The organism is Paraburkholderia sp. BR14312, from assembly GCF_040948675.1.
GTDB classification, from domain to species: Bacteria; Pseudomonadota; Gammaproteobacteria; order Burkholderiales; family Burkholderiaceae; genus Paraburkholderia; species Paraburkholderia nodosa_A.
Map to the genome: position 1 here is coordinate 1,083,950 of NZ_JBFPKI010000001.1, position 54,927 is coordinate 1,138,876.

54 protein-coding genes and 1 pseudogene (2 of these 55 only partly in view) are annotated in these 54,927 nt (G+C 65.3%); 27 read left to right on the top strand and 28 right to left on the bottom strand.

Annotated elements, in window-relative coordinates; genetic code table 11:
* A protein-coding gene (locus AB3X98_RS04880) for an MFS transporter (RefSeq protein ID WP_368604473.1) crosses the window boundary here: on the top strand, positions 1-915 show its 3' portion. It extends 408 nt beyond the left edge of the window; the window shows 915 of its 1,323 coding nt (coding positions 409-1,323); its start codon lies off the left edge, out of view; the stop codon is at positions 913-915.
* A gap of 13 nt (positions 916-928) precedes the next feature.
* Here the strand turns inward: AB3X98_RS04880 and AB3X98_RS04885 are convergent, their stop codons facing one another.
* Positions 929-1,309 carry a hypothetical protein gene (locus AB3X98_RS04885; protein ID WP_368604472.1) on the bottom strand — a complete coding sequence of 127 codons (381 nt, stop codon included), beginning with the start codon at positions 1,307-1,309 and terminating at the stop codon, positions 929-931.
* 223 nt (positions 1,310-1,532) lie between these two features.
* Here AB3X98_RS04885 and AB3X98_RS04890 point away from each other — a divergent pair, with 223 nt between their 5' ends.
* Positions 1,533-2,111: a hypothetical protein gene (locus AB3X98_RS04890; RefSeq protein ID WP_368604471.1), complete on the top strand. Its 579-nt coding sequence runs from the start codon at positions 1,533-1,535 to the stop codon at positions 2,109-2,111.
* A 33-nt stretch (positions 2,112-2,144) separates the two neighbouring features.
* Positions 2,145-2,381: a hypothetical protein gene (locus AB3X98_RS04895; protein WP_342948743.1), complete on the top strand. Its 237-nt coding sequence runs from the start codon at positions 2,145-2,147 to the stop codon at positions 2,379-2,381.
* Positions 2,382-2,420: 39 nt separating this feature from the next.
* Here the strand turns inward: AB3X98_RS04895 and AB3X98_RS04900 are convergent, their stop codons facing one another.
* The 5 genes and pseudogenes from AB3X98_RS04900 to AB3X98_RS04920 all read right to left on the bottom strand — a co-directional run.
* The gene (locus AB3X98_RS04900; RefSeq protein ID WP_368604470.1) at positions 2,421-3,209 is read right to left on the bottom strand and encodes an ABC transporter substrate-binding protein; all 789 of its coding nucleotides are present in this window, start codon (positions 3,207-3,209) and stop codon (positions 2,421-2,423) included.
* A gap of 47 nt (positions 3,210-3,256) precedes the next feature.
* Positions 3,257-4,411, bottom strand: a complete 1,155-nt coding sequence (locus AB3X98_RS04905; RefSeq protein WP_368604469.1) for a pyridoxal phosphate-dependent aminotransferase — start codon at positions 4,409-4,411, stop codon at positions 3,257-3,259.
* Positions 4,412-4,569: 158 nt separating this feature from the next.
* On the bottom strand, positions 4,570-5,448 hold the full coding sequence (locus AB3X98_RS04910) for a LysR substrate-binding domain-containing protein (protein WP_368604468.1): 879 nt from the start codon (positions 5,446-5,448) through the stop codon (positions 4,570-4,572).
* Positions 5,449-5,523: 75 nt separating this feature from the next.
* Complete coding sequence (locus tag AB3X98_RS04915; RefSeq protein WP_368604467.1) at positions 5,524-5,898, bottom strand: hypothetical protein; 375 nt, start codon at positions 5,896-5,898, stop codon at positions 5,524-5,526.
* A 206-nt stretch (positions 5,899-6,104) separates the two neighbouring features.
* A pseudogene (locus AB3X98_RS04920) lies at positions 6,105-6,257 on the bottom strand (MFS transporter); the annotation flags it as partial.
* A gap of 1 nt (position 6,258) precedes the next feature.
* Here AB3X98_RS04920 and AB3X98_RS04925 point away from each other — a divergent pair.
* Both AB3X98_RS04925 and AB3X98_RS04930 read left to right on the top strand, forming a co-directional pair.
* On the top strand, positions 6,259-6,558 hold the full coding sequence (locus AB3X98_RS04925) for a LysR substrate-binding domain-containing protein (RefSeq protein ID WP_368604466.1): 300 nt from the start codon (positions 6,259-6,261) through the stop codon (positions 6,556-6,558).
* 110 nt (positions 6,559-6,668) lie between these two features.
* Positions 6,669-7,079, top strand: coding sequence for a hypothetical protein (locus AB3X98_RS04930; RefSeq protein WP_368604465.1), 411 nt, complete (start codon positions 6,669-6,671; stop codon positions 7,077-7,079).
* Positions 7,080-7,108: 29 nt separating this feature from the next.
* Here AB3X98_RS04930 and AB3X98_RS04935 read toward each other — a convergent pair whose 3' ends face one another.
* Positions 7,109-8,011 (bottom strand): LysR family transcriptional regulator, encoded by a 903-nt coding sequence (locus AB3X98_RS04935; RefSeq protein WP_368604464.1) that lies wholly within the window; start codon positions 8,009-8,011, stop codon positions 7,109-7,111.
* A 120-nt stretch (positions 8,012-8,131) separates the two neighbouring features.
* Between AB3X98_RS04935 and AB3X98_RS04940 the strand changes: the two genes are divergently transcribed.
* The 3 genes from AB3X98_RS04940 to AB3X98_RS04950 all read left to right on the top strand — a co-directional run bounded on the left by AB3X98_RS04940 (position 8,132) and on the right by AB3X98_RS04950 (position 10,195).
* Positions 8,132-8,653, top strand: a complete 522-nt coding sequence (locus tag AB3X98_RS04940) for an SRPBCC domain-containing protein (RefSeq protein WP_368604463.1) — start codon at positions 8,132-8,134, stop codon at positions 8,651-8,653.
* Positions 8,650-9,663: an NAD(P)-dependent alcohol dehydrogenase gene (locus AB3X98_RS04945; protein WP_368604462.1), complete on the top strand. Its 1,014-nt coding sequence runs from the start codon at positions 8,650-8,652 to the stop codon at positions 9,661-9,663. Before AB3X98_RS04940 ends, AB3X98_RS04945 begins: the two co-directional genes overlap by 4 nt.
* Positions 9,664-9,883: 220 nt before the next feature.
* Positions 9,884-10,195 carry a high-potential iron-sulfur protein gene (locus AB3X98_RS04950; protein ID WP_028206842.1) on the top strand — a complete coding sequence of 104 codons (312 nt, stop codon included), beginning with the start codon at positions 9,884-9,886 and terminating at the stop codon, positions 10,193-10,195.
* 319 nt (positions 10,196-10,514) lie between these two features.
* Here the strand turns inward: AB3X98_RS04950 and AB3X98_RS04955 are convergent, their stop codons facing one another.
* Positions 10,515-12,707, bottom strand: a complete 2,193-nt coding sequence (locus AB3X98_RS04955) for a glycoside hydrolase family 28 protein (RefSeq protein ID WP_368604461.1) — start codon at positions 12,705-12,707, stop codon at positions 10,515-10,517.
* Between the two features lie 543 nt (positions 12,708-13,250).
* Here AB3X98_RS04955 and tatA point away from each other — a divergent pair.
* Positions 13,251-13,478 (top strand): Sec-independent protein translocase subunit TatA, encoded by a 228-nt coding sequence (tatA, locus tag AB3X98_RS04960; RefSeq protein WP_069266688.1) that lies wholly within the window; start codon positions 13,251-13,253, stop codon positions 13,476-13,478.
* Here tatA and AB3X98_RS04965 read toward each other — a convergent pair.
* The gene (locus AB3X98_RS04965) at positions 13,475-14,125 is read right to left on the bottom strand and encodes an ureidoglycolate lyase (RefSeq protein ID WP_368604460.1); all 651 of its coding nucleotides are present in this window, start codon (positions 14,123-14,125) and stop codon (positions 13,475-13,477) included. The two genes, tatA and AB3X98_RS04965, sit on opposite strands and share 4 nt — an antisense overlap.
* A gap of 146 nt (positions 14,126-14,271) precedes the next feature.
* Between AB3X98_RS04965 and AB3X98_RS04970 the strand changes: the two genes are divergently transcribed.
* Both AB3X98_RS04970 and AB3X98_RS04975 read left to right on the top strand, forming a co-directional pair.
* The gene (locus tag AB3X98_RS04970; protein ID WP_368610222.1) at positions 14,272-15,141 is read left to right on the top strand and encodes a LysR substrate-binding domain-containing protein; all 870 of its coding nucleotides are present in this window, start codon (positions 14,272-14,274) and stop codon (positions 15,139-15,141) included.
* 102 nt (positions 15,142-15,243) lie between these two features.
* Entirely contained in the window at positions 15,244-15,606 is a 363-nt protein-coding gene (locus tag AB3X98_RS04975) for a BON domain-containing protein (RefSeq protein WP_069266685.1), read from the top strand.
* A 62-nt stretch (positions 15,607-15,668) separates the two neighbouring features.
* Here AB3X98_RS04975 and AB3X98_RS04980 read toward each other — a convergent pair whose 3' ends face one another.
* On the bottom strand, positions 15,669-15,989 hold the full coding sequence (locus AB3X98_RS04980; protein WP_342948754.1) for a DoxX family protein: 321 nt from the start codon (positions 15,987-15,989) through the stop codon (positions 15,669-15,671).
* A 1-nt stretch (position 15,990) separates the two neighbouring features.
* Positions 15,991-16,371 (bottom strand): DUF4267 domain-containing protein, encoded by a 381-nt coding sequence (locus AB3X98_RS04985; RefSeq protein WP_069266683.1) that lies wholly within the window; start codon positions 16,369-16,371, stop codon positions 15,991-15,993.
* Positions 16,372-16,484: 113 nt separating this feature from the next.
* Between AB3X98_RS04985 and AB3X98_RS04990 the strand changes: the two genes are divergently transcribed.
* Positions 16,485-17,081 (top strand): TetR/AcrR family transcriptional regulator, encoded by a 597-nt coding sequence (locus AB3X98_RS04990; protein ID WP_368604459.1) that lies wholly within the window; start codon positions 16,485-16,487, stop codon positions 17,079-17,081.
* 120 nt (positions 17,082-17,201) lie between these two features.
* Here the strand turns inward: AB3X98_RS04990 and acnB are convergent, their stop codons facing one another.
* Entirely contained in the window at positions 17,202-19,787 is a 2,586-nt protein-coding gene (gene acnB, locus AB3X98_RS04995) for a bifunctional aconitate hydratase 2/2-methylisocitrate dehydratase (RefSeq protein ID WP_368604458.1), read from the bottom strand.
* 179 nt (positions 19,788-19,966) lie between these two features.
* Complete coding sequence (locus AB3X98_RS05000; protein WP_368604457.1) at positions 19,967-20,353, bottom strand: DUF3175 domain-containing protein; 387 nt, start codon at positions 20,351-20,353, stop codon at positions 19,967-19,969.
* A 163-nt stretch (positions 20,354-20,516) separates the two neighbouring features.
* On the opposite strand from AB3X98_RS05000, the gene AB3X98_RS05005 reads away from it, so the two are divergent.
* On the top strand, positions 20,517-20,807 hold the full coding sequence (locus AB3X98_RS05005) for a hypothetical protein (protein WP_069266679.1): 291 nt from the start codon (positions 20,517-20,519) through the stop codon (positions 20,805-20,807).
* A gap of 418 nt (positions 20,808-21,225) precedes the next feature.
* Positions 21,226-21,498, top strand: a complete 273-nt coding sequence (locus tag AB3X98_RS05010) for a hypothetical protein (RefSeq protein ID WP_368604456.1) — start codon at positions 21,226-21,228, stop codon at positions 21,496-21,498.
* 40 nt (positions 21,499-21,538) lie between these two features.
* On the opposite strand, the gene AB3X98_RS05015 is transcribed toward AB3X98_RS05010, so the two are convergent.
* The 3 genes from AB3X98_RS05015 to prpR all read right to left on the bottom strand — a co-directional run bounded on the left by AB3X98_RS05015 (position 21,539) and on the right by prpR (position 25,034).
* On the bottom strand, positions 21,539-22,369 hold the full coding sequence (locus tag AB3X98_RS05015) for an alpha/beta hydrolase (protein ID WP_368604455.1): 831 nt from the start codon (positions 22,367-22,369) through the stop codon (positions 21,539-21,541).
* Positions 22,370-22,397: 28 nt separating this feature from the next.
* Positions 22,398-23,009 (bottom strand): LysE family translocator, encoded by a 612-nt coding sequence (locus AB3X98_RS05020; RefSeq protein ID WP_368604454.1) that lies wholly within the window; start codon positions 23,007-23,009, stop codon positions 22,398-22,400.
* A gap of 75 nt (positions 23,010-23,084) precedes the next feature.
* Positions 23,085-25,034 carry a propionate catabolism operon regulatory protein PrpR gene (prpR, locus tag AB3X98_RS05025; RefSeq protein ID WP_368604453.1) on the bottom strand — a complete coding sequence of 650 codons (1,950 nt, stop codon included), beginning with the start codon at positions 25,032-25,034 and terminating at the stop codon, positions 23,085-23,087.
* A gap of 197 nt (positions 25,035-25,231) precedes the next feature.
* On the opposite strand from prpR, the gene AB3X98_RS05030 reads away from it, so the two are divergent.
* Both AB3X98_RS05030 and AB3X98_RS05035 read left to right on the top strand, forming a co-directional pair.
* Positions 25,232-26,116, top strand: coding sequence for an oxaloacetate decarboxylase (locus AB3X98_RS05030; protein ID WP_069266674.1), 885 nt, complete (start codon positions 25,232-25,234; stop codon positions 26,114-26,116).
* Between the two features lie 43 nt (positions 26,117-26,159).
* Positions 26,160-27,485: an MFS transporter gene (locus tag AB3X98_RS05035; protein WP_368604452.1), complete on the top strand. Its 1,326-nt coding sequence runs from the start codon at positions 26,160-26,162 to the stop codon at positions 27,483-27,485.
* Between the two features lie 6 nt (positions 27,486-27,491).
* Here the strand turns inward: AB3X98_RS05035 and AB3X98_RS05040 are convergent, their stop codons facing one another.
* Positions 27,492-28,472, bottom strand: coding sequence for a GNAT family N-acetyltransferase (locus tag AB3X98_RS05040; protein ID WP_368604451.1), 981 nt, complete (start codon positions 28,470-28,472; stop codon positions 27,492-27,494).
* 162 nt (positions 28,473-28,634) lie between these two features.
* Here AB3X98_RS05040 and AB3X98_RS05045 point away from each other — a divergent pair, with 162 nt between their 5' ends.
* Positions 28,635-30,608: a potassium transporter Kup gene (locus AB3X98_RS05045; RefSeq protein ID WP_368604450.1), complete on the top strand. Its 1,974-nt coding sequence runs from the start codon at positions 28,635-28,637 to the stop codon at positions 30,606-30,608.
* A 21-nt stretch (positions 30,609-30,629) separates the two neighbouring features.
* Here the strand turns inward: AB3X98_RS05045 and AB3X98_RS05050 are convergent, their stop codons facing one another.
* Positions 30,630-31,184, bottom strand: coding sequence for a type 1 glutamine amidotransferase domain-containing protein (locus tag AB3X98_RS05050; protein WP_368604480.1), 555 nt, complete (start codon positions 31,182-31,184; stop codon positions 30,630-30,632).
* Positions 31,185-31,406: 222 nt separating this feature from the next.
* Between AB3X98_RS05050 and AB3X98_RS05055 the strand changes: the two genes are divergently transcribed.
* Positions 31,407-31,787 (top strand): hypothetical protein, encoded by a 381-nt coding sequence (locus tag AB3X98_RS05055; RefSeq protein ID WP_069266670.1) that lies wholly within the window; start codon positions 31,407-31,409, stop codon positions 31,785-31,787.
* A gap of 117 nt (positions 31,788-31,904) precedes the next feature.
* On the opposite strand, the gene AB3X98_RS05060 is transcribed toward AB3X98_RS05055, so the two are convergent.
* Together AB3X98_RS05060 and AB3X98_RS05065 are read right to left on the bottom strand one after the other, a co-directional pair.
* Positions 31,905-33,209: an MFS transporter gene (locus AB3X98_RS05060; RefSeq protein ID WP_368604449.1), complete on the bottom strand. Its 1,305-nt coding sequence runs from the start codon at positions 33,207-33,209 to the stop codon at positions 31,905-31,907.
* A complete protein-coding gene (locus AB3X98_RS05065) occupies positions 33,206-34,396 on the bottom strand; it encodes a M20 aminoacylase family protein (RefSeq protein ID WP_069266669.1) in 1,191 nt (396 codons plus the stop codon). Before AB3X98_RS05065 ends, AB3X98_RS05060 begins: the two co-directional genes overlap by 4 nt.
* A gap of 164 nt (positions 34,397-34,560) precedes the next feature.
* On the opposite strand from AB3X98_RS05065, the gene AB3X98_RS05070 reads away from it, so the two are divergent.
* The gene (locus tag AB3X98_RS05070; RefSeq protein ID WP_256094890.1) at positions 34,561-35,514 is read left to right on the top strand and encodes a LysR family transcriptional regulator; all 954 of its coding nucleotides are present in this window, start codon (positions 34,561-34,563) and stop codon (positions 35,512-35,514) included.
* 26 nt (positions 35,515-35,540) lie between these two features.
* Here AB3X98_RS05070 and AB3X98_RS05075 read toward each other — a convergent pair whose 3' ends face one another.
* The gene (locus AB3X98_RS05075; protein ID WP_368604448.1) at positions 35,541-36,257 is read right to left on the bottom strand and encodes a GntR family transcriptional regulator; all 717 of its coding nucleotides are present in this window, start codon (positions 36,255-36,257) and stop codon (positions 35,541-35,543) included.
* 162 nt (positions 36,258-36,419) lie between these two features.
* On the opposite strand from AB3X98_RS05075, the gene AB3X98_RS05080 reads away from it, so the two are divergent.
* The 3 genes from AB3X98_RS05080 (at position 36,420) to AB3X98_RS05090 (ending at position 42,090) form a co-directional block, all read left to right on the top strand.
* A complete protein-coding gene (locus tag AB3X98_RS05080; RefSeq protein ID WP_368604447.1) occupies positions 36,420-37,637 on the top strand; it encodes an alanine--glyoxylate aminotransferase family protein in 1,218 nt (405 codons plus the stop codon).
* Positions 37,638-37,773: 136 nt separating this feature from the next.
* A complete protein-coding gene (locus AB3X98_RS05085; RefSeq protein WP_368604446.1) occupies positions 37,774-39,060 on the top strand; it encodes an MFS transporter in 1,287 nt (428 codons plus the stop codon).
* A 6-nt stretch (positions 39,061-39,066) separates the two neighbouring features.
* The gene (locus tag AB3X98_RS05090; protein WP_368604445.1) at positions 39,067-42,090 is read left to right on the top strand and encodes an FAD-binding and (Fe-S)-binding domain-containing protein; all 3,024 of its coding nucleotides are present in this window, start codon (positions 39,067-39,069) and stop codon (positions 42,088-42,090) included.
* On the opposite strand, the gene AB3X98_RS05095 is transcribed toward AB3X98_RS05090, so the two are convergent.
* The 3 genes from AB3X98_RS05095 to AB3X98_RS05105 are packed head-to-tail and all read right to left on the bottom strand — an operon-like array spanning position 42,087 to position 45,957.
* Positions 42,087-43,181: a serine hydrolase domain-containing protein gene (locus tag AB3X98_RS05095; RefSeq protein WP_368604444.1), complete on the bottom strand. Its 1,095-nt coding sequence runs from the start codon at positions 43,179-43,181 to the stop codon at positions 42,087-42,089. The genes AB3X98_RS05090 and AB3X98_RS05095 overlap by 4 nt on opposite strands.
* Before the next feature lie 39 nt (positions 43,182-43,220).
* Positions 43,221-44,528 carry an MFS transporter gene (locus AB3X98_RS05100; protein ID WP_368604442.1) on the bottom strand — a complete coding sequence of 436 codons (1,308 nt, stop codon included), beginning with the start codon at positions 44,526-44,528 and terminating at the stop codon, positions 43,221-43,223.
* 10 nt (positions 44,529-44,538) lie between these two features.
* Entirely contained in the window at positions 44,539-45,957 is a 1,419-nt protein-coding gene (locus tag AB3X98_RS05105) for a M20 family metallopeptidase (RefSeq protein WP_368604441.1), read from the bottom strand.
* 134 nt (positions 45,958-46,091) lie between these two features.
* On the opposite strand from AB3X98_RS05105, the gene AB3X98_RS05110 reads away from it, so the two are divergent.
* Positions 46,092-47,000: a LysR family transcriptional regulator gene (locus tag AB3X98_RS05110; protein ID WP_342948774.1), complete on the top strand. Its 909-nt coding sequence runs from the start codon at positions 46,092-46,094 to the stop codon at positions 46,998-47,000.
* A 6-nt stretch (positions 47,001-47,006) separates the two neighbouring features.
* Here AB3X98_RS05110 and AB3X98_RS05115 read toward each other — a convergent pair whose 3' ends face one another.
* From AB3X98_RS05115 to AB3X98_RS05125, 3 genes are all read right to left on the bottom strand, one after another.
* A complete protein-coding gene (locus AB3X98_RS05115) occupies positions 47,007-48,296 on the bottom strand; it encodes a type II toxin-antitoxin system HipA family toxin (RefSeq protein WP_368604479.1) in 1,290 nt (429 codons plus the stop codon).
* Positions 48,297-48,334: 38 nt separating this feature from the next.
* Positions 48,335-48,733, bottom strand: a complete 399-nt coding sequence (locus AB3X98_RS05120) for a helix-turn-helix transcriptional regulator (protein ID WP_368604440.1) — start codon at positions 48,731-48,733, stop codon at positions 48,335-48,337.
* Between the two features lie 295 nt (positions 48,734-49,028).
* Positions 49,029-49,862 carry an NAD-dependent epimerase/dehydratase family protein gene (locus AB3X98_RS05125; protein WP_368604439.1) on the bottom strand — a complete coding sequence of 278 codons (834 nt, stop codon included), beginning with the start codon at positions 49,860-49,862 and terminating at the stop codon, positions 49,029-49,031.
* 174 nt (positions 49,863-50,036) lie between these two features.
* Here AB3X98_RS05125 and AB3X98_RS05130 point away from each other — a divergent pair, with 174 nt between their 5' ends.
* The 4 genes from AB3X98_RS05130 to AB3X98_RS05145 all read left to right on the top strand — a co-directional run bounded on the left by AB3X98_RS05130 (position 50,037) and on the right by AB3X98_RS05145 (position 54,347).
* Positions 50,037-51,029 carry a LacI family DNA-binding transcriptional regulator gene (locus AB3X98_RS05130; protein ID WP_069266659.1) on the top strand — a complete coding sequence of 331 codons (993 nt, stop codon included), beginning with the start codon at positions 50,037-50,039 and terminating at the stop codon, positions 51,027-51,029.
* A gap of 440 nt (positions 51,030-51,469) precedes the next feature.
* Complete coding sequence (locus tag AB3X98_RS05135; protein WP_256094893.1) at positions 51,470-52,429, top strand: TRAP transporter substrate-binding protein; 960 nt, start codon at positions 51,470-51,472, stop codon at positions 52,427-52,429.
* A gap of 78 nt (positions 52,430-52,507) precedes the next feature.
* Positions 52,508-52,987, top strand: a complete 480-nt coding sequence (locus AB3X98_RS05140) for a TRAP transporter small permease (protein WP_368604437.1) — start codon at positions 52,508-52,510, stop codon at positions 52,985-52,987.
* 7 nt (positions 52,988-52,994) lie between these two features.
* Positions 52,995-54,347, top strand: coding sequence for a TRAP transporter large permease (locus AB3X98_RS05145; protein ID WP_368604436.1), 1,353 nt, complete (start codon positions 52,995-52,997; stop codon positions 54,345-54,347).
* 68 nt (positions 54,348-54,415) lie between these two features.
* Here the strand turns inward: AB3X98_RS05145 and AB3X98_RS05150 are convergent, their stop codons facing one another.
* Positions 54,416-54,927 carry the 3' portion of an NAD(P)-dependent alcohol dehydrogenase gene (locus tag AB3X98_RS05150; protein WP_368604435.1) on the bottom strand. The gene runs 505 nt beyond the window's last position, so only the last 512 of its 1,017 coding nucleotides appear in the window; its start codon lies beyond the right edge, outside the window; it ends in the stop codon at positions 54,416-54,418.

Genomic DNA, 54,927 nt, shown 5'->3' on the forward strand with positions numbered 1-54,927 from the left:
TTTTGCGTGGGCGGCGAAATGCCCGGCGCGATCACCTACGCGGTGGAAGCGGCGCCGCGCCGCGCGGGCCTCGCGGCCGGCGTGATCGTCTGCGCGATCAATACGGGCGTGATGCTCGCGACGATCGTCAATCTCGTCGTGCAGTCCGCGCTCACCCCCGCCGACGCCGCGAGCTACGGCTGGCGCATTGCGTTCCTCGTGGGCGGCCTGTTCGGGATCGTTTCGTATCTGCTGCGACGCAATCTCGACGAGTCGCCCGAATTCCGGCAAATGCAGGGCGCCGTGGTGAAGCAGCCGTTTCGCGAAACGCTGCGCCACCATCGCGGCGCGGTGGTGGGCGGCGCGCTTTCGATTGCGGTGATGGCGGGCTTCAACGGCGTGCTCTACGGCCACATGCCCGCGTATCTGATCGAAACGTTGAAATACGCGCCGCGTGAGGCCGCGCTCGCCCAGAATGCGTACTTGCTCGTGAGTTCGGTGGGGCTGCTCGCGGCGGCCTGGGCTGGCGACTTCGTGCCGCGCCGGTACTTGCTGCGTGTGTCTTGCGTGCTGCTCGCCGCGCTCGCCTGGCCGTTCTATACGGCGCTCGCGGCGCACAGCGTGAACGTGGTCGTCCTGTTCGTGTTCGCCGCGCTGGTGTTCTCGCTCGCAAGCGGCACGTGGGCCGCGGTTCTCGCCGACCTCTTTCCGGTGCAGGTGCGCTTTAGCGGCATCGCACTCGCCTACAACGTTTCGGTGGTCGTGTTCAGCGGGTTTGCGCCGTTGCTCTGCGCGGCGTTCGTGCGCATGAGCGGGTCGCCGGCCGCGCCAGCGTGGTACGTGATCGGCTCGGCGCTGGTCGCGCTGCTGGCGAACCTCGGGCTGCACGCTTCGTCGCGCTCGCGGGTCGAGCGCCCGGCGGCAGCCGCAGGTTAGGCGTGCGCGTGGCTCAAAGAAAGCCTTCGGGCGTTTCGAACTCGGAATCGTCGACGTCGATTTCGATCGAGCACGCGCCCTCGGTGGCCGGCGGCACCTGCCGTGCTTCGAAGCGCTCGCGCACGCGCTCGCGAATGCGCTGCTGGATCATGCGCCGGCGCGCCGTGTCCATCTCGGCGTAGCGGTCGAGTTGCGTGCGCGAGAAGCGCAGCGTGGCGGCGCAGCGCGCGTCGAGCGTGGTGTCGCGGTGCGAGTCCACGACCCACGAAAGCTGGATAACCATCGTCTCGCCCTCGTCGATGAGGCTGACCGCCGGCCGCTTGGGCGATTCGAAAATACTTGCGACAGCGATCTGGATCTCCTCCAGACGCTGGTCGAAATCGAAGGTGTTCATAGGGGCTCCCGTCTCGATGGCCGTTTTTGCGCGCGCTTTTGCGTGCGCTTTCGCGTGACTTCACAGCGCGCATCGGGCGTTCCAGCCGTGCCTGGGCACGGCCGATGCGCTACGCGGCAAGCGGCAGGCGAAGGCGCGAATCGGATCGAGCGCAGGCGAATGGCACGACGCGTGCGCGCTCGGTCAGGAACTTCCACTCATCGAAGCCTGCAAGGAGAGAGCCATGTCTATGATCGTTGCGAGCCGCTTCACGACCCTGCACGAAGCGGAAGTGGCCGTCGACAAGCTGCATTCGAACGGCTTTGTCGGCGAGGATGTCGCCTCGTTCTTCGTGAACCCGAGCGGCCAGCACGCGCGCTTTCCGGTGGGCGGCGACGAGTTCGTCGACCCGGGCGCGCGCGGCACGTCGCTGGGCGCGGCGACGGGGGCTGCGGGAGGCGCGGTGATCGGGCTCGTGCTCGGCGTGCTGATCTCGTACGTCGTATTCCACTCGCTGGTGGTGCTGGCGGTGGCCGCCGGCGTCGGCGCCTATGTGGGCACGCTCGCGGGCGCGCTATGGCAGACGAGGGGTGGCGGCAAGGCGCGCCAGCCCGACGTCGGCCACGAGCCCGATGGCACGCCGAAGGCCCGCGAGTCCGGCGTGCTGGTGGCCGTGCATGTGAGCTCCGGCACCGAGCACACGGCGGCGCAGGTACTGAGCGCGGCGGGCGGCGTGGAGATCGAGCGCGCCGACGGACGTTGGCAGCAAGGTCATTGGGCCGACTTCGACCCCACCCGCAGCGTCGAGCCGCTGCGCGAATGAGCGGAGGCGCGTTGCGCTGACAAGGAGGCAATCATGAAGCATCACGAGACGCCGGACGACGACGGTACGAACGTCAAGAGCCCGCAGCACGAAGGCAGCGAGCCGCTCGCGCGGCGTCATCCGCACGAGCCGCGCTCGGTGGGCCGCCAGGGGCATAGCGACGTGGAGAGCGGCCAGGAGGACACGGACCGCCGGGGCGGCGATGCGTACCAGGAGCGCACGCAGAACGACGAGCCCGTGAACCGCAATTCGCGCGAGGGGCGGCGCTGACTTCGTTCATGCCATACGGCCGCCCCTGAGTGCTGCGTTTTACTTCGGCGAAACGTCGATGTCGCCGAAGTATTTGTGCGCGAGCGATGTGACCGTGCCGTCGGACTCGAGCTTTGCAATGGCCGCGTTCAGGCGCTCGCGCAAGGCTGTATCGCCCTTGCGGATGCCGAACGCCACGCCGCTGCCGAGAATCTTGTCGTCGCGTACGGCTTCGCCCACGAACGCGAAACCCTTTCCTTCGGGTTGCGAAAGAAAGCCCTTCTGGCCCGCTGGCGCGAGCACGAGCGTTGCATCGAGACGCCCCGCGCCGAGATCCGCGTAAATCTGGTTCTGGTCCTGATAGGGCACGACGCTCACGCCGGCCGGCTCCCAGTGCACCTTGGCATAGGTTTCCTGAATCGACGATTGCAGCACGCCGACGCGTTTGCCCTTGAGCGACGCGGCAGTCGCGACAAGCCCGCTGTCACTGCGCGCAATCAGGCGGCTCGGCACGCGATAGATCACCGTGGTGAAGTCGATGGCCTCGCGGCGCTTTTCGGTGGCGTTCATCGCCGAGTTGATGGCGTCGAACTTGCGGCCCTGAAGCGCGGGAATCAGGCCGTCGAACGAGGTTTCGACCCATTTGCAGGTCATGCCCGCCTTGGCGCACACGGCATTGCCGATGTCGATGTCAAAGCCTTGCAGCGTGCCGTCCGCGGCTTTGGTTTCGAACGGCGGATACTGCGCCTCGACGCCGAAGCGCAACAGGTTCGTATCGGCGAATGCCGATGCGGGGCCGAGTACGCCGCACACGCATGCCAGCGCGAGGAGCGCGTTGAGTCGCTTCATGGTGATCTCCTTGCCGATCAGGTTCGTTGTGTTTCGAATGGGGTGCGCTAGATCGCGCAAAGGCGGCGGGCGCCTTCGAGCAATGTTTCGTCATCCTTGGCGAAGCTCAGGCGGATGATGCCTTCGTCGGTGCCGTCGGTGTAGAACGCCGAGAGCGGAATCGTCGCCACGCGGGCGTCGCGGATGAGTCGCAGCACGAAGTCGCTGTCGCGCTCGTCGGAGAAAGACCGGAAGCGCGCGAGCATGAAAAAGCTGCCTTCGCTCGGCAGCAGTTCGAAGCGCGAGGCTGCCAGCGCGCGCGCGAGCAGGTCGCGCTTGTGCTGGTAGAAGGCCGCCAGACCCAGATAGGTCTTCGGCTCGGCAAGCGCCTGCGCGAACGCGTACTGCATGGGCGTGTCGGCGGAAAAGACCATGAACTGGTGGACCTTGCGGATCTCGTCCATCAGTTCTGCGGGGGCAAGGCAATAGCCCACGCGCCAGCCCGTGACGTGATAAGACTTGCCGAACGACGATACGATCACGCTGCGCTCGGCCAGCTCGCGATAGCGAGCCATGCTCCGGTGCGGCGCGCCGTCGAAGACCACGTGCTCGTACACCTCGTCGGAGAGAATCACGATGTCGGTATTGCGAGTGAGCGCCGTGAGCCGCGCGATGTCGTCCTCGCCGAAGATCGTGGCCGTGGGATTGTGCGGCGTGTTCACGATGATCATGCGCGTGCGCGGCGTGATGGCCGCGCTCACGGCGTCCCAGTCCACGCGGAAATGCGGCTGCGCGAGCTTGATCGCCACGGGCAGCGCGCCCTGCAGGCGCACGATGGGCGCATAGCTGTCGAACGCGGGCTCGAAGTAGATGACTTCGTCGCCGGGATGCACGAGCGCACTGATCGTCGAGTAGAGGCCTTCGCTCGCGCTCGCGAGCACGGTCACCTCGCTCGACGGGTCGTAGTGCGCGCCATGGAGCGTCTCGAACTTCGCGGCGAGCGCTTCGCGCAAGTCGGCCAGGCCCGCCATCGGCGCGTACTGGTTGTGGCCCGCGCGCATGGCGGCGGCCACGTCATCCACGAGTTTCGCGCTCGGGTCGAAATTCGGTGCGCCTTGCGAGAGGTTCAGCGCCTGATGCTCGGCGGCAAGCTGGCCAATTACCGTGAAAATCGTCGTGCCTACATCGGGCAGCTTCGAGCGGGCCTGCGCGGCGCTCTGCATGGTCGGTCTCCCTTCGGGCGGCGCGCGGCCGCATGGTGTGTCAAATGCGAGGTTGCCGGAAGATCGGGCCTTGCGCGGAGCGCTTCATTACGCCGAAAGAGCAGCCCGCATGCAATCGATTAATTCTCATGGCCGCCATGCGCCGCCCTCATGGCGCGCTACGGCGTCGAGCGGTCCCGGCCCATCCAGTCGCTGAACAGCTGCACCTTGTTCTGCTGGGCCACACATTCGGGGTACACGAAATAGTAGCGCGAGCCCGTGGGTACGGCGAGGTCGAAGGGCATGACGAGGCGGCGTATCTCGACATCCTCGCGGACGAGCGTGCGATCGGTGATGGCGACGCCGAACCCCTGCATGGCGGCAGTGGCCGCGAGATCGAGCGATTCGAACGTGGGGCCGAGATCGGCATCGACTTTCTTCGCGCCCGCGCGCGCGAGCCACAGGCGCCAGTCAGCGTGGTCGCGCGTGGGGTGCAGCAGGGTCTGGTGCGCGAGGTCGTCGGGCTTGACGAGCGGGCGGCGCGAGAGCACCTCGGGCGTGCAGACGGGCGTGAGGTATTCGTCGAAGAGCGGCACCGCATGCACGTCGGCGCCGGGCGACGAACCGTAGATGATCGCCGCGTCGAACGGCTCGGCCTGGAAGTCGACTTCGTGCCCCCAGGTGGTCGTGATCTGGATCTGCAGGTCGGGGTGCTCGTTCTGGAAGCGCATGATGCGCGGCAGCATCCAGCGCATCACGCAGGTCGGGACCTTGAGCGCAAGCTCGGTGCGCTGGCGCGTGAGGCGCTGCGAGGCTTCTTCGATACGCCCGAAGCCGTCGCGCACGGCCGGCAGCAGTTGCTCGCCTTCGGCGGTGAGCGTGAGACCTTTGGACGAGCGGCGAAAGAGCGGCAGGCCGTAGTACTGCTCGAGCGCGAGGATCTGCCGGCTGACTGCGCCCTGTGTGAGGCAAAGGTGCTCGGCCGCGCGCGTAAAGCTGCCGTAGCGGGCGACCGTTTCGAAAATCTGCAGGGCGTTGAGCGGGGGAAGGCGTCTCATGGCGGTCGTTGGGCGGCCGGGCGAGTGCGCGCAGCCGGCGGGAATCGAGCCGCTATGATACGACGGCCGCCCGCTTCAATCGTCCGCGCCGCCTGCGCTCTGTGCCCGGCTCGCCGCGCGTGCCGTGTCGATCGTGGCACGTGCGCCGAACAAAGCGCGTATGCCGGGCCCGGAGAGGAACATGGCCTCTGCGTTGTGGCCCGCACCCCGCACCTCGAACCACGTATGGCGCAACTGCGGGTGCCGCGCGCGCAGGTAGGCGTAACAGGTTAGGGCTCGCGCGAGCCGGTGAGGCCCCTGCGCGCTGGCCGCGCACGAGCGGTCGAGCGCCGCGTGCGCGGGGTCGCAATCGCGCTCGCCTGCCAGATACACCACTTCCCGCCCGATGTAGCGGCGCTCGAGCGTGGCGGCATCGTGCATGGCCGCCGCATAGCGCGGGAGCTTGCACATGCCGTACTTCCAGTCGTCGACGTCGGGGCATGCGGTGCGATCCGCAGGGGCGAAGCTTCCATCAGGTTGCGGTCGCAACGAATCGAAATACACCCAGGAAGAGGGATTCGCGATCACGAAGCGCAGCGGCACGCCGCGTTGGGCGCATTGCTCGGGCGCGGTGCTCAGGATGGCATAGCGATGCGCGACCTGGGCGCCGCCCGAGTGAAGCTGCCATAGAACATCTTGCGGCCGGGCGGCGCGTACTCGGTGAGCATCGAGGCGGCGGTGGCGAACTCGCCGCCCACCGACAGCCCTTGCAGGATGCGCGCGAGCAGCACGATGAGCGGCGCGGCGATGCCGATCGCTGCATAGCCGGGCATGTACGCCGATTTCGTGCGCGCCTGCGAAGCCCATGGCGTGCAGTTGCGCGTGGTCGACGAGGTGCCGCGCATGGTCACCGCGATCAACCTCGTGGCCGCGGGCGGCGGCGTGACGCTCGTGCCGGCCTCCATGCGGCGCTACCAGCAGGAGAGCGTGCGCTACTGCCGCGTGGCCGGGGACGAGGCGTTTCGCGCGCCGCTGCATCTCGTGACGAAACCCGCGGTGCACAATCCGGCGGTGGAGCGGTTCCGCGAAACCGTGTTCGCGTTTGCGGAGCGCTCGCGCGAGGGCCGCTGAGGCCTCCAAATATTTTCGTTGCGCCCCTTTCGGATTGCGCCGACCTGCCGTTAACCCGTATGCCTCGATACGGGCGTGAGGCGCAATCACAAGAGCAAAACGAATAGACAGTGGCAACGAGAATCATCGAAGGAGCGGCAGTGCGTGCCGCCGCCGGGCGCGAGGCGCCCATCGCTGGCCGGCCGGCGGCGCTGCGCCCGCTCATCAAACTGCGCGAGCACAAGGCGCGGGTCATGCTGCTCGCTGTCGCGGCGGGCTGTGTCGTCGCGTTCGCGTCGTGGCTGGGCGACCAGCTGCGGCCCGCGCTCGAAGCGCGCGAGCGCAACGAACTGAGCGAGGAAGCGGCCGAGGAGCTGCGCGCAGCCGTTGCGCCCTGCGTGCCCAGCGCGGGGCACAGCCATACCTCGTGGTGCGGCGCCGTGAGGATTGTGCCGCCACCGCCAGGACCCGTCACGCCGCTTCCGCTCATCGCGGGTGCGCCCGCGGCGTTCTGCACGGCCAACGGCAGCCCGTCCTGCTGATCGCCTTTACGCGCGCCGACGTGACGGCATCACCCCGGCGCGTCGCTCGCCAACGCCTCACACGTCTCGAACAACAACGCGCGCGCCCACTGATGCCCTGGCGAGCGATGCGTGCGCTCGTGCCACGCGAGCGTCTTGGTGAACCCCGGTATCGCCAGCGGCGGCTCGACCACGGCGAGCCCCGGTGCGTTCTTCACGAGCCGTGACGGCACGACCGCGATCAGATCGCTCGTCAGCAAGAGATCGGGCAGCACGAGAAAGCTGTTCACCGACACCGTCACGCGACGTGCGCGCCCCACGCGCGCCAGCGCCTCGTCCGTGACGCCGCTCAGGCTTCCACCCTCATACGACACCAGCGCATGATCGAGCGCGCAAAAGCGCTCCAGCGTGAGCCGCCGCTGGGCGGCGGGGTGATCCGCGCGCATCACGCATACGTAACGCTCGTCGAAGAGGCGCCGCGCATGCAGATCGGCAGGCGCGGTCTCCGGTGTGATCAGGGCCAGATCCACGTCGCCGCTTTCGAGTTGCGCCTGCAGACGCTCGTGCTGTACCGGCACGATCACGGCGCGCACGCCGGGCGCCGTTTCCCGCAGCCGCGCGAGATACGGCACGACGACTGCGCGCAGCGCGTAGTCGGTCGAAGCGAGGGTGAGCGTCATCTCGGCCTCGGCTGGCACGAAGGCCTGCGGCTGCAGCATCTGCTCGATTTCGCTCAACACCTGTTTGAGCGGCGCGGCCAGTTGTAGTGCGCGTTCGGTCGGCACGATGCCACGTTGCGAGCGCACGAACAGCGGATCGCCGAAACTCTCACGCAGACGCGTCAGCATCGCGCTCACGGCTGGCTGCGTGAGTGACAGACGCTGCGCGGCGCGCGTGACGTTGCGTTCGTCGAGCAGGGCGTCAAGCGCCCGCAAGAGATTCAGATCGAGCATTCTGATATCAACATGGTTTATGGCCGAAATAATGAGTCGCGATTGGATTTATTTCAGCATAGCCCGCATGATTTCTCGTGTCCACCGCACCGAAACCGACAGCATCGAAAGGTAACGAACATGAACGAGATTTTCTGGCCCGAAGACTACTTGCCCGGCACGACCGATAACTTCTGTTCCAACGAAGTGATCGTGGCGGGCCTCTCCACCGCCGACGTCTGGCCGTTACTCAACAACGCGACCGTGTGGCCGAGCTATAACAGCAATTCCGCGGATGTCGGCTTCCACGACGGCCTGGGGCCCGAGCTGAGCGAGGGCGCGCGTTTTCAGTTCAAGACCTTCGGCTTTCCGGTGCAGGCCAAAGTGACCGAGCACGTGCCGCCAGCCGCAGGCCAGCCCGCGCGCTTGGCGTGGCACGGCTGGGCCGAGGGCGACGCACAAACGCGTCTGGATGTGATTCACGCCTGGCTGATCGAAGACCTTTCCGGCGGGCGCGTGCGTGTGCTCACGCAGGAATCGCAGAAGGGCAAACCGGCTGTGACGCTGGCGAAAACGCGCCCGAATCTGATGATCAACGGGCACCAGGACTGGCTCGACGGCCTCGTCGACGCCGCGCGCAAGGCGAAGGGAGCACGGCCATGAAGGCCGCCGTGGTGCGTGCGCCGGGCGGGCTCGATCGCATCGAGCTGCGCGATATCGCCGAGCCCGGCGCGCCGGGCGCCGGCGAGATCCGCGTGGAGCTTCACGCTACGTCGCTCAATTTTCACGACCTGCTGGTCGCCAACGGCGCGATCCCTACAGCAGATGGCCGCGTGCTGATGTCCGATGGCGCAGGCGTGGTGTCGGCGGTCGGCGCGGTCGTGACGGAGTTCAAGCGCGGCGACCATGTCGTGTCGTGCTTCTTTCCGCAATGGGCGGACGGGTTGCCGTGGCAGGCCGTGGGCAACTTCGCGCAGACGCCCGGCGACGGCGCGGATGGCTTCGCGACTTTGCACGCCGTGCGGCCCGCGAGCGCCTTCACGCTCGCGCCGCGCGGCTGGACCTACGCCGACGCAGCCACGATTACGACAGCTGGACTCACCGCATGGCGCGCGCTGGTGGTCGACGGCGGCCTGAAGGCCGGCGACACCGTGCTGACGCTCGGCACCGGCGGCGTGTCGATCGCGGCGTTGCAGATCGCGCGGATGATGGGCGCTTCGGTCATCGTCACGTCATCGTCGGACGAGAAGCTGGCGCGTGCGAAAGCGCTGGGCGCCGACCAGGTGGTCAACTACCGGCAACACGAAAAGTGGGGCGCGCTCGTGCGCGACATGACGGGCGGCAAGGGCGTGGATCACGTGATCGAAGTCGGCGGTCCGGGTACGCTCGCCCAGTCGATCGACGCGGTGCGCGTGGGCGGCCACATCGCGCTGATCGGCGTGTTGACCGGACGCGAAGGCACGGTGCCGACCTCCTTGCTGATGGCGAAGCAGGCGCGCCTGCAGGGCTTGATCGTGGGCAGCCGGCGCCAGCAGCAAGAGTACGTCGCGGCGCTCGACCAGGCTGGCATTCGCCCGGTGCTCGACCGGACGTTCGGGCTGGACGAACTGGCCGATGCGTTTCGTCATCAGCAGGCCGGGGCGCATTTCGGCAAGGTCTGCGCGGCATGGTGAAGTCAATACGGCGCCGCTGTGATGCCGAGTCTTCGCTCGCCATGAAAATTGATTTGCATAACGAAGTAAATAAGGAAGCATCCGATGCACAATGTTTCGGTTCTTTACAAGACATCGCGAAGTGTTATAAATAAATAGCACACGAAAGAAACACGAACGAATCGGCCAGCCGATCAGCAACCACGAGAGCCGGGTACGTTCCATGCTCAGGAGCCCCACCATGCCGCTTTCCCGTCGTCGCTTCATGATCCTTGCCGCCTCCGTGGCTTCCACGGCGGCGCTTTCCAGCGAATCCCGCGCCGACGCTCCGGTGCTCTCCGAGAGCGATCCGACCGCCATGGCGCTCGGCTACAAAACCGACGCGAGCAAAGTCGACAAGACGAAGTTCCCGCGCTTCCAGGCGGGGCAGACCTGCGCGAACTGCCAGCTGTTTCAGGGCAAGCCGGGCGCGCCGAATGGTCCGTGCGCGACCTATGGCGGCAAGATCGTCGACGCCAAAGGCTGGTGCAATGCCTACGTGAAGAAAGCTTGAGTCATGCCCCGAGAGGGGTATGCTACAAGCCATCGAGCAATGCGTTTCGGGAGGCGCCATGAAGGCGGTGTGCCCGCTGCACGGGCCAACGACCATCGTCGGGACGAACGCATACGGGTTTCCGGTATATGCGTGTTGCCGCGACGACATTCCCTTTGTCATGCCGCCGGACGCCTGTACGCGCGAGCCGGTGGGCTCCGGAAATGAGCCGGCGCCGAAACGCCGGCAACCTCCGGCAGACAAGGAACCACGCTGAAGAAACCGATCGCCGCGCACACGGAACGCGCTTCCCACGCGTTCCGTGTGCGTTGCGTCGATATCAGGTCGCCGGTGCGCTCAGCGACGTGTTGTACGTAGTGCCCGCGATCACCACATTGGTCAGCGTGATGCCGCTCACGTTGCTCGCGAAGACCGGCCCCGGCGCGGCCGTCGCCGATGTCGAAGGCGTGGTCGGTACCGCCCCCGCGCACACCGGGTTGCCGAGGTTGCAGTTCGAGATCGTGACGCCGCTGATCGGACTCACGCTCGGCACCGGCAGTGGACCGTTGTAATCGACCGCTTCGGGGCCCTGCATGACGATCGCCTGGAAGCACGAGTTCGACCCGGCGACGAAGCCCGAGGGCATCGAGTAGGACACCGCCCCCGACACGTTGCTTGCGTTCACGTTCGTGATGTTGATGTTGCTGATCACGGACGGACTCCAGCGCACCGAGTCGCCGGACGGGCTGTAATCGCAGTCGAACGTGATCAGGCCGCCCTGGCCCGTCGACGGGTTCGTCGCGAGACCGGTCGTGCCCGTGCCCGTGATCTTGCTGATCGCAGCCCCCAGCGAGCCGCCGCCGTATTTCCCCGCGAGGTTCACGCCATTGGCGAGCGTCACGCCGTTGATCCAGACGTTGTTGATGAAGCCGCCGCGATTCATGTTGCTCTTGAAGCGCAGCGCGATATTGAGCGGGTTGCTCGCCCAGTTCTCGTTTTGCATCGTCAGGTTGCGGGCGTAGACGTTGCGCACGCCCGCGCTCATTTCGCTGCCGATCGTCAGGCCGCCGTGGCCGCTTTGCATCGTGCAGTTCTGCACGACGATGTTCTGCATCGGGCCGTACCCGGTGTCGAGATACTTGCCGGACTTGATCGCGATGCAGTCGTCGCCGGTGTTGAACTGAACGTTTTGCACCAGCACGTGATTGCACGCGTCCGGATCGAAACCGTCGTTGTTCGGTCCGACGCTATCGGCAAACACGCCGTCGATGACCACGTTCGTGCAATCGGTGGGATGGTGCTGCCAGAAGGGCGTGTTCTGCGTGTGGTAGTTCTGCAGATAGACGTTGGTGCAGCCGATGAACTCGATCATGCACGGACGCAGATAGTGACCGTTGCCGAATATGCGGTTCTCGACGGGCACGCGCAGCTCGGACAGCGCGGGCAGATAGTTCTGGTCCTGGTTCCAGCCCGTGCCCGTGAGGAGGGTCATCAGCGACGTCGTCACGCCGTACGGGTTCGTAAAGGAGACGTTCGCCTGCGGGTTCTGGATCTGGCCAGCGGGGAGGCTCGTTAGCGCGACGTTGTTCGGATTCACATAGGCCTGAGAAGGCGTCGATGAACCGGCGCAGCCGTAGGTGTTGCTGCTTCCCTTGTAGGTCCACCAGCACGAGGTCGGCGGCTGGGTGCTCAACTGCATCGGCGTCATCGCCTGACCGTTCAGCACGCAGGTGTTGTCGTCGGCGGTCACGGCGACGTTGGTCTGGCGGAAGGCATAAATCGGCGAGCCGAAATTCAGGCAGTCGTTCGCCTGCCAGCGCGTGTGGTACAGATTGCCGTTGGCCGTCTTGTACGGGCCGTTTTTCGCATAGTCCGCAGGATTCGGGCTGAAATAGATCGTGCAGCCCGATTCCAGGTGGAGGTTCACATGGCTCAGCAACACGATCGGACCGCCGCAGTACCAGTTGCCGGCCGGCACCACCACGCGGCCGCCACCGGCGCGGCTCGCGTCGACAATCGCGGCATTGATCGCCGTGCATGAGTCGTATTGCGTGCCCGTGTAGTCGCACGGCACCATCACGCCCGAGCCGGGGCTCTGCAGATCGCTGGTCGGATGCGCGGTCTGTTCCGTGCCGCCCGTCACCCATGGAATCTTGCCGCCCGGCCACGCGGTCGACGTAATCAGCGCGGTGGGCGGCAGTGTGCGCGCACCGTAGCTCGTCACGTGAAAGTCGGCGCGCGAGAACAGCGACCGATCGACATGGGCAAGTCTCCTGATGATCGCCGTGGCCTGGCCGTCCGGGCCCCAGATCGGGTCGCCGGCGGCGTGCCCGGGCGGCTGCGGAATCTTGCCTCCGAATGCGGCAGGCGTGGGAAATATGGAATCGGCTGCTGCCGCTGCGCGGCTGGCGGCGAGGAGGCTTGCGCCTGCGGACGCGCCGGCGAAGGCCATGAACGCGCGCCGTTTGGGCGAGGCGGGCGCATGGTTGCGGGCTGTTGAGGGCTGGGGATCGTCCTGGTCATATATTGCCATTTGATTCGTTCTCCTATGTTGTCTCGCTGGATTGTTTTGCTGAAGAAAGCGTGGCTCGACTACGGCGGCGATTGGGCGGCGATTGGGCGGCGATTGGGCCGCGTGGCGACGCTAATGCGAACGGGAGAGGCACGGTTACAGCGGCGAGATCGAACAGGAGCGGCTGACTCGATCACCATGGATATTGTTGTCAGACGACATGGAAATCGTCAATCAGATTTATCCAGGGGGTGTACCTGGGTCTATGGGATATGCCTTGTGCCTGCGGATAGCTTACGGTTTCGTAAATTTGTCAGACGAGCGGGGCGTCGCCGGTGGGAACATTAAACGCTTCTCTGGAACCGCGCCCTCTTTGTATAGGCGTGTATCTACGGGGCGCATGCGTACATGCGCATACAAAACCGCCGTTCAAGGAAACGAGCGAGACACATCGGCGCGTTCCAATACGCCTGCGGAACATCGGGCGATACGCCGGGTCGGGCCGCAAGGTTCATTCATTCGTCGCAAGCGACGCGCGCGACGGCAAAGAGAGGATTTTCAGTTATGGGTTCGTTGAGCATCTGGCATTGGATGATCGTCCTGCTGATCGTGGCACTGGTTTTCGGTACGAACAAGCTACGGAACATCGGAGGCGATCTGGGCGTCGCGGTGAAGGGATTCAAGGAAGGCATGGCGCAAGGCGAAACGCCTGAGCGGCAGCATGCATTGCAGCAAAGCGATGCCGTCGATACGGAAGCAAAGGACGTGACCCGCTCGAGCAACGCACGCTAGTCACGCGCGATGGCGGCCTCGAGCAGACAGCCAAACTCCGATGCGAATTCGACCGAGACGCGTGCATGCACGGCGCCTTGTTTGTCGAAGAATCGCTGAGTCCCGTCGAGCGTGAACACGCCTTCGTGCCAGATGTTGGGGTGGATATAGAGACCCTGGCGTCCGTCGAAGCGGAAGCACACGAACCTCTCCGGCGTAATATCGTCGCCCGGCAATGCCAGCGGAACATAGAATGGGCGACGATCGAGCGGAAAGAACAGTTGCCCGCCGTCGGGGTGATAGTTCGCATGCCATAACAACATGCGTTCCGGTACGGTAGCGCTGTCTTCGCGTGCGTCGTCTGGCTGCGTTGCGTACGCGAGAACATAATTGCCGCCAACCGCTTCGTTGCGCCCGTAGAGAATGTCGCCGCGCCATTCGCTGACGAACGTGCCTTCGGTCGTGCCCGCTTCATCGCCGGTTCCCGGGTCGATCGGTCTAGACCCCAGGGCGGGCCACTGGACGATTTCCACCTGGCAGGCGTGCGGGTCGTCCACCAGCTTGCCATAGCCGTTCAGCGTTGCCGGAGTCGCGTCGACCACGGGCATCGCCACTCGCCGCAGGCCTCGCGGGAGGGCGGGATTGAGGTAGTCGATCTCTATGCTCATTTCGAATCTCCCCAGACTTATAAGAGGGCGGGCGGCTAGCCACGACCGCAACGGCACCGAGCTTAGAGTGCGTACCTGTGGCAGTCAAATTAATGCCGGTGCTATATTTTCGCATTGAGATTGATGGGGCGAGGTTCAAGGTGGCGATGCGCTATTTCCAGCTCAGGGCGTTCGATGCAGTCGTGCGCGAGGGCGGTTTTTCGAAGGCGGCGAATCTTCTCGGTCTGATGCAGCCGGCCATCACGGCGCAGATCCGCAATCTCGAAGAGGATTGCAAGCAGGCGCTCTTTATCCGCACGAATGAGGGCGTTCAACCCACCGATGCCGCTAAGCCGCTCTTTGAATTGACCCGCCAGATGTTTGCGGCGGAAGAGCAGATCGAGGACATGGTGAGCCGGGCGACGAGGTTCCAGCACGGCAGCCTCAAACTCGCCGCCGACGGGCCACAGGTGGTGCTTCAGGTGGTGGCCGCCTTTCGTGCGCAATACCCCGATATCGAAATTTCAGTCTCGTTCGGAAGTCAGCGCGAGGTCTGGGATGATCTGCTCGCGTATCGGGTCGACGCGGTGGTCATCGGCAATGCCAGGAGCGATGCGCGTGTGGCGTCGATCCCCGTCGCGCGTCAGGGCATGCGGGTGCTCGTACCGGGGCATCATCCGCTCGCCGCGGCCAAAAGCGTGTCGCTCGGCGATCTCGCGGCGTATGCCGTGATTCGCCGGGAGGCGGGTTCCAATACCCAGCGTCTGGTCGACGAAGCCTTGCGAGGCGCAGGGATTTCGCTCCCGACGGCGATGAAACTCGGTAGCCGCGAGGCCGTTCTGGAAGCGGTCCGGAAAGGCCTCGGCATCGGATTCGTGCTCGAGCGCGAGATTCCCGAGGGCGCGCATTGCGTCGCCATCCCGGTGGAGGAGCTGCGCGACTGCAATATCGATTCGGTGGCCTGCCTTCACAGCCAACGCAAGCGAGGCATCGTGCAGACCTTCCTGGGCGTGGCGGCGGCATCAGCGGTCGTATAGTGCGACGGCGCGATGCGAGCGCCTTCGGAGCGGGTGTTTGCGTGGAGGTGCAATATGGACGGCGGCCGGCGCGTCCCTGCGCGGCAATGTCAGGAGTAGGTCATGAAATCGAATCTGCGATGCGCCGTGTTTGCGTCTTTTCTGTTGACCGCCGCTGGCGTGGCGCATGCCCAAACGGAAAATGCGCCAACGGACGCGTCGATGGCGCCGGGCACGACCCAGGCGGCGCCCAGCGAGAAGAAGGCGGACCGCGCGCTTGCCCGTGCCGTGCGACGTGCGTTGTCGAGGGCGCAGGGATTCAACGTGTCCGGCGTTTTCGTTCGCGCGCGCAGCGGCGCTGTGACGCTGAGCGGCACGGTTCGCACCGGCGACCAGATTCGCCAGGCGGAAGAGGTTGCGCGTTCGGTGCAAGGCGTGAATTCGGTGTCGAACAAGCTAACGCTCTTTCACGGCGGCAACGGCTGAGTCCCCCGCGTTGGCATTCGCGCGCTGATTGTGCCGGATGTGCAGATCAGCGCGCGGCCCTTTCAAGCCGGGATTCCTGCGAGCGCGATCACGACGACAAAGACACCAAGCGGCACAAGGTGCGAGAAGTCGCGATGACGCAGAACGGTCAAAACCGCTGCCGCAATGATTAGCGCCCCGAGCGCCAGCCCAATCATGCGAGTTGCCGGTAGCGCAATCAGAACGGCGGATAGCATTTCCAGTGCGCCGGTCAAACGGCCCCACCAGCGCGGGTAACCCCACCGGGCGTAATCGCTTTGCGATGCGGACGTGCCAATCGCGTTGAATAGACCGGCGCCAAAGAAGCCGGCGGCGAGAAGCCAGATCGAAACCGTGTGGATCATTTCAGCGCCCTCCCATCATCATCGAAATTGCGGTGAGGACCATCAGCACGGCCGTTGCGCCATGCATGCCGAAGGCGCTTTTGGTGGAGCCTTTCGCGGCAAGAATGAGCAGCATGTCGCCAATGGGGATGACGGCTTCCACGAGCAGGACGATGCCGATCCCAAGTGGCGTGCCCAACACCATGAACGCCAGGACCGCCAGTCCCGACGCAATGTCGCGCACGCCCTTGAGGCGAAGCCACCAGGCTGTATTGGCGCCGTTTTCTGGAAGCGGCAGACCGAAACTGCGAGTCGCAGACATTGGCCTGACAAGATATTGGGTGCCGATCGCGATAATCGCGAGGGCGAGGAACAGCGCCAGTCCGAACGAAAGCCAATGCATTGCTGTGTCCTGTGCTTCGTGGTGTAGTGACGGAATATAATCTAGCAATGCTAGATTTTCAAGCTTCCGTATCATCACGGGCATGTGGACTATTCGGGGCAGGAGGTGAAAAGTTGAGTATCGCCGAGCGCAAGGGCAGGCAACGGGCCGAGCGCGAGTCCCGCATTGTCGCGGCAGCGCGCCTGATTGCAGAGCGCGACGGATGGGATGCCGTCACGGTTCGCCGCCTCGCCGAAGAGATCGAATATAGCCAGCCGGTCCTGTACTCGCATTTCGAGAACAGGGATGCGATCGTTTCAGCCGTTGCACTCGAGGGCTTTCAGGAACTCACGGTGGCACTTCGGGAAGCGGCGCATGGAGCGGCGGGGCAAGAAAACGCCCTCGAGCGTGTCGCCATGGCCTATCTTGGCTTTGCCGTGCGGTGTCCCGCGCTCTACGAGGCGATGTTCACGCTCCCGACCGATCTGCGGTTTGCAGATGCTGAGACCCGACCGGAACTGCGGGCCGGTTTCGAAGCGATCGCGTCGGTCGTCGCGCCGTTCAGTGCCGATGTCGAAAACGTGTCCGAGACCTTTTGGGCAGCCCTGCACGGGCTCGCCGAACTCGAACGTTCAGGCCGAATCCGGCCCGGTGCGCGGGTCGAACGCATCATGCTGGTCGTCCGGGCGGTCATTGCTGCCCGAAACAGCTCGCTCGACTCCCACTCATAAGCCAGCACCTCGGCGAACCAAATAAAAATGGCGCCGCAGGCATTCAGCCTGCGGCGCCATTGTCCGGCGCTACGGCGCAGATCTGGAACAACAGTCCCGCGCCGTACTCCAGCATCACACTTACATCGTCACCGTATCGGCCACTTCCTTGAAGTCGGCGATCTGGTCGAAGTTCATGTATTGGTAGATCTTGTCGCCGTTGGCGTTGAGCACGCCCATATCGGCCATGTACTCTTCCTTGGTCGGGATCTTGCCCAGACGCGAGCAGATCGCCGCCAGTTCCGCCGAGCCGAGGTACACGTTCGTGTTCTTGCCCAGACGGTTCGGGAAGTTACGCGTCGAGGTCGACATGACCGTTGCACCTTCGCGCACCTGTGCCTGGTTACCCATGCACAGCGAGCAGCCCGGCATTTCGGTACGCGCGCCAGCCGTGCCGAACACGCCGTAGTGGCCTTCTTCGGTCAGCTGCTTCTGGTCCATCTTGGTCGGCGGCGCGACCCACAGCTTGACCGGAATGTCGCGCTTGCCTTCGAGCAGCTTCGACGCGGCACGGAAGTGACCGATGTTGGTCATGCACGAGCCGATGAACACTTCGTCGATCTTGGCGCCGGCAACGTCCGACAGCGTCTTCACGTCGTCCGGATCGTTCGGGCAGGCCACGATCGGCTCATGCACGTCGGCCAGGTCGATTTCGATGACGGCGGCGTACTCGGCGTCCGCATCCGGTTGCAGCAGTTGCGGGTCGGCCAGCCACGCTTCCATCGCCTTGATGCGGCGCTGCAGGCTGCGCGGGTCCTGGTAGCCCTGGGCGATCATCCACTTCAGCAGCGTGATGTTGCTGTTGAGGTATTCGATGATCGGTTCCTTGTTCAGATGCACCGTGCAACCGGCGGCCGAACGTTCAGCGGAAGCATCCGACAGTTCGAACGCTTGCTCGACCTTCAGGTCGGGCAGACCTTCGATTTCGAGAATGCGGCCCGAGAAGATGTTCTTCTTGCCTTGCTTGGCAACCGTCAGCGAGCCTTGCTTGATCGCCCACAGCGGGATGGCGTTCACGAGGTCACGCAGCGTGACGCCCGGCTGCATCTTGCCCTTGAAGCGCACGAGCACCGATTCCGGCATGTCCAGCGGCATCGTGCCGGTGGCCGCCGCGAAGGCGACCAGACCCGAGCCCGCCGGGAAGCTGATGCCGATCGGGAAGCGCGTGTGCGAGTCGCCGCCGGTGCCGACGGTGTCGGGCAGCAGCATGCGGTTCAGCCACGAGTGGATCACACCGTCGCCCGGACGCAGCGCGATACCGCCACGGTTGCTGATGAAGTTCGGCAGCGTCTGGTGCGTCTTCACGTCCACCGGCTTCGGATAAGCGGCGGTGTGGCAGAACGACTGCATGACGAGGTCGGCCGAGAAGCCGAGGCACGCCAGGTCCTTCAGTTCGTCGCGGGTCATCGGACCGGTCGTATCTTGCGAGCCGACCGAGGTCATCTTCGGTTCGCAGTACGTGCCCGGGCGCACGCCCTGGCCTTCCGGCAGACCGCATGCGCGGCCAACCATCTTCTGCGCGAGCGAGAAGCCCTTGCCGGTATCGGCCGGGTTTTGCGGCAGGCGGAACAGCGTCGACGGCGCGAGGCCCAGCGCTTCACGCGCCTTGGCGGTCAGGCCGCGGCCGATGATCAGCGGAATGCGGCCGCCGGCGCGCACTTCGTCGAACAGCACGTCGGACTTGACCTGGAATTCGGCGATGACTGCGCCGTTCTTGAGCGCACGGCCTTCGTACGGGCGCAGTTCGACCACGTCGCCCATTTCCATTTGCGACACGTCGAGTTCGATCGGCAGGGCGCCGGCGTCTTCCATCGTGTTGTAGAAGATCGGGGCGATCTTGCCGCCGAGGCACACGCCGCCGAAGCGCTTGTTGGGGATGAAGGGGATGTCTTCGCCCGTGAACCACAGCACCGAGTTGGTGGCCGACTTGCGCGAGGAGCCCGTGCCGACCACGTCGCCCACGTAGGCGACCAGGTGGCCCTTTTCCTTCAGCGATTCGATGAACCTGACCGGGCCGCGCTTGCCGTCTTCTTCCGGCGTGATGCCGGGACGCGCGTTCTTCAGCATCGCCAGCGCGTGCAGCGGGATGTCCGGGCGGGTGGTCGCGTCCGGGGCCGGCGAGAGGTCGTCGGTGTTGGTTTCGCCCGTCACCTTGAACACGGTGATGGTCAGGCTTTGCGGCACTTCCGGGCGGCTCGTGAACCATTCGGCGTCGGCCCAGCTTTGCAGCACTGCCTTGGCGTTGGCGTTGCCGTTGTCGGCCAGTTCCTTGACGTCATGGAACTGGTCGAACATCAGCAGGGTTTTCTTCAGCGCTTCAGCAGCCACGGTGCCCACTTCGGCGTCGGAGAGCAGCGCGATCAGCGGGGCGATGTTGTAGCCCCCCAGCATCGTGCCGAGCAGTTCGGTCGCGCGAGCGCGCGAGATCAGTGCGCAGGCGGTTTCGCCCTTGGCCACGGCGGCCAGGAACCCGGCCTTCACACGGGCGGCTTCGTCGACGCCTGCCGGCACGCGGTTGGTGATCAGGTCGAGCAGCGTCTGCTCTTCGCCAGCGGGAGGATTCGTCAGCAGTTCCACCAGTTCGGCGGTCTGCTGAGCCGTGAGCGGCAGGGGGGGAATGCCGAGCGCGGCGCGCGCGGCTACGTGAGCGCGAAAGTTTTCAAGCATTGGGGGACCTACTGGTATTGCGTTTGAAGGCGAAGGCTTTTCAGGCACTCCGAGGCTTTTCCAGGCACTGCTTTGGCCGGGATTTTAAGCGCAATACGATATAACGTCAAATGTCTTATGTCTTATATAAGAGTTGGTCGCAAAGCCGATGCCCCCGTGAAAAAGCCTGAAATTTTCGCTCAGGGCTTGCGGCCAAACGCTTCCCGAAGCTTTCCCTTGGCTTTCGCGAGCGTGTCGCGCCGCGACTTGGGCAGGTTTCTGCCTGCGCGGTTGATGTAGAAGTTCAGCATCGACATGGCCGACTGAAATGGCGTGCCCTTGCGCCGCCGGCTGTGCAGCGACGACTCCTTGAGCGAGAGGGCGATCGCTTCGGCGCTGCCGGACTTGAATACGCCGGACTCGATGTCCATGGCGTCGCTCGTCTCGTTCACGTGCTTCGACCATTTTTTCGGGGCGCCGCTCGTGGCGCGTTTCGTGTGCGCTTTCGCGGCGCTCGCGTGGGCATGACGCTGCCGCGCGGGGCGCCCGCCCTTGCGTCGCGTAGCAGGATGCTGGCTCGTGCTCATGACTTCTCCCTCTCCATCAGACGACTCACCCGCTGCGCAAATGCAATACCGCCCGCAAGGGAAGTCAGGCCCGGCACGCCCTATGCGGCGCCGCGGGTGTGGACGCGCGCGGCGTGAGGTTAGCGGCAGGTGCGCGTCGAACCGGCAAGGGAGGCAGTCGATCATGAAGTCAACTCCACGCTATCAAGTGAACGTCTGCGGAGGCGATTTCCAGCATGTCCGGGAATGTTTTCGCGAATGGAAAACCGAAACGCTTATCTACCGCAAGGACCAGAAGATGTTCGAGGGACGCAACGAAGTGCGTCCGCTGGAAAAGCGCGACTACGACAACACGGAACAGGCGCGCAAGGCGCTGCAGAACGCCTGCAGTCCGCATGACCGCTATGCGCTGGCTGCCGAAGTGAGCAATGGCGAGCGCGATATGTGGATCGTGATGGCGGCTTATCGGGAATGAAGCCTTTCGGGAATGCAGGATGAGCGCAGGACCGGCGCAATACGCAGCGCGCCAGCGAAAAGGTGAATGGTGGGACAGACGGGAAGCGGGGTAGAAGAATTACAAGCGTGGCGCGCGGAATTGCAATTGGCGCGCACAAGGGAGGGATCGGATGAAAAGCACTGCGAAATCGGGTGCCAATCTGGACAGGCCGCGCGCCCGTTTGTGGCTCCATTCGTGGCCGCGTGTTTGGCTGCTCGGCGCGGCCGCACTGGCGCTTGGCTGTACGGCTTGCAAACGTGCAGACGAAGGGGCGCGCCCGCAAACCCAGGATTCTTCGAGTAGCCAGATGTCGGCGCCAGCCGGCGCGCAACCGACGCCGGCGAGCGGTCCGAAATCATGAACAGGATGCCTCGCATCCACACCCTTTAAGGAGCGGATGATGGGTCTTTCAACCCAAAACCCCAGGCCGGACGAGGCCAGCGCAACCGACGACGAACTCGCCGCCGGCAAGCAGCCGACGCAGGAGAAACCCCCACGGGGTGCGCCGGGCAGCTTCGATCAACCGGAACCACGGCCTGAGTTCATGCCGCGCGAGGGCGGGCCGCATCCGGAGCAGACGGCCGAGGTGCCGCTCGGCCATCACGGCCGGGCGGAGCCGCCGGGGTCGTTCGGACACAACAGCGCGCCCGTGAAAAGAAAGGGCGGTTAGAGGTGCAAGCAGAGGTGGGATGCCCGGCGCGGAAAGCCCGCTAAGGCGCCAGCATCCACGCCGTGATGCCGTGCGCGACTTCGCTTTCGATGCCGTTGAAGCCGTGATACGCGTACGCCCCGCACGGGTCGCCCCGCGAAGTTCCGCCGGAGACGAGCATCAGCTTCGTTCCCGGTGATTGCGTGAGCTTCTGCATGAGCGTGTCCGTTTCGGACACCGGACACACCTTGCAGGCGTCGTCCTTGTTGTGCACCACGAGCACGGGAATTTTGAGTGCCGAGAGCTTCATGCCCGTGACCGGGTCGCCGCCCCGATTTTCGCGCAGGATGGTCGAGGTGAGTACGATGCCGTTCGGGCCAGCGCTGGGGTTGCTGTCATTCGCAAGAGCAATCGCGATGGCCGCGACCGACTGCGTGCCGCGGCTCGTGCCGACGAGCCAGACCGGCACGTGTAATTGTTCACGCAACCATGCGATCACGGCGCGAGCGTCCTCGGCATGTTCCGGCGTGAGGCGAAAACCGTCCAGGTAGGGCGGTGATTGCCGGTCGCTCGGCGCGTCGATGACTGCCACAGCAACGCCGTCGCCCACGAACAGCATGCGGCTGCGCACGAGAAAATTGTTGGCGCCCCAGCCGAAGTTTCCCTGCGGGTCCAGTTGCAGGCCGCCATGCCCGCCCGCGTAAAGTATCGCGGCCGCCTTCGGCGCTGCGGGCGCAATGAAAAGGAAGCGTTGGGTGACGCCGGGCCTCGTGGGTATGTCGACGACCTTGGGCGCGCTTTGCGCGCGGGCCGGCAAGGACGACGCCGCGAGCACGAACGCCAGCGTCAATGCCGACGCCAGCGGCGCGGCGCGCAGCCATTGCGAAGCCATGCGCACGCTCATGGCCGCGTGACCCGGCTCAGCGCCCCGCGAGCATGCGCCCGCCGAGCCCGATCAGCACGACGCCCACCACCGAGTCGAGCGCGGCTTTGCGCCGGACGAGGAAGTGGCGCACCGTGGGATGCGAGGCGAGCAGGGCCATCGAGCAATACCAGGCGCACGAGATGAGGATCGCGATCACGACGACCGCCACTTCGAGCCAGCGCGGCGCGGCAGCGGGCACCATCAACGCGAAAATGCTGCCGTAGAACGCAATGGCCTTGGGATTCGTCATGCTGACGACGTAGCCCTTCTTCGCGGCGGCCCAACCCGAAGCGCCCGCCTGCGCGGCAACCTGCAAGGGCTGTCGTGCGGTGAGGAGCATCTTCGCGCCGAGCCAGATCAGGTAGGCCGCGCCTGCGATGCGCAGCCCGGTGCCGATCCAGGCCACATGGGAGACGATCAGGCTTAGGCCCGCGATGGCGATCCATGCCCATGTGCCGGACGCGGCGGCGAGACCGAGGCCGGTCGCGAGGCCCGCGCGCCGCGAGGCCACCGCCGTGCAGGTGACGATGACGAAGTTCGGCCCCGGGCTGGCGACGCTCAGCAACAGGACGCCCGAAAGCGCGAGCAGGACATTGAAATAGTTCACGAAGGCAGGTTCCCCGGCAGGTTCGATGCGCCCTCAATCGGCGCATCGTGGAGGTTGTCATGATACTCCGTGCGCTCACGCGCCCTTCATCAAGCGCCAAAGCGTCGTGCGGCCTATGCCGAGCGCGCGGCTGGCGGCTGCGCGATTGCCGCCGTGCGCGGTGAGTGCGCGCTCGACGTCTTCCCGCGTGACCGGCCTGGCGGCGTCGCGCCGCGCGCCGTTCGAGGCAATCGCCGCGCGCCGCGGCGCATCGTTCTGCGCGAATTCCGGGAATACATCGTATAACGAAATATCCGCGGACGCGTCGCCGGTTTCGTCGGCGAGGAAGATGGCCGCGCGCGCGAGCAGATTCTCGAGCTCGCGCACATTCCCGGGCCACGAATATCTCGCGAAGTATGGTGCGAACAGCGTGAGCACGCGCTCGATCGCGGCGGCACGCAAGGCGTAGCGATCGGCCATACGTTCGAGCAGATGGCGCGCGAGCGCGGCAATGTCCTCCCGGCGTTCGCGCAAGGGCGGCAACGGAATATGCAGCAGATTGAGCCGGAAATACAGGTCGGCGCGGAAGGCGCCTTCCTGCACCAGCGCGCGCAAGTCGCGGTGCGTGGCGGCAATCACGCGCACGTCAACGGGCGTAGCGCGGCTGGCGCCCAGTTTCATCACCTCGCGCTCCTGGAGCACGCGCAGCAGGCGGCTTTGCAGCGCGGGCGGCATCTCGCCAATTTCGTCGAGAAAGATCGTGCCCGTATGCGCGATTTCGACGAGGCCCGGTTTGCCGCCGCGCCGCGCGCCCGTGAACGCGCCTTCCTCGTGGCCGAACAGCTCGCTTTCGATCAGCCCCTCGGGCAGCGCCGCGCAGTTGAAGGCAACGAATGGATTGCCGCGCCGGCGGCTCGCGTTATGGATGCCCTGCGCGACGAGTTCCTTGCCCGTGCCGCTTTCGCCCGTGAGGAGCACGGTGGCGTCGTGCGCGGCGCTCATGGCCGCGAGGCGCTGCACGCGCGCCATGGCGGGCGCAACGCCGACCAGGTCGTCCAGTTCGTAGCGCGCCACGAGGTGCCGCGGCCGCTGGGTCGTGCGCAGCGACCGGTCGATGCGCTGCGCGACGAGCGCATCCTGCGCCGTGACCACCGCGCCCGAGCGCGCACCTTGCTCGACGATCGGCACGCAGCTCACGATCAGCGAGCGGCCGCCGATCTGCTCGATGCGTTCATCGACCGCCGCATCGCCGCCGGCCACTTCGTGCAGTAGCGGGCCCACCGAGCGGACCAGTTGCGCGCTCACATCGCGCGCGCGGTCGAGACCGAGCAGATCGAGCATGGCTGGATTGACCGCTTCGAGCTGACCGGCTTCGTCGAAAGCGGCCACGCCGTCGCGCAGGTGCGCGACGATCGTGTTCAGGCGCACGCGCTTGGACTCCTTCTGGCGGCTCACGCGGGCCAGTTCCACGGAGCGCTCGAATGCCTCGCGCACCGCGCCCAGCGAGTACAGGAACACGCTTTCGAGCCCCGCCGCCTGGGCGAGATCGCAAGCCATGCCGGGGCCGATGATGACGCGGCAGCCCTCGGCGGCGAGCGCCGTGACGGCGTCGTGCACTTCGTCCACCGTGCGATAGGCGCACTGCGTGAGCCGCAGGTTGAGCCACGCGCCGAGGTCGGCGAGTTCGTGCGAGACGCTCTCGTGCAGGATCAGCCCGATCGGCGCGCCGGGCCAGGTGGCGTTCGCGTGCGTGATGCCGGCCAGCACATCGAAGCCGTTCACCTTCACCATGACCACGGGCACGCTCAGGTTGTCGCGCAGGTACGCGCCGTTGGACCCGGCGGCGAGCACCACGTCGACGGTGCCGGCTTCGATATAGGGCTGCAGCGCCGTGACGGCGTCGCCATAGCCTTCGCGCACGTTGAAGAAGCGCGCCTCGCTGGCATAGCGCGGCGCAACGGTTTCGCAGAGATTGCGCAGCCGGCTGATGCTCACGAGCGCGATGCTCGGGCGGCTGGCGGCCTGGGACAGGCTGGAGGGAGGCACGGCGCAATCCTTGGTACGGAATTGGGTGTTCGGAAACGTTTCATGAAACGTTCCATAGATTGTGGCATGAAACACCGGTCGTACGCTGGGGTTGCCTAAAGTATTGTTTTATATGGTTTGCGCCCAGTTTCCGCTCGTTGGCACACGTCGTGCGATTGTCTGAGCCATCTCAAAACCCACTGAACGGAGTCATCGCGATGACCACTTCCACTGCAGCACGCCGCGCCGCGTTCCGCGCCAAGGTCAACGAGCGCCGCGGCCTGCTCGTGCCGGGCGCCTTCAACGCCATGAGCGCCCGCGTGATCGAGGACGCCGGCTTCGAAGCGCTCTACCTCACGGGCGCGGGCGTCACAAACATGTCGTTCGGCCTGCCCGATCTCGGCTTCATCGGCTTGAGCGACATTGCCGAGCACACGGCGCGCGTGCGCGACGCGGTCAACCTGCCGCTCATCGTCGATGCCGACACGGGCTTCGGCAACGCGCTCAATGTGCGCCAGACCGTGCGCACGCTCGAGCGCAGCGGCGCCGACGCGATCCAGTTCGAAGACCAGGTGATGCCGAAGAAGTGCGGCCACTTCGCTAACAAGGAAGTGATCGGCGCGAGCGAGATGGTGGGCAAGATCCGCGCCGCCGTGGATGCGCGCGAAGATGGCAACCTGCTCATCATGGCGCGCACCGACGCGGCCGCCGTGCACGGCATCGAAGACGCGATCGCGCGCGGCCACGCGTTCATCGAGGCGGGCGCGGACATTCTCTTTATCGAAGCCACGGAAAAGCTCGAAGACATCGAGCGCCTGCCCAAACTCATCGACGCGCCGCAACTCATCAACATCGTGATTGGCGGCAAGACGCCGGTGCAGTCGCGCGAGGCGCTGGCGGGCCTTGGCTACGCGCTGGTGCTGTACGCGAACGCGGCGCTGCAGGGCGCCGTGGTCGGCATGCAGCGCGCGCTCGGGCAATTGCGCACGAACGGCCGGCTCGACGAAGACGCGACGATCGTCGCGCCGTTCGCCGAGCGTCAGCGCCTCGTGAACAAGCCGCTCTTCGACCGGCTCGATCGCGAGTACGCACCGAAGGACTGAACGCCACAGCGCACAATTTGCAAAACAAGAGGAGGAGACACGCATGTCGAACGACACGGATTTCGGAGTCCGAATCGAAAACCAGCCGGCAGAAACAGCACCGATCGCGCGGCCGCGCATCCGTTCGATCGTCGGGGGCCTGGCCGGCAACCTGATCGAGTGGTACGACTTTCTGGCGTACAGCATCTTTTCGATTTACTTCGCGAAGTCGTTTTTCCCGAGCGACAAGCCGACCGTGCAGCTCATGAACACGGCGGCCATCGCGGCCGTGGGTTACGTTGCGAGGCCGCTCGGCAGCTGGCTCGTGGGCTTCTACGCCGACCGCCACGGGCGCAAGTCGGCTCTCACGTGGTCGGTCACGGCCATGTGCATCGGCTCGCTGATGATCGCGCTCACGCCCGGCTACGCGAGCATCGGGGTGCTCGCGCCTGTCGTGCTGATCGCGGCGCGCCTGCTCCAGGGCCTGAGCATGGGCGGCGAGTACGGCACCAGTGCGACTTACCTCAGCGAGATCGCGCCCGCCAACCGGCGCGGCTTCTATCTTGGCTTTTTGCAGGTGAGCGTGGTGGCCGGCCAACTCGTTGCGCTCGCACTCATGCTCGTCATGCAGAACCTGCTGATGACGGCCGGGCAGATCGAGCGTTGGGGCTGGCGCGTGCCGTTTCTGCTGGGTGGCGCGCTCGCGCTGTTCGCGCTTTATATGCGCCGCAACGTGACGGAGACCGAAGCGTTCGAGCGTGGCCGGCGTGAGGCCGGTCCGCCCGTGCTCAAGCAACTGCTGTTGCACTGGCGGCAGATTCTGCTCGCTATCGGCATGACTGTGGGCGGCACGGTGGGCTTCTATACGTTCACGATTTACATGCAGAAGTACCTCGTGAACACCGTGGGCCTTTCGAAGGAGATGTCGACGCTCGTCTCCACCGGCGCGCTGCTGCTGTATATGCCGCTCCAGCCGCTCTTCGGGCTCGCCTCCGACGTGTTCGGCCGCCGCCCGGTGCTGATCTGCTTTGGCCTGTCGACCACGCTGTTTTCCGTGCCGCTTTTCACGGCGCTCAGTCACACGCGGGATCCGCTGGTGGCGTTCCTGTTGTCGTTCGCCGGCCTCGTGATGTTGAGCGGATTCACCTCGGTGCACATGCTCGCGAAAACGGAGCTGTTCCCTACGCGCATCCGCGCGCTCGCGGTGGGACTGCCGTACGCGCTCACCACGGCGATTCTCGGCGGCACGACGGAGTTTGTCGCGCTGCGCTTCAAGGCGAGCGGCCACGAGCAGTACTTTTACTGGTACGTCACGGCCTGCGCGGCGATTTCGCTGATCGTGTATCTGCGCATGCCGGAAACGCGCGGGCGCCCGGCGAGTTCCGCGTGATGCGAGTCAATCGGCACGGCGCCTCACGAAGCGCTGCTCCGTGACCTTCGTGCCCCACTGGTCGCCTTCGGACGCCTGCGCGAGGTGAAAGCCGAACGACTGGTACAGATGCCGCGCGGCGTCGAGGCCCTTGAAGGTCCACAGGTAGGTCTCGGCGTAGTGCGCATCGACGAACTGCATCGCGTTGGTCATCAACTGCCGGCCGATGCCGGTACCGCGCAGTGAGTCGTCGACGATGAACCAGCGCAGGTGAGCGACACCTGCCTTGCCGCTCTCGTTCCCGTCGATGGCAAGCGAAGCGAGGACGCGATCGCGCTCCACCGCGAGCCAGAGCGCCTTGCCAACGGCTGGCAAGGCGCCGGTGAAGTCGGCGAGTTCCGTGGCCACCTTCTTCTCGAAGTACGAGCCGAAGCCCCAGTTCGCGGCGTAGAACCGCGCGTGCAGGCTCGCAATGTCGCCAATGCAGCCGGGCCGGTAGCCTTCCACGATCTGCACGCCCGCCGCCGGCGCTGTTGCGCGGGTCTCGTTGGGGTTGTCGTGCGCGAGCGCGTCGGCGTAGAGCGCGAGCGCACGCACGAGCGTCTGCTGGTCGGCAGGAACGAGCCTGCGCAGCGCATTGGAAACCTGATCCGTGGCGAAGCGGTCGATCTTCGCGCGCAGCTTCTGGCCTGCCGCGCTCAGGGTCAACTCGGTAGAGCGCGCGTCATCGTCGGCGGTCTTGCGTTTGACGAGACCGGCCGCCTCGAGCCGCGCGACCTGGCGGCTCGTGTTCGACTTGTCGAGCCGCAGGATGTCGCCGAGCGCCCGTGCATTGATGCCCGGCTGCGCGCCGATCTCGATGATGGCGTATACGGCGGATGGGGCGAGATCGCTGTCGGCGAGCGTGGTGCGCATGAAGCCCAGCTCGCGCACGAGCCGCCGCGAGAACTCGCGCAGTTCGAGGATGGTCGTCTCGCGAGGCTGCGCGGGCACGTCGACAAAATCCATGATGGTCTCCGTTATGGTCTGCACGGTCTTCATGCAAATGGTTGCGACTCGCAACCATTTGGACTCAATATAGGCGTGCCCGACGGATAAGGCAAGTTCGCCACGCGGCCGGGAAATCGCCGTTCGACCCTTCCATTGGCTCAGGCGCCAGAGGAACGCCAATTGCGAGAGGCCAAAGTCTCCACCGAACGCCGCGCAGCCATGCTCAAGGAACGCCTCAACCCGTACGGAAACGCGCCGAAAGAGCAGGCGCGCAAGCAGGACGACGACGCCGGCCAGCGCGCACTGGTGCTCGGCTCGCTCGGCGTGGTGTTCGGCGACATCGGCACGAGCCCAATCTACGCGCTGCGCGAAGCCGTGCAGACGGCGCATTCCTCGGCCCAGCCGGTGGTGATGGGCGTGCTCTCCATGATCCTGTGGGCGGTGCTGATCGTGGTCGTGCTCAAGTACGCCTGCTTCGTCATGCGCGCCGACAACGAGGGTGAGGGCGGCATCGTTGCGCTCACGGCGCTGGTGTGCGCCGGATTCGCGAAGGCGGGGCGGCCCGCGCCGCGTCTGCTCGTGCTCGCGGGTCTCGTCGGTGCGGCGATGTTTTACGGCGACTCGATGATCACGCCTGCCATTTCGGTGCTTTCCGCGGTGGAAGGGCTCAAGGAAATCAATCCCGCATTCGACAGCGCCGTGCTGCCGGTTTCATTGGCGATTCTGGTGGCGCTCTTCCTGTTCCAGGCGCGCGGCACCGCCGTGGTCGGGCGCACCTTCGGGCCCGTCATGGCGCTCTGGTTCCTGAGCCTCGGCGCGGTGGGCGTTTATCACATCGTGCTCTATCCGGCGATTCTCGCCGCGGCGTCGCCGGTCTGGGCCGTGCGGCTCGCGCTCGCGCATCCGGGGCTCGCCTTCGGCGTGCTCGCTGCCGTAATTCTTGCGTTGACGGGCGCCGAGGCGCTCTACGCCGACATTGGCCACTTCGGCACGCGCTCCATTCGCATTGCGTTCTTTTGCGTCGTGCTGCCGGCGATCGTCGCGGGCTATTTCGGCCAGGCCGCGACCGTGCTGTTCGAGCCGGGCGGCGCCAGCCAGCCGTTCTTTCGCTCGATGCCGCATTGGGCGCTCATTCCGGCGGTCGGCATCGCCATGCTTGCCACTATCATCGCTTCGCAAGCGGTGATCTCGGGCGCGTTTTCCATGACGAGCCAGGCCATCGAGTTGGGCTTCCTGCCGCGCATGCGCACGATCGAAACCTCGAGCACGCGGCGCGGCCAGATCTATGTTCCGGCAGTCAACGCGGGTTTGCTCGTGGCCGTGGTGTTTCTCGTGCTGTTCTTTCGCAGCTCCGAGCGGCTCACGTCCGCGTATGGCCTCGCCGTGGCGATGACGATGGTGACCACGTCGATGCAAATGCTATCTGTATGTCGCGAAGTATGGGGCTGGCCGCGCGTCGCCACATGGCTGGCATGTGTGCCGCTGCTGATCGTGGACGGCATGCTGCTTGCCGCGAGCTTGCCGAAAATTCCCACCGGTGGCTGGTTCCCGGTTTCCGTGGGCGCATTGCTGTTCATCATGATGAGTACCTGGCACCGTGGCCGCGAACTGGAGGCGCGTCATGCGGCACGCGGCGAATCGGTGGACGTCTTTTTGCGTGGTATCTGCACTGCCGATCCGAAGCCGCCTCGCGTGCCGGGCACGGCCGTGTATCCGGGCAACGCACCCGGCATGACGCCGGCCGCGCTCGCGAGCAACGTGCGCCACAATCACGTCCTGCATCGCACGGTGATCGTGTTCGCCAATGTTTCGGAGTCCGCACCGCAGGCTGACGATGAAACGCGCATCGAAGCGCGCGACCTCGGCGCGGGTTGCTGGGAGATCGTCGCGCATCATGGCTTCGTCGAGCGGCCCAATCTGCCGCGGCTTTTGGCATCGCTGCAAGGCAGGTTGGGCGATTGGCGTTTCGACCCGCAACAGACCACGTTCTACTTGCCGCGCGACGAGGTGCTGCGCGAGCAAGCCCAGCAGGACGTGAGCCGCTGGCGTGCGCGGCTCTTCGCGTTCATGTCGTACCACTGCACTTCGAGCGCCGAGTATTACGGTCTGGCTCCCGCGCATGTGGTCGAGCTGGGCGTGCAGGTGGCGCTGTGAGCATGACGCCGGCCGGCGCCGTCATGCCGTGCCCGCCGCCGCCGAAAGGGTGGAGATGATCTCGGCGTTGAAGGCAGGTATATCGTCGGGCTTGCGGCTCGTAATGAAGTTGCCGTCGTGGACCATGGTCTCGTCGACCCACTTGCCGCCCGCATTGCGGATATCGTCCTGAAGCGAGGGCCAGCTCGTCATGGTGTGTCCCTTGACGATACCAGCTGAGACCGGCAGCCAACCACCATGGCAGATCACGGCAATCGTCTTATGCGCGTCGTTGGCCGCACGCACGAACGCCTGCGCCTCCGGAATCAGGCGGATGGCATCAGAGTTCACCACGCCGCCGGGCAATACGACCGCGTCGTAGTCATCCGCCTTCGCGCTGCCGAAGGTGCGGTCCACCTTGATCTTGCTGCCTTTGTCGACGTGACGAAAACCCTGAATTTCACCGCTTTTCTGCGATATCACGTCCACGTGCGCCCCCGCTTCCTTCAATGCGCGGCGCGGCTCGGTAAGTTCGACTTCCTCGAATCCGTCCATGGCAAGGATTGCGACCTTGCAGTTGTCGAGCAGATTGGCCATTGCGATTTCCTCCTTGAGTGAGACCGTCTGAGACCGTTTGCAACCAATCTCAACTGTAGCAAGGCGGATGCCGCGCGGTGCGTGAAACCTCGAATCAGAGCAAACGGCGCGCAGCCGGATTCGACTCTGCGGCGGCATGGCGCTTGCGGAACAACGGTCAGGCGTGGTGCGCCGCCGGTTCGCCACGTAGCAGTTCCATCCACAATCCTCAAGGAGAGCGAAATGAATGGATCGATCAAACAATTGCTGGCTGGGGTCATCATCGCAACGTGTTCGGCAGCGGCGCTCGCGCAGGGCGCAGGCGGGGGAGCCGGCGGGGGAGCCGGTGGCGCCGGCGGCGGTAGCAATGGTGTCGGCGCGGGCGGCGGCACGACGGGCGCGGCGGGCATCAATACGGCGCGTCCGCCGGGCAGCACCGCAGGCACCCGTTATAACAATAGCGGCTATGGCGCGCCCGGCACTACAGCGACCGGCGGCGGCCAGGGAACGGGGACTGGCGCGGCGCCTGCGCCTGCCACGGGAACCCCTCAAAGCATGCCGTATAACAACGACAACGGTAACGGCAATGGCGGGATGAGCACGCAGCCTGGCGGAAGCCAATAAGGGCGCGGTAGGTAGTCAAACTGGCTAAAGAAGAAGAATCGGGGTGTAGTGCGAAGGGCGAGCGACGCAGCGTGCGTCGCCCGCCCTTTTTAGGGCTGCATCTTGTCAGGCGAGCGGTCAGTCGATCTGCTTGTTGCCGGTTTCCTCGAACATTGAAACGGCGATGAGCGAAATCAGCACGCAGCCGATCATGTACCACGCGGGCGCCATCTTGTTGCCCGTCACATGGATGAGCCAGCCGGCCACGAGCTGAGCCGTGCCGCCGAACACGGAAACCGCAATCGCGTATGCACTCGACATATAGCCTGCCCGCAGATGTTTCGGAAAGTTTTCCGGCATCAGCGCGTAAGCGGGCGCAGAGCCCATCGTATAGCAGAGCATGAGCACGACGAGCGCGGCGAGCACGACCGGCAGCGACGGAAAGTGCGTCATGAACCAGAACGCCGGATAGAGCAGCAGGATCAACGCGACGCGTCCGATCACCGTGAGCGGCTTGCGGCGGCCCATGCGGTCCGACCACGCGCCGTAGATCGGGCACATCACGAGCGAGATCGTGCTGGACGCCACGCCCGCGAGGATCGACATTTTGGGTGGCAGTCCCAGGTACTGGATGCAGTAGGTCGGCATGTAGTACATCATCACGTAGGTCGAAACCGACATGCCCATGATCGCGAAGATCGTGAGAAACCAGTTGCGCACGTACAGGCCGCGCTTCGGGTCGTCGCGGTCCGCGATCACGCGCTGCGCGGGCGGCTCTTCGCGAATGTGCCGGCGCAGATAGATGCCGACCGGCGCGATGAGCGTGCCGAGCAAGAACGGAATGCGCCATCCCCAGCTATGCATCGTTTCCGCGGAGAGCAGAAAGCCGAGGCTCGCCGCGAGGCCCGAGCCGAGCAGCGCCGCCGCGCCCTGGCTCGCGAGCTGCCAGCTCGCGCGAAACCCGCGGCTTGCCTGGCCGCCCATTTCGAGGAGGGTGGCGGTGGCCGCGCCGAACTCGCCGCCCTGCGCGAAACCCTGGACGAGGCGGGCAACCACGATCAAGAGCGGCGCGGCCAGGCCGATCTGCGCATAGGTCGGTGCAAGACCGATGGACGCGGAATCCACCGCCATCAGCAGGATGGTGAGCGTGAGCGCCGGCTTGCGGCCCGCGCGGTCCGCGTAGCGGCCGAGCACGATGCCGCCGAGCGGGCGCATCACGAAACCCACGGCGAACACCGCGAACGCGAGCAAGAGCGACGTGACCTGGCTGTCGGCCGGAAAGAACTGATGGCCGATCGTGAGCGCGAAATAGCTATAGACCGTGAAGTCGAAGAATTCGAGCAGGTTGCCGATCACCGCCGCGAGAACGATCTTGCGCTGGTAGCCCGGCGAGAGCGGCGCTTCTTCGGCTGTTTCCAGAAGCGGTTCGGTGGCGGCGTTCATGCACGCTCCTTGCTGAGGAAGCGTTCGACGAGGCGCGTCCAGAACGCTGCGCCAATGGTCAGATTGTCGTCGTTGAAGTCGTAGCGCGCATTGTGCAGCATCGGGCGGCCTTCGCCATTGCCAAGGCGTACGAAACAACCGGGCCGCTGCTGCAGGTAGTACGCGAAGTCCTCGCTGCCGGCGATCGGCGGGAAGGGCGCGATGACGTGCTCCGGCCCGACCAGTTCCTCGGCGACCTGGCGTGCGAATTCGGTTTCGGCTTCGCTGTTGATCAGCACCGGATAACCGCGGATGAATTCGATGTCCACCGTCGCACCGTAGCTTTGCGCCTGCGCTTGCACGAGCGCGCGAATGCGTGCCTCGAGCGTCGCGCGCACCTCGGGCGAGAACGAGCGCACGCTCATTTCGAGCACGGCGTCTTCGGGGATCACGTTCGGCGCGTGGCCCGAACGGAACGCGCCGACGGTCACGACCGCGGCTTCGTTGGGGTCGACGTTGCGCGACACCACCGACTGCAGGGCCATCACGATGCTGCTGCCCACGAGCACCGGGTCGACGGCCAGATGCGGGCGCGCCGCGTGGCCGCCCTTGCCGTGAACGCGCAGCTTGACGGTGTCGCACGCGGCCATGAGCGGGCCGGCGCGAAAGCCGAAGGTGCCGGTGGGCACGCCCGGATGATTGTGCAGCCCGAAGATGGCTTCGCAGGGGAAGCGCTCGAACAGGCCGTCGGCGATCATGCGCTCGGCGCCGCTGTCCGAACCGGCTTCCTCGGCGGGCTGAAAAATCAGGTGGACGGTGCCGTCGAAATTGCGCGTTTTCGCGAGCTGGCGCGCGGCGCCGAGCAGCACGGTAGTGTGGCCGTCGTGGCCGCACGCGTGCATCTTGCCCGCGTGGATGCTCGCGTAGTCGAGGCCGGTCAGCTCCTGGACCGGCAGGGCGTCCATGTCGGCGCGCACGCCTACGGTGCGCGTGCTCGTGCCGGCCTTGAGCGCCGCCACGACGCCGTGCCCGCCCACATGGCGCGTGACTTCGTAGCCCCAGGACTCGAGCTTGTCGGCGACGAAACACGACGTGTCGGCTTCCTCGTACGACAGCTCGGGGTGCTTGTGGAGGTGATGACGGATTTCGTCGAGTTCCGATCGGGCTTCGGCCAGGTCGGCGACTTCGCAGTAGTGGTGCTCGCTCACGGGGACTCCCCTTATTGGAATGGGTTTTGGGCAAAAGCCAAAGGCCGAGTATTGCATCGACGAAAAACTCGACCCATGACGGAAAAGCACCGAAAATGTTGACTTATAGTCAACGATAGATTGTCGCGGCGCAGCATGGCAAGGCGCGCGGAAGGAGCAATGCAGTGCGGGGAAAGGCAGATTGGGAAGATGCGGCGCGAGGCGCGATCGACGAGATCGGCGAGCGCCCGCTGCGCTATCTGGCCGAAATCGCAGCCGCAGGCGGCGTGCGCATGGCCGCCGAGGCGCTCGGCATCAACGCCTCGGTCATCAGCAGGCAGGTGGCGGCGCTGGAGCGCCGGTTGCGCTTTCCGCTGATCGAGCGGCGCGGGCGCAGTGTGGCCGTGACCGAGATCGGTCAGGTGCTGGTGGACCACTATCGCGACGGGCAGCGCCGTCAGCGCGATCTGGCCGCGCGCCTGGAGGAGTACCGGCACCTGCGGCGCGGCCGCGTGGCGCTGGGTGTGGGCGAGGGCTTCATCGGCAATCTGATCGCGCGGGCGTTGCAGCGTTTTTCGATGACGTACCCGGACATTCTCGTGGAGATTCGCTCGGGGCCGACGCCGGTCGTGCTGTCGCTCGTGCGCGACGACGTCGTCGATATCGGCCTGTGCACACGCACCTCCGACGACCCTGCCATGCGCATTCATCCCTTCGCGTCGCGGCCGCTTTGCGCGCTCGTCGCACCCTCGCACCGCTTTGCGAAGATGCACAAGGTGGCGCCCGCCGAACTCGCCAGCGAGCGCCTGATCTTCATGACCGAGTCGTTCGGTGTGCAGCACTTCGTGCAGTCGCTGTTCGAAGATGCGCGTCTGAACGTGATGCCGGCGTATCGCGTGGATCTGTTCAACACGGCGCAGACGCTCGCGGCCGCTGGTCTTGGCGTGGCGTTCATGTCGTCGATCACGGCGCGCCGCGGCATCGATCTGGGCGAATTGGTGGCCGTGCCGATCGATCATCCGATCGCGGCGGGCTTTTCGAGCCAGATGGTCACACGCGTGGGCCGCAGGCTCTCACCTGCTGCCGATCACCTGAGGAAGCAGCTTGCGCAGAGTTTTCTGGAGTCGGCGGCGAAGTAGTCGAAAGACGTGGCGCGAGCGGCGATTTAGTTGCCGGTGTCCTGCACCGACGGCGTATCCCCAATCCGCAACACCGCATCGCGTTTGGCGAGCAAATGCTGCCGCAGTATCGCCGCGAGCCGCTTGCCGTCGCGCGCATCGAGCGCCGCCAGCATTTCGCCGTGCTCATGGATCGCGCGGTCCCACTTGGCGGTTTCGAAGTTCGAGCGGAACCGCAGCGCCTGCAAACGGCGATTCACCGCGATATACGTCTGCCGCAGCGCCGAATTGCGCGCCGCTTCGTTGATCTTGTCGTGAATCGCCTGATTGCGGCTGTAGTAACCGGCCAGATCGTTCTGCGCGCGGCAGGCGAGCATCGCGTAGTGCAGCGCCTTGATCTCGGCGATCTCAGCCGCGGTGATCCGCTCGCAAGCCAGTTCGCCTGAAAACGCTTCGAGTCCGCTCATGAGTTCGAAGGTCTCGCGCAGTTCCGCCTCCGACATCTTCGAGACCGAGGCGCCGCGATTCGGCGAAATCTCGATCAGCCCTTCGGACGCGAGCACCTTCAGCGCCTCGCGCAGCGGTGTGCGCGAAATGCCCAGCGTTTCGCACAGCTCGCGCTCGTTGAGCTTGCGCCCGGCCTCGAGCGCGCCTTCCACGATGAACCGCCGCAGATGGTCGACGACGGTGTCATGGAGTTGCTGGCGCGGAATGGGCGGCAGTTCCGGGCTGGTCGCAGAGGGGTTCAGGTTCGGGTTTTGCATGCAAAAGGCATTTCCATCGATTTCCAGCGAATTCTAGCCCAAGGACAGGACCCCAAAGAAGCTAGCTGTGCCTGGGGTAAACCACGTCAGAATTGTCTGTCTGCACATGAACTGGCTGGATTATAGTTTTTTGAATGCAAAATTCAAAACAGGAGCGATTGCATGTTGAAGCTCGATTTCCATCCCGCTGGTCGCCATTTCCTGCAGATTCCCGGGCCGAGCCCGGTGCCCGATCGCATCCTGCGCGCGATGAGCTATCCGACCATCGACCATCGCGGCCCCGAGTTCGCCGTGCTCGGGCTCAAGGTGCTGGACGGCATCAAGAAGATCTTCAAGACGCAGCAGCCGGTGGTGATTTACCCGGCCTCCGGCACGGGCGCGTGGGAAGCCGCGCTCACCAACACGCTGAGCCCCGGCGACACGGTGCTGATGTTCGAGACGGGCCATTTCGCGACGTTGTGGAAGCAAATGGCCGAACGCCTGGGCCTGAAGCCGGAATTTCTCGGCCTGCCCGGCATCGAGGGCTGGCGGCGCGGCGTGCAGGCCGACATGATCGAAAAGCGTTTGCGCGAGGACGCGCAGCACGCCATCAAGGCGGTGTGCGTGGTGCATAACGAGACCTCGACCGGCGTGACCTCGGACATCGCCGCGGTGCGCCGCGCGATCGATGCCGCCGGGCACCCGGCGCTGCTGCTCGTCGACACGATTTCCGGTCTCGCCAGCGCTGACTATCGCCATGACGAATGGGGCGTGGACGTGACCGTCTCCGGCTCGCAGAAGGGTCTCATGCTGCCGCCGGGCATCAGCTTCAACGCGGTTTCGGCGAAGGCGCTGGCCGCGAGCGAGCACGCGAAGCTGCCGCGCAGCTTCTGGGGCTGGACCGAGATCATCGAGATGAACAAGAGCGGCTACTGGCCGTACACGCCCAACACGAACCTGCTCTACGGCCTTTCCGAAGCGCTCGATATGCTGCAGGACGAAGGGCTCGACAACGTGTTCGCGCGGCATCAGCGGCTGGGCGAGGCGTGCCGGCGGGCGGTGCGCGCGTGGGGCCTCGAGATCCAGTGCGCCGATCCCGCCGTCTACAGTCCCGTGCTCACGGGCGTGATGATGCCCGAAGGCGTGGATGCGGATGCCGTGCGCAAGATCATCTACGAGCGCTTCGATCTCTCGCTCGGCACGGGCCTCGGCAAGGTCAAAGGGCGCATGTTCCGCATCGGGCATCTGGGCGACTGCAACGATCTCACGCTGCTGGCGGCATTGGCCGGCTGCGAGATGGGCCTGCGCATTGCGGGCGTGCCCCTGAAGGACAGCGGCTTGCCAGCCGCGATGGACTATCTCGCGGCGCAACCCAACGTGGTGTCGCTGAAAGCCGCCTGAAACAAGCACTTTTTCACATGCCGCGCACGGGGCGCGGCATGCGAGGCCGATTCCGGGCGATGCAAGATCGTTCCCATGCCGGACGCCACTTCGAGAAGGGCGATGCGGCCGACAGAACCAGCAACGGAGACTGACGATGAAACGGTATCGATTGACGAGCGCGAGCAGCATCGTGCTGATCATGCTCTGCATCATGTACTTCATCACCTACCTCGACCGTGTGAACGTGAGCACGGCGGCGGCGGGCTTCGGCAAGGAGTTCCAGCTTTCGCATACCGAAGTGGGACTGGTTTTTTCGGCGTTTGCGTATCCGTACCTGCTGTTTCAGATCATCGGCGGCTGGGTGAGCGACCGCTTCGGCGCGCGGCGCACGCTGCGTTTCTGCGGTGCGCTGTGGGGCGTGGCCACGGTTCTCACCGGCATGGCGGGCGGCCTCGCCACGCTGCTCGCCGCGCGCCTGTTGCTCGGCTTCGGCGAGGGCGCGACGTTTCCCGCCTCGACCTCGGCCATGTCGCGCTGGGTCGCGAAAGAGCGGCGCGGCTTCGCGCAGGGCATCACGCACTCCGCCTCGCGCATCGGCAATGCCGTGGCGCCAGCGGTGGTCGTGCTGGTGATGGCGCGCTACGGCTGGCGCGAATCGTTTTATGTTTGCGGCGCGCTCAGCCTGCTGTGGGTGGTGGTGTGGGCGTTCACCTTCACCGAACATCCGAAGGATCACCCGCGCATTACCGAGGCCGAGCTCGCGATCCTGCCGCCGCCCAAGCCGCGCGCGACCGGCCTGCCGTGGATGGCGCTCTTCAGGCGCATGATTCCGGTGACGATCGTCTACTTCTGCTACGGCTGGACGCTGTGGCTTTTCCTTAGCTGGATCCCGCAATACTTCCTGCACAACTATCACCTGCAGTTGGGCAAGTCGGCGATCTTCGCCTCGGTGGTGTTCCTCGCGGGCGTGGTGGGCGACACGCTCGGCGGCCTCGTGACCGACTGGCTCTTTCAGCGCACGGGCAACCTCAAGCGCGCGCGCAGCTGGATGGTCTCGGTGTGCATGCTGATCACGCTGATCGTGCTCGTGCCGCTGATGTTCGTGCACGACCCGGTCATTTCCATGGCGTGCCTCGCGGCGGGCTTCTTCTTCGCCGAAATGACGATCGGGCCGATGTGGGCGATTCCCATGGATATCGCGCCGGAATTCTCGGGCACGGCGAGCGGCATGATGAACACGGGCTCGGCGCTGGCCGCGATCATCTCGCCCGTGGTGGGCGGCTTTCTGATCGACCGCTTCGGCAACTGGGACCTGCCGTTCGTGGGCAGCATGGTGCTGATGGGGTGCGGCGTGATCCTCGCGTTCCGCATGCAGCCGGAGAGCCGCTTCGAGCTGGGCACGAAGGCTGACGAACCCGCAGGTTCTCATCAAGGAGTGTGAACGGCGATGGAAGGCGCACGCACCTCGGGCATGCTGGTCAAGCCGGTTCATCTCGTTCCTTCGAGCGCGGGCCACGGCTCGCCGCTCGCGCGGCGTCTGCGTGAAGCACTGCGCGGCGACGTGTTGTTCGACGCCGCAAGCCGCGGCCGTTACGCAACCGACGCCTCGATCTATCAGATCATGCCCATCGGCGTGGTCGTGCCACGCGATCAGGACGACTTGCGCGCCGCGCTGGAAGTGGCGCGCCTCGCGCACGCTCCCGTGCTGGCGCGCGGCGCGGGTACGAGCCAGTGCGGGCAGACGGTGGGCGAAGCGCTCGTGATCGACACGTCGAAGTGGCTCAACAACGTCGTCGAGTTCGACGCCGATGCGCGCACGGTGACGGTCGAACCGGGCGTCGTGCTCGATCATCTGAACGCGTGGCTCAAGCCGCACGGGTTGTGGTTTCCCGTGGATGTGTCGACGGCGGCGCAGTGCACGATCGGCGGCATGGCGGGCAACAACTCGTGCGGCTCGCGTTCGATCGAATACGGCAACATGGTGCACAACGTGCTCGGCATCGACGCGATTCTCGCGGATGGCACCGAAGCGCGCTTCCAGTCGCTGAACATGCCGCACGAAGGCGTGCGGCTGGCGGCGCTGCTCGAAGGCGTACAGCGTATCGCCACGCGCGAGCGCGGCGAGATCGCGGAACGCATGCCGAAGGTGCTGCGCCGTGTGGCCGGCTACAACATCGACCTGTTCGATTGCCAGAACCCGCTCGCCTATACCGACGACGGCGTGGCGAATCTCGCGCATCTGCTCGTGGGCTCCGAAGGCACGCTCGCGTTCAGCCGGCAGATCACGCTGAAGCTCGCGCCGTTGCCCGCGCACAAAACGCTGGGCGTGGTGAGTTTTCCCACCTTCTGGCAGGCGATGGACTCGGCGCAGCACATCGTCAAGCTCAAGCCGACTGCGGTCGAGCTGGTCGATCGCACGATGATCGAACTCGCGCTCGGCAATCCGGGCTTCAAGCCGGTGATCGAAAAGGCGCTGGTGGGCATGCCCGATGCGATCCTGCTGGTCGAGTTCGCGGGCGACGAGCGCGACGCCCAGCTGCGCCGCCTCGATGACCTGGTCCAGCTGATGGGCGATCAAGGCCTGCGGGACTCGGTCGTGAAGATGACCGATGCGAACGAGCAAAAGGCGCTATGGGAAGTGCGCAAGGCGGGCCTGAACATCATGATGAGCATGAAGGGCGACGGCAAGCCCGTCTCGTTCATCGAGGACTGCGCCGTGCCGCTCGAACATCTCGCGGAGTACACGAGCCGCCTGACCGAAATCTTCCATCGGCACGGCACCGAAGGCACGTGGTACGCGCACGCGAGCGTCGGCACGCTGCACGTGCGGCCGATACTCGACATGCGCCGCGACGGTGCGGCGAAAATGCGCGCGATAGGCAAGCAGGCTGCGGAACTCGTGCGCGAGTACAAGGGTGCGTTTTCGGGCGAGCATGGCGATGGTCTGTGCCGCGGCGAATGGATTGCCTGGCAGTACGGACCGAAGATCAACGCCGCATTCTCGGAAATCAAGCAGCTGTTCGATCCTGAGAACCGCTTCAATCCCGACAAGATCGTGCGGCCACCGAAGATGGACGACGCGACGCTGTTCCGCTTCGCGCCGGGATATCGCGAGCGCCAGATGCGCCCGATGCTCGACTGGTCGGCGTGGGACGTGGGCCGCGATCCGCTAACGGGTGTAGAAACGCCGCCCGGCAGCGGCGACGACCTGACCGGCGGCCTCGCGAAGGCCGTGGAGATGTGCAACAACAACGGCCACTGCCGCAAGTTCGACGCGGGCACGATGTGCCCGAGCTACCGCGTGACGAAAGACGAGAAGCACGTGACGCGTGGCCGCGCGAATACGTTGCGGCTCGCGATTTCGGGGCAGTTGGGCGAGGACGGACTCGCAAGCGACGACGTCAAGGACACGCTCGACCTGTGTGTATCGTGCAAGGGCTGCAAGCGCGACTGTCCGACCGGCGTGGACATGGCGAAGCTGAAAATCGAGGCGCGCGCGGCATGGAATACGAAGCACGGCCTGAAGCTGCGCGAGAAGATGATTGCGTATTTACCGCGCTATGCGCGGCGCGCGGCGCAAGCCGGCGGCCTTGCGGCGGCAGCCGAGCGTATCCCGGTGGTCTCCGCGTGGGCAAAGCGCATGCTCGGCTTCGCGCCGCAACGCTCGCTGCCGCAGTTGCGGCCTTCGTTCCTTGCGGAGGTCGCGGCCGCAAAGCCCGACGCAGCAGCGGCAACGAAGGAAGTGGTGCTGTTCGTCGACACCTTCAACGACAACTTCGAGCCCGAAAACGCCCGCGCCGCGCAACGTGTGCTCGAAGCGGCCGGCTATTTCGTGCACTTCAACGTGCGCGGCGAAGAGCGGCCGCTCTGCTGTGGCCGCACCTTCCTCGCCGCGGGACTGGTCGACGAGGCAAAGCGCGAGGCGCGGCGCCTGCTCGATACGCTGATGCCGTTCGTGGCCCGCGGCGTGTCGATCGTCGGGCTCGAACCTTCGTGCCTGCTCTCGATGCGCGACGAATTCCTGCAATACGGCTACGGCAACGAAGCGCGGGAGTTGTCGGCCGCGGCGTTCCTGTTCGAGGAATTCCTCGTGCGCGAGAAAGGCGCGGGCCGCTTCGATCTGACGTTGCACGAACTCGATGCGCCACGCGCGTGGGTGCACGGCCACTGCCACCAGAAAGCATTCGACGCCTTCCGCCCCGTGCTCACGGTGCTGGGCTGGATTCCGGGCCTCGATGTGAAGCCGATCGAATCGTCATGCTGCGGGATGGCGGGCAGCTTCGGCTACGAAGCGGAGCACTACGAAGCTTCGCTGGCGATGGCCGAGCTGGCGCTGTTGCCCGCCGTGCGCAAGGCGGATCGCGCCGATCTCGTCGTGGCGGATGGCACGAGTTGCCGCCACCAGATCCACGACGGCGCAAACGCCACGGCGCTGCACGTGGCGCGGGTGCTGGAAATGGCGCTGCGCTAGGTCGCCAGCGTCCTCGTGCCCTGGCGCGCGCACACGGCATCCACGGCGTGCAGCATCTTGCCGAAGAACGCATCGGCGAATTGCGAATCGAGCCAGCGCACGATCAGCGCGATCTTGCGCTCGGGCTCGATCCACATGAACGAACTGCCCGCGCCGACGCCGAACCAGCTCGACTCGGGCACGCTCGGGAACATGCGCCGCCCCGTGTTGAGCCACACCAGCGAGCCGTAGAACGGCGCGAGCGGGCAGGGCGTGCGCATACGCGCGATCCATTCGCGCGAGAGTACGCGGCGGCCGGATACGACGCCGTCGTCGAGCAGCATTTGCGCGACCTTCAACTGATCGTTTGCGCTCACCGACATGCCGCCGCCCCAATGCGAGCCGCCCGGCACCGACTGCACGCGTCTGCCGCCCTGATCGATCCACGCGTCGTCGTAACCGACCCATTGCCAGTTCTCGCTCGCGCCGACGGGCCTCATGATCGTCTCGCGAAAGACTTCGGGTAACGAACGACCGAACAGGCACAGGAGCGCGAACGAAAGCTGGTTGATGCGCACGTCGTTGTATTCCCAATACGTGCCGGGTGCGCGTAACGGGCGCAAGTCGCCTTTTTTCCCGTCGGGCGGCTCGCCGAACGTAACGGCGCGATAGTGATCGGCCTGATCGGTAAGGCCGAAGCACGTGCCTTGCCATTCGCTCGTCTGTTGCAGTAGATGCGTCCACGTGACCTGCGCATTGTGGTCATCGTCGAAGCCGATGCCGGGCGCGCGCACGTGGACGGGCTCGTCGGGATCGGGCAGCAGGCCGCGATCGTGCGCCACGCCCGCGAGCAGCGCCAGATACGTCTTGGCGATGCTGAAGGTCAGATCGGGCCGATCGGGCGCGCCCCATTGCGCGAGCGGGCGCCCGTTCACAGCAACCGCGCCGGACACAGGGCCGCGATCGTGAATGGGGCCCAGCAAGCAGTTCCACGGCGGCGGGTCGTTCACGTGCACGCCGAAGTTGCCATCGGCATTGCGGTCCCATGCCGATTCGTGATCGACGGAAAACTGGATGGCGTCCTGAACTTCCTGCGGCAAATCGTGTTGCATACGAGCGTGTTTCCTGTTGGTGTTCTTGTGCGGGCCGCTTCAACGGGCGTCGAGGCGCATGCAGGCCCAGATCAGCGTAGCGAGGCTCAACACGGCCGCGAACATCAGCCAGAGCCCCGGCGCGAGATTGTTGCCGGTCGCCGCAATGAGCGCGGCCACGGCGAGCGGCGTGAAGCCGCCGAACACGGTCGTGCCGACGTTATAGGCGAGCGCCATGCCCGTGGTGCGCGTGCGTGCGGGGAAGAAGCTGGCCATGAGCGCCGGAATCGAGGCGAAATAGGTGACCTTCAGCACCGCGATCCAGACCACGGCCGCCAGCAGCGAGGGCAGCGAAGGATGGGCGGTGACGAACATGAACGCGGGATAGACGGTGAGCAGGAACAGCACGCCCGCCGCGAACATGATGCGCGTGCGGCCCACCTTGTCCGACCAGTGGCCCACGATCGGCGTGAGCACGATGGCGATCAGGCCGGCCACGAGCGTGGCGATGAACCCCGACGAAGGTGCGAGGCCGAGCTGCCGCGCGGCATAGGTCGGCATGTAGAGCAGCACGTATTGGGCCGAGGTAGTCAGGATCAGCACGCCGATCGATGCGATCACGCGCGCCTTCTGCGTGGCGAACAGTTCGCGCACGGGCGACTCGGCTTTTTCGATACGCTCGAATTCGGGCGTTTCGTCCATGCGTCGGCGGATATAAAGGCCCACGGGACCGATCAGCACACCGAACAGGAACGGAATGCGCCAGCCCCAGCCTTCGAGCTGCGGCTGCGTGAGCATGCCCGTGAGCACCGCGCCGAACAGGGAGACGAGCAGCGTGCTCGCGCCCTGGCTCGAGAACTGCCAGCTCGACATGAAACCGCTGCGCTGCGGCGCGTGCTCGATCAGGAAGGCAGTGGAACTGCCGAACTCGCCGCCCGCCGAAAAGCCTTGCAGAAGACGCGAGGCAAAAATGCCGATGGGCGCGAGGATGCCGATCGTCGCGTAGGTGGGCATCAGCGCGACCATGCCGGTGCCGATCGTCATCATCGCAATGGAGAGCGTGAGCGACGCCTTGCGGCCCTTGCGGTCGCTGTATGAGCCGAGCACGAGCGCGCCGACCGGCCGCGCGAGGTACGAGAGCGCGAATGTGCCGAGCGTGAGCAGCAGCGACATCGTTGCGTTGTGAACGGGGAAGAAGAGCTTGGAGAGCGTCGAGGCGAAGTAGCCGTACGCCAGCAGGTCGTAGAACTCGAGCGCGTTGCCGATCGAAGTCGCGACGATGAGCCGCGAGACGTTCTTGCCTGACGTGCCTTGAGCAGGCTCTGACCAGGGCTCGCTGCCGTGCGCGGGTAGGGATTCGATGCTCATTGCGACGTCCTCATGCAAGCGTGGTGGGATGCGGTGCGGGGTTGGACGCGCCGGCCTCTCTTGCGCCGAGGTCCCAGAAGAGGCCAGCCATGATGCGCAGCCCGTCGCGCACGACCGGGCCGAGCAGGTGCTCGTTCGGCGCGTGCTGCGAGCAGCCCGGATACGAATGCGGGACCCACAGCGTGGGCATGCCGAGCACCTCGGCGAATACGTCGTTGGGCAGCGTGCCGCCGAGATTCGGCAGCAGCACGGGGTCGGCTCCCATGGTCTCGCGCAGCGAGCGCAGCGCCCATTGCACCCAGGCGTTGTCGGGATCGACGCGCGTGGCCGGTGCGCCGCGTTCCACTTCGAGTTCGATCATCTCGAAGCCGTGCGCATCGAGGTGCGCGCGCACGATCCGTTCTAGGTCCTGCCAGTTCGTGCCCACGACGAAGCGGATCTGCATGTACGCGATGGCGTGCGGCGGAATCGCGTTCACGGGCTTCTCGGGGTTGCCCGTGCGGAACGCGAGCACTTCCAGATTGTTCCAGCCGAACACGCGCTCGGTGGGCGTGAGGCCCGGCTCGCCGTAGTCGCGATCGACCTCGGGCTCGCCCGGATTGCCGCCCACGCGAATATCGGCGAGCGCGCGGCGCACGGATTCCGGAATCGGCGGCGGGCGCAGGCCATCGACGAGGATCTTGCCGTGCGCATCGACCATGGAAGCGATCGCATTCGCGAGCACGACGCCCGGATTGCGCAGCAGGCCGCCCCAGTTGCCCGAATGATGACTGCCTTCGCGCAGCGTGAGTTCGAGCTTGAAATTGACGAGGCCGCGCGAGCCGAGAAAGATTGTCGGACGGTGCGCGCTCAGGCGCGGTCCGTCGGAGGCGATCAGCACGTCGGCGGCGAGTTCGTCGCGCAACCGCATGCACAGTTCGTGCAGGCCCGGCGAGCCGACTTCCTCGCCCGTTTCGAACAGCAGCTTGAGGTTGAAGCCGAGTTTGCCGCCGCGCGCGTCGAGCACGGCCTCGAGCGCCGCGAGGTTGATGCTGTGCTGGCCTTTGTTGTCGGCGGTGCCGCGGCCGTACCAGCGCTCGCCGTCGACGGTTACGTCCCATGGCGTGAGGCCCGAGCGCCATTGCGCGTCGTAGCCGCGTACCACGTCGCCGTGGCCGTAGCTGAGCGCGGTGGGCAGCGCATCGTCTTCGTGGCGGTGAGCAATCAGGAACGGGCCCCCGCCGTTGGCGGGATTCTCGACGACCCGGCAGGTGAAACCCCATTGGGTGAGCAGCGGCGTGAGTTCCTCGTCCAGATAGGCGCGCAAACGGCCGCCGCTCTCCGGCTCCTGGCTCTCGGTGCGAAACGCCACGCGGCGGCGCAGGTCGTTCAGGAAGCGGCCTGAATCGTATTGATCGACTGCAGTTTGAATGGCGGTGTCACGGGTCAACGCGCGTCTCCCTCTGTTCGATGGCGTTTGATGACGTCGACCGATCCTGCAACCACCGATATTTCTGCACAATTACAATATTTGTGATCTATCTTTGCCGAAACGGCAAAGCGGACGAGACCGCGCTCATCGACATGGACAACACCGCACTGCGCTATTTTCTGGAAGTGGCCCGCAGCGGCTCGCTGAGCAAGGCGTCCGAGCGGCTCTACGTTGCCGTGTCGGCGCTCAGCCGGCAGATCGCCCGGCTCGAAGAGGAGCTCGGCACGCCGTTATTCGAACGGCGCCCGCGCGGCATGGTGCTGAGCGAGGCGGGGCGCATGCTGGCCGAGCACGCTCGGCGCAGCCTGCTCGAAACGGAGCGCGTGGTCGGCGAGATTCGCGGGCTGAGCGAGGGCGGCCGCGCGACCATCCGCGTTGCGAGTTCCGAAGGCCTCGCGCCGGATTTTCTGCCACAGGTATTTGCTCACTTTCTCCGGAGCCATCCGCAAACGCATTTTCAGCTGGACGTGTCGGCGCCTTCTGTTGCAACGCAGCGCGTGCGCGAGGGCACAGCCGATATTGCGCTGTGCTTCAGCGTCGCGCCCGAGAAGGAGATTGCCGTGCACTGTTCGCAGCGCGCGCCGATCTTCGCGCTCATGCGGCGCGATCATCCGCTGGCGGCGCGCGAGTCGCTGTCGTTGCGCGATCTGATCCCCTGGCCGGTCGCCATGAACAGCCAGGGCGTGACGATTCGCCAGCTCCTCGACATCGCGTGCAGCCTCGAAGGGCTGATCTTCGAGCCGGTGTTCGTCAGCAACTATCATGTGGCGTTGCAACGATTCGTACGCCTCACCGATGCCGTGACGTTCACCGGCTTTCTGACCGTGCGCGGCCGTCTCGAGGTGGAGGGGCTGGCCGCCGTGCCGCTCACGAACCCGGAACTGCATCAGCGCACGCTGCAGATCCAGACGATGGCGGGCCGCACGCTGCCGCAAACCATGCAGGCCTTTCTCGACCTGCTCACGCGCGCGATCGACGACGATGAGCTTGCGTGCGGCTGATTTCGCCTACGCGGTAAGCCTCGCGGCGAGCCGGCGCATGCCGGCGAAAACGGCGTCGGCTACATCTGCGGGGAAATCGGCGGGGATCTGCGCCGCGACCGCTTCGATCACGCGCGGCGTTTGCGCTGCCACCTGCGCGAGCATCGCTTCGACATCCGCCGCGGCGAATCCCACGCGCTGGCCTTGCGCGATCCAGTGGCGCGGATAGATCTCCTCGACGCGATAGTGCCGGTTGCGTCCGCGCACGGCCATCGCAAGGCTCACGCGCTGCGGCGCAATATGATTGCGGCCCCGGCCGACGACCGGATGCGCGCTGAGCACGTCGTAGAGCGGCGTGGCGGCGTACTGGCTGCCGGGCAGCAGCGCAATGCTGTAGTTCTTCGCGTGGCCGTCCGTGGCCGCGAGCAGCCAGAAGATGAGCTGCGTGACGAAGAAGTTGCGGCGATCGGCCGTGGCCTGCACGGAGCCGTCCAGCACCTGCATGATCGCGTCGATGCCGGGGCCGCCGTCGGCTTCGTATTTGGCGAGGCCGGACGTGCCGGTGGCCTGGCACAGATCCTCCTGCGGCAGGCGCACGATCCACCTGGCGTCGCTCGCAAGACGCCGGTCGAAACGCTCCACGATCAGTGCCTTCGCGTCCTCGAATTGCGCGATTTCGCACGGCGCGACGGGCAAACCGTAGCCCGCGACGATTTGCGTGCACAGCCACTCGTTTTCCACCGAGGTGCGCATGTCGGCGCGCATGTTGCCGACGAGGCCGAGCGGCAGCTTCAGGATGTGCGTGGTCGGCGTGCTGCCCTGCGGAAGCAGCCACTGCCCGCCATGCCGCAGCAGTGCGGTCTTTTCCTGCGCCCCGGCGATCGACAGCCGCAGGCTGTCCACGGCTTCGTGCTCGCCCGCATGCGGCGTGGCGGTGGTTTCGCGCAGCAGTTGCGCGATGTCGCCTTCGCTCAGGGCGCGCCCCTTGATGCTCTTCAGGCCGGTGGGCGCTTCGCCAGCTGGAAGGATCTGCAGCGCGCCCACGCAATCGCGGCCGAGCGCGGCGAGCAGCTCGAACGACGAGGTGCCGCCGGTCTGGTAGCGCGCGGCGATGCGTCTGCGGATGCGGTCGCTGTCCGGCAGCAGATTGTCGAAATAGTCCGCGACGATCTGGCCGCGGTAGGGCTGGTTGCCGGGCGTGAATGGCAGCGAGAGCGAAAGGGGGCGGCCTTGCTCGTCGTCGAGCCAGCTGTCGAGGTAGACGAGGCGTTCGTTGCCGCGCACGTTCTCCCAGTAGCCCACCGGGAGGCCGTTCATCCACAGGTCGAGCCGGTTGGGCAGGCGGGGGCGTGTGCTCACCAGTCCTCCCTCGGCTTGCGGCGGCCGGCGGACTGGCGCTGCGGCGCGGCCTCCGCCGGCGTGGCGCGGGTGCGTTTGCGGGCGGCCGGGGGTTTGGCCGCGCTCGGCATCCTGGCTGCAGCCGCAGGTGCTTTGGCCGGGCGGGGCGCGGCTTTCGCCGCGACAGGCGAGGCCTTGGCTTCGGGCGCGCCGAGCTTGATTTCGACGTCGACGAGGCGCAAGACCCGCACGAGCCGCTCGACGCTCGCGGCTTCGGGATTCGCCTCGAACGCGGCATAGCTCTGCTGCGAGATGCCGAGCCGCGCGGCGATGTCTTTCTGGGTGAGGCCGGCCTTCTTGCGGAAGCCGACGAGAATCGGGCGCAGCTGGCTCAGGGTCTTGAGAGGGTAGTCCACGGCAACTCCGGGCGGCGAAATGCCGATGCAGACGGCCGAGGCAAACGGAAACGCGCGGCGCAGTCGAATACAGTCTATACCCTGTAAAGTAAAAATACAAATCACAGGCTGTAATTTAAAAATACAGTCTACAGGTTGTATTCGCTGCCGGGCGAGGGCGGCGGTAGGTGCATGACACGCCAGTAAATGTGCAACTAACTGTCAATCGCCGCGCAACCCCGCCCTAGCCGCTTCGCGGCCAGGGCAGTCTGCTTGCAGGCGTCCGGGCCCGTCTTCCCTTTTATCAGGACTCCGATCAGCGTTCGGCGCCATGCATCGGCTCGCCGAGCACGAACGGTCCGCCCTGATACTGCTGCGCAGCGTCGCCGAGCTCGGCGTTCGGCGCGGTCGCCGGGAAGCGTTCGGCGTACGGCGCCGAGCTGTCGCGCGGGCGGTAGCCGAGGAATCCCGCCTTGCCGTTGTCCCACCAGCTCGCCGGATTGTCCGACACGCCATAGACGATCGCATGACCCACGCGGTTGGTGAACAGCGAGCAGCGCACGAGTTCGATGAAGTCGCGATAGCTCAGGAACGTCACGAGCATGCGTGCGTTCTTCGGTTCTTCGAACGACGAACCGATGCGCAGGCAGACCGTCTCCATGCCGAAGCGATCGAAGTAATAGCGCGACAGCGATTCGCCGAAGCATTTCGTCACGCCGTACAGGCTGTCCGGCCGGTGCGCGGCATCGGTATCGAGCACGCTCGTGACGGGATGGAAGCCCGTGACGTGATTGGAGCTGGCGTAGACGATGCGCTTGACGCCGTGCTTGCGCGCGGCTTCATAGAGATTGTACGTGCCGCGAATGTTGGCTTCGAGTAGATCGTCGAATGGCGCGTCGATGGAGATGCCGCCCAGGTGCACGATCGCATCCACGCCCTCGACGAGTTGCATGACCGCCGCGCGATCCGAGAGGTCGGCGCGGCGCGTTTCCTCGTGTGCCGCCGCCTCGCCCGGCTCCGTGATGTCGCTGACGCGAACGATCTCGGCCCAGTTCGCGAGCGCGCCGCGCAACTGACGGCCCAGATTGCCGCCCGCGCCGGTAAGAAGAAGGCGGCCGAACGGTTTGGCTGCAAGTGGGTGTTGCGACATCAGGGCTCCCTGGAGATTATTTTGGTATTGAAAACGCGAGGAAAACGTTTTCCAAATATAGCCATCGGCAGTCGCAGCGTCAATGGAGGAATACCTGCGGCGAATACCGGGGTTCACCCCAGGTCCGTTTCTGCGACAATGCTCGCCGTCGATCCTCCCTGGCGTTGCCGATCTATGAAAAGTGGTTCCCCGACGATTCGCGATGTCGCCGCCATGGCCGGCGTTTCGGTCGCGACGGTATCGAAGTACGTGAACGGCACCCAGCGCTTTTCGCCGGCGGTGGAAGCGAAGGTCAAGGACGCCATCGCGCTGCTCGGCTACCGCTCCAATCCGCTGGCGCGCTCGATGATCACGGGGCGCACGCGCACCATCGGCATCGCCATTCTGGACATCGCGAACCCGCACTTCACGAACGTGGTCAAGGGCGCGAACCGCGTGGCGCTCCAGCACGACTACACGCTGCTTCTCGTGGACGCCGAAGAGAATCTGGCCCGCGAACGCTCGCTCATCGAAGCGCTCGCGCCGCGCGTGGACGGGCTCATCGTCAGCTCGCGGGCTTCCGAGGAAATCGCCCGGTGGACGATGAATCTGGGCAAGCCGGTCGTCATGCTCAGGACCGTGCGCGGGCTCGACATGCCCACCGTCGGTTTCGACAACCGGCTCGCGACGTCTATGCTGGTGCGTCATCTGCTCAATCTCGGGCACCGGCATATCGCCTATCTGGGCTTCGCCGCGGCGACCATCAACGACGAGCGTATTGCCGGCGCCACCGAGGCGCTGGCCGAGGCCGGCCTCACGCTCGATGTCTACGAAACGCACGCGCCGACCGCCCAGGCGGGCGAGCACGCCTGCTCGCGGGTGATGCTCGGCCCGAAACGCCCGCAGGCGGTGATCTGCTACAACGACCTCATTGCGCTCGGCTTCATGAAGGAGGCCAGGTCGCTCGGCTTTCGCGTGCCGCAGGACGTCTCGGTTGCCGGCATCGACAACGTGCCCTATGGCGAATACGTCGAGCCGCGCCTGACCACGATCGACGGGCAGAGCGAGCGCATGGGCGAACTGGCCATGCAAAAGCTCATCGACGTCCTGGCCGGCCGCGCCGATGTCGAGCAGGTCGTGCTCGAACCCCGCCTCGTCGTGCGCGACTCGACCGTCGCCTGTCGCTGATTCCCTGATCGCTGTAGATCCCCCGCGCTGGCCGCCAGACAACGGCCGGCGGCCTTGCCACGCCTGTTTCCGATACGCCAACTGGGCCACGCCAACCCTGCTTCGCTCCGCGTAACTACCTACTAGCCATTTTGAAGGGAACGCATTAAATTTCGAGAAAACGTTTTCCAGAAATGGCACGCGAAGAACAAAAGGAGATCGGAAAATGGCGGAGAACAGGCGCCGGTCGAAGTGCGCTGTGGTCGGGGTGGCGATTGCCGGCGCCCGCCCCCGCCTTTGCGTCGTCCTTCACGCAGGCATCACCCACCACCGGTTCTGAGACACCCGGTTGGCCAGCGAATCAGCCCAAACACGGCTCGAAAACAACTCTTCCATTCTTGGGGCAAGCAATGAAAAAGACCTTTCGCAACTCACAGGGTGCACGCACCGCGAAGACCGCAATGACCGTTCTGGCGGCGGCGCTCGCGCTCACCGCAGGCGCTGCGCACGCGCGCGTGTTCCGTGTCGCCGACGTGCACAGCGACACCTTCCCGACCAACATGGCGCTCAAGCACATGGGCGAGGAAATTTCGCAGGCCACGGGCGGCAAGGATTCGATCAAGGTGTTCGGCAACAGCGCACTCGGTTCGGAGAACGATACGATCGATCAGGTGCGTATCGGCGCGCTCGACATGGTGCGCGCCAATGGCGCCGCGTTCAACGAGATCGTGCCGGAATCGATGATTCCTTCGCTGCCGTTCCTCTTTCGCGACATCGACCATTTCCGCAAGGTGATGTACGGCCCCGAAGGCCAGAAGATTCTCGACGCGTTCAAGGCCAAGGGCATGATTGCGCTGACCTTCTACGAGAGCGGCGCGCGCTCGATCTACGCGAAGCGTCCGATCAAGTCGCCGGCCGACATGAAGGGCCTGAAGGTGCGCGTGCAGCCGTCCGACCTCATGGTCGACGAAATCAAGGCGATGGGCGGCACGCCCACGCCGATGCCGTTCGCCGAAGTCTATACGGGCCTGAAGACGGGCCTCGTGGATGCAGCGGAAAACAACCTGCCGTCGTACGAGGAAACCAGGCACTACGAAGTGGCGCAGGTGTATTCCGAGACGGACCATGCCATGACCCCGGAGGTGCTGGTGTTCTCGAAGAAGGTATGGGACACGCTCACGCCGCAGGAGCAGGAGATCATCAAGAAGGCCGCCGCCGACTCGGTGCCGTACTACGTGAAGCTCTGGACCGCGCGCGAAGACACGGCGGGCAAGACGGTGGAGAAGGGCGGCGCGACCATCATTCCGGCCGCGCAGGTCGATCGCGCGGCCTTCGTTAAGGCCATGCAGCCGGTCTGGACGAAGTATGAAAAGACGGCCGACATGAAGAAGATCGTGGACGAAATCCAGGCGATTCACTAAAGCCCGGGGCTCCGCGTCACAAGCGGCGCGGAGCCGGAAAAACGCCGTTGTGCAGTGTGTGCCGTGCAAGGATGGATCATGACTTTCCTGAAACTCCCCAACGATTTGCTGTTTCGCCTGCTGACGATCGTTGCCTCGGTCGCGCTCGCCGCGCTGACGGTTCTCGTCTTCTACGGCGTGATCATGCGCTACGTGTTCGAGAGCGCACCCGATTTCGTCGAGCCGGTCGCGTTGCTGCTGGTAGTCACGATCGCCATGTTCGGCGCCGCGCTCAAGGTGCGCGAGCGCGGGCATATCGGTCTCGATTCGCTCGTCAAGAAGCTTTCCCCGCGGGGGCAACTGATCGCGGAGGCGTTCCAGCACCTCTGCCTGATCGCGCTTGGCGTGGCGATTTTCTTCGGCTGCCTGCAAATGGCGGACACGACCATGGATGACCACATCGCGATTCTCGGCATACCGGAAGCGGTGCGCTATGTCATACCGGTCGTGGCCGGCACCTGCATCGTGCTGTTCTCGCTCGAGCATCTTCTGGCGCTGTTCGTACGCAAGGCAAAGTAGGGCAAACATGGAACTCGCAATTCTTTCGCTCAGTTTTTTGGTGCTCCTCGCCGTTGGGGTGCCGGTTTCTTTCTCCCTCGGTCTCGCCTGCGTCAGCACGTACCTTTACGAAGGGCTGCCGGCCGCGACTGCCATGCAGTCGATGATCTCGGGCATGAACGCGTTTTCGTTTCTCGCGGTACCTTTCTTCATTTTCTCCGGCGAGCTGATGCTGCACGGCGGCATTGCCGACCGCATCCTGCGCTTCGCCCAGGCTGCAGTGGGACATTTCCGTGGCGGACTCGGCATGGCCAATGTCGTCGCGTGCACGCTGTTCGGCGGCGTTTCCGGTTCGCCTTCCGCCGATACGTCGGCGATGGGTGGCGTGGTCATTCCGCTCATGAAGCGCGAAGGCTATAGCGCGGCCTATGCCGTCAACGTGACGACGCACTCGTCGCTGGCGGGCGCGTTGATGCCCACCTCGACCAACATGATCATCTATGCGTTCGCGGCGCAAGGCATTACGGGCACGCTGAACGGCCAGCAGATGAGCGGCGTGTCGATCGGCGACCTGCTTTTCTCGGGCCTGCTGCCGGTGTTGTGGGTCATGGGCTTCGTGCTGATTGCGGCTTACTGGCAGGCGCGCCGCTTCGGCTATCCGCGCAGCGCGGACGGCTCGACCAGGCTGCAGGTGTTTCCCGGCTGGCTCGCCGTGGTGCGGGCGTTCCTCGGCGCGCTGCCTGGGCTGTTCGTGATCGCGATCATTCTCTTCTGCGTGGCGCGGGGCATTGCGACCGCCACCGAAGCGGCCGCGATTGCCGTGGTGTATTCGCTCGCGCTCACCGTGGTCGTGTATCGCTCGATGACAAAGGAGAAGCTGTTCTTCGCCCTCTCGCGTGCGGCCAAGACCACGGGCGTGGTGCTGCTGCTGATCGCGGTGTCGAACATGCTGCGCTATCAGATGGCTTATCTGGAGATTCCGGAGGCCATCGAGCGCGTGCTCGAACATGCCACGACCCTTCCCTGGCTGATGCTTCTCTACATCAACATCATTCAGGTGTTTCTGGGCACGTTCATCGACATGGCGGCGCACATCCTCATCACGACGCCGCTCTTGCTGCCGCTCGCCATGCATAGCGGCGTGGGCCCGGTGCAGTTCGGCATCATGATCCTGCTGAACTGCGCGCTGGGCCTCGTGCATCCGCCAATCGGCTCGGTGCAGTTCATCGGCTGCGCCATCGGCGACGTGTCGATCGGGGAGACGACCAAGGTCGCGTGGCCATACTATCTCGCGATTTTTAGCGCGATCAATCTGGTCACCTACTTTCCGTTCTTCTCGACGTGGCTGCCCAGCGTGATCAACGGGCATCCGGTTTTCTAGAACGACCGGCACAGGAAGAACGGAGCGGGCACTATGCGTGCCCGCTTCGCTTTTCTGCGCACGTGCTCTCAGGCCACGCGTATCACGACCTTGCCGAAATGCTTGCCGGCTTCCAGCCACGCGTAAGCTTCGGGCGCTTCCTCGAAAGCGAACACGCGATCCACCACGGGGCGAATCTGCTGCGCGGCGACGAAACGTGTGAGGTCGTCGAGCATCGTGCGGCTGCCGACCATGATGCCGTGCAGACGCTTGATACCGCCGATCACCGATAACAACCCCAATTCGGGGCCCGCGAAACTCGTCACGCCGCCGATGATCGAAACGAGCCCGCCCATCTTCGCGGCCGCCACCGAGCGCGGCAGCGTATCGCGTCCGCCCACTTCCACGACGATATCCGCGCCTTCGCCGCCCGTGAGCCGCAGCACTTCGTCCTGCCATTCGGGATGCGAACGATAGTTGATGGTCTCGCTCGCGCCGAGGGTGCGGGCGCGTTCGAGCTTCTCGTCGCTCGAAGAGGTGATGATGGTCCGCAAGCCCGCCGCGTGGGCGAGCTGCAGCCCCCAGATCGACACGCCACCGG

Excerpts from the sequence above, each read along its gene's own strand:
- AB3X98_RS05005 (WP_069266679.1), top strand. The coding sequence starts at position 20,517 with ATGAAGTCAACTCCACGCTATCAAGTGAACGTCTGCGGAGGCGATTTC.
- AB3X98_RS04965 (WP_368604460.1), bottom strand. The coding sequence starts at position 14,125 with ATGAGCATAGAGATCGACTACCTCAATCCCGCCCTCCCGCGAGGCCTG.
- AB3X98_RS05000 (WP_368604457.1), bottom strand. The coding sequence starts at position 20,353 with ATGAGCACGAGCCAGCATCCTGCTACGCGACGCAAGGGCGGGCGCCCC.
- AB3X98_RS04955 (WP_368604461.1), bottom strand. The coding sequence starts at position 12,707 with ATGGCAATATATGACCAGGACGATCCCCAGCCCTCAACAGCCCGCAAC.
- AB3X98_RS05040 (WP_368604451.1), bottom strand. The coding sequence starts at position 28,472 with ATGGATTTTGTCGACGTGCCCGCGCAGCCTCGCGAGACGACCATCCTC.
- AB3X98_RS04985 (WP_069266683.1), bottom strand. The coding sequence starts at position 16,371 with ATGCATTGGCTTTCGTTCGGACTGGCGCTGTTCCTCGCCCTCGCGATT.
- AB3X98_RS05100 (WP_368604442.1), bottom strand. The coding sequence starts at position 44,528 with ATGAGCATCGAATCCCTACCCGCGCACGGCAGCGAGCCCTGGTCAGAG.
- AB3X98_RS05035 (WP_368604452.1), top strand. The coding sequence starts at position 26,160 with ATGTCGAACGACACGGATTTCGGAGTCCGAATCGAAAACCAGCCGGCA.
- AB3X98_RS05090 (WP_368604445.1), top strand. The coding sequence starts at position 39,067 with ATGGAAGGCGCACGCACCTCGGGCATGCTGGTCAAGCCGGTTCATCTC.
- AB3X98_RS05050 (WP_368604480.1), bottom strand. The coding sequence starts at position 31,184 with ATGGCCAATCTGCTCGACAACTGCAAGGTCGCAATCCTTGCCATGGAC.
- AB3X98_RS05030 (WP_069266674.1), top strand. The coding sequence starts at position 25,232 with ATGACCACTTCCACTGCAGCACGCCGCGCCGCGTTCCGCGCCAAGGTC.
- AB3X98_RS04925 (WP_368604466.1), top strand. The coding sequence starts at position 6,259 with ATGTACGCCGATTTCGTGCGCGCCTGCGAAGCCCATGGCGTGCAGTTG.
- AB3X98_RS04935 (WP_368604464.1), bottom strand. The coding sequence starts at position 8,011 with ATGCTCGATCTGAATCTCTTGCGGGCGCTTGACGCCCTGCTCGACGAA.
- AB3X98_RS04940 (WP_368604463.1), top strand. The coding sequence starts at position 8,132 with ATGAACGAGATTTTCTGGCCCGAAGACTACTTGCCCGGCACGACCGAT.
- AB3X98_RS04910 (WP_368604468.1), bottom strand. The coding sequence starts at position 5,448 with ATGAGACGCCTTCCCCCGCTCAACGCCCTGCAGATTTTCGAAACGGTC.
- AB3X98_RS05125 (WP_368604439.1), bottom strand. The coding sequence starts at position 49,862 with ATGTCGCAACACCCACTTGCAGCCAAACCGTTCGGCCGCCTTCTTCTT.
- AB3X98_RS04945 (WP_368604462.1), top strand. The coding sequence starts at position 8,650 with ATGAAGGCCGCCGTGGTGCGTGCGCCGGGCGGGCTCGATCGCATCGAG.
- AB3X98_RS05145 (WP_368604436.1), top strand. The coding sequence starts at position 52,995 with ATGGAACTCGCAATTCTTTCGCTCAGTTTTTTGGTGCTCCTCGCCGTT.
- AB3X98_RS04975 (WP_069266685.1), top strand. The coding sequence starts at position 15,244 with ATGAAATCGAATCTGCGATGCGCCGTGTTTGCGTCTTTTCTGTTGACC.
- AB3X98_RS04915 (WP_368604467.1), bottom strand. The coding sequence starts at position 5,898 with ATGTGCAAGCTCCCGCGCTATGCGGCGGCCATGCACGATGCCGCCACG.
- AB3X98_RS04895 (WP_342948743.1), top strand. The coding sequence starts at position 2,145 with ATGAAGCATCACGAGACGCCGGACGACGACGGTACGAACGTCAAGAGC.
- AB3X98_RS05010 (WP_368604456.1), top strand. The coding sequence starts at position 21,226 with ATGATGGGTCTTTCAACCCAAAACCCCAGGCCGGACGAGGCCAGCGCA.
- AB3X98_RS05085 (WP_368604446.1), top strand. The coding sequence starts at position 37,774 with ATGAAACGGTATCGATTGACGAGCGCGAGCAGCATCGTGCTGATCATG.
- AB3X98_RS05095 (WP_368604444.1), bottom strand. The coding sequence starts at position 43,181 with ATGCAACACGATTTGCCGCAGGAAGTTCAGGACGCCATCCAGTTTTCC.
- AB3X98_RS05110 (WP_342948774.1), top strand. The coding sequence starts at position 46,092 with ATGGACAACACCGCACTGCGCTATTTTCTGGAAGTGGCCCGCAGCGGC.
- AB3X98_RS05060 (WP_368604449.1), bottom strand. The coding sequence starts at position 33,209 with ATGAACGCCGCCACCGAACCGCTTCTGGAAACAGCCGAAGAAGCGCCG.
- AB3X98_RS04905 (WP_368604469.1), bottom strand. The coding sequence starts at position 4,411 with ATGCAGAGCGCCGCGCAGGCCCGCTCGAAGCTGCCCGATGTAGGCACG.
- tatA (WP_069266688.1), top strand. The coding sequence starts at position 13,251 with ATGGGTTCGTTGAGCATCTGGCATTGGATGATCGTCCTGCTGATCGTG.
- AB3X98_RS04950 (WP_028206842.1), top strand. The coding sequence starts at position 9,884 with ATGCCGCTTTCCCGTCGTCGCTTCATGATCCTTGCCGCCTCCGTGGCT.
- AB3X98_RS04890 (WP_368604471.1), top strand. The coding sequence starts at position 1,533 with ATGTCTATGATCGTTGCGAGCCGCTTCACGACCCTGCACGAAGCGGAA.
- AB3X98_RS05015 (WP_368604455.1), bottom strand. The coding sequence starts at position 22,369 with ATGGCTTCGCAATGGCTGCGCGCCGCGCCGCTGGCGTCGGCATTGACG.
- AB3X98_RS05055 (WP_069266670.1), top strand. The coding sequence starts at position 31,407 with ATGAATGGATCGATCAAACAATTGCTGGCTGGGGTCATCATCGCAACG.
- AB3X98_RS05115 (WP_368604479.1), bottom strand. The coding sequence starts at position 48,296 with ATGAACGGCCTCCCGGTGGGCTACTGGGAGAACGTGCGCGGCAACGAA.
- AB3X98_RS04970 (WP_368610222.1), top strand. The coding sequence starts at position 14,272 with ATGCGCTATTTCCAGCTCAGGGCGTTCGATGCAGTCGTGCGCGAGGGC.
- acnB (WP_368604458.1), bottom strand. The coding sequence starts at position 19,787 with ATGCTTGAAAACTTTCGCGCTCACGTAGCCGCGCGCGCCGCGCTCGGC.
- AB3X98_RS04900 (WP_368604470.1), bottom strand. The coding sequence starts at position 3,209 with ATGAAGCGACTCAACGCGCTCCTCGCGCTGGCATGCGTGTGCGGCGTA.
- AB3X98_RS04885 (WP_368604472.1), bottom strand. The coding sequence starts at position 1,309 with ATGAACACCTTCGATTTCGACCAGCGTCTGGAGGAGATCCAGATCGCT.
- AB3X98_RS04980 (WP_342948754.1), bottom strand. The coding sequence starts at position 15,989 with ATGATCCACACGGTTTCGATCTGGCTTCTCGCCGCCGGCTTCTTTGGC.
- AB3X98_RS05080 (WP_368604447.1), top strand. The coding sequence starts at position 36,420 with ATGTTGAAGCTCGATTTCCATCCCGCTGGTCGCCATTTCCTGCAGATT.
- AB3X98_RS05140 (WP_368604437.1), top strand. The coding sequence starts at position 52,508 with ATGACTTTCCTGAAACTCCCCAACGATTTGCTGTTTCGCCTGCTGACG.
- AB3X98_RS05135 (WP_256094893.1), top strand. The coding sequence starts at position 51,470 with ATGACCGTTCTGGCGGCGGCGCTCGCGCTCACCGCAGGCGCTGCGCAC.
- AB3X98_RS05130 (WP_069266659.1), top strand. The coding sequence starts at position 50,037 with ATGAAAAGTGGTTCCCCGACGATTCGCGATGTCGCCGCCATGGCCGGC.
- AB3X98_RS05075 (WP_368604448.1), bottom strand. The coding sequence starts at position 36,257 with ATGCAAAACCCGAACCTGAACCCCTCTGCGACCAGCCCGGAACTGCCG.